The organism is Bradyrhizobium erythrophlei (assembly GCF_900129505.1).
GTDB lineage: Bacteria > Pseudomonadota > Alphaproteobacteria > Rhizobiales > Xanthobacteraceae > Bradyrhizobium > Bradyrhizobium erythrophlei_D.
In genome coordinates, this window is record NZ_LT670818.1 from 4,408,178 (window position 1) to 4,463,832 (window position 55,655).

The 55,655-nt window shown below is 62.0% G+C and carries 54 protein-coding genes and 2 pseudogenes (2 of these 56 running past the window's edge); 29 read left to right on the forward strand and 27 right to left on the reverse strand.

What is annotated here, in order from left to right:
• Positions 1-383 carry the 5' end (the start) of a histidine kinase gene (locus B5525_RS20435; protein ID WP_079567604.1) on the reverse strand. The gene continues 1,018 nt to the left of window position 1, outside the view, so 383 of the gene's 1,401 nt are visible here — the first part of the coding sequence; it begins with the start codon at positions 381-383; its stop codon lies beyond the left edge, outside the window.
• 228 nt (positions 384-611) lie between these two features.
• On the opposite strand from B5525_RS20435, the gene B5525_RS20440 reads away from it, so the two are divergent.
• Entirely contained in the window at positions 612-1,232 is a 621-nt protein-coding gene (locus B5525_RS20440) for a response regulator transcription factor (RefSeq protein WP_079573606.1), read from the forward strand.
• Positions 1,233-1,241: 9 nt separating this feature from the next.
• Here the strand turns inward: B5525_RS20440 and B5525_RS20445 are convergent, their stop codons facing one another.
• The 3 genes from B5525_RS20445 to B5525_RS20455 are packed head-to-tail and all read right to left on the reverse strand — an operon-like array spanning position 1,242 to position 3,672.
• The gene (locus B5525_RS20445) at positions 1,242-2,003 is read right to left on the reverse strand and encodes an ABC transporter ATP-binding protein (protein WP_079567605.1); all 762 of its coding nucleotides are present in this window, start codon (positions 2,001-2,003) and stop codon (positions 1,242-1,244) included.
• The gene (locus tag B5525_RS20450; RefSeq protein WP_079567606.1) at positions 1,963-2,700 is read right to left on the reverse strand and encodes an ABC transporter permease; all 738 of its coding nucleotides are present in this window, start codon (positions 2,698-2,700) and stop codon (positions 1,963-1,965) included. Before B5525_RS20450 ends, B5525_RS20445 begins: the two co-directional genes overlap by 41 nt.
• 3 nt (positions 2,701-2,703) lie before the next feature.
• Positions 2,704-3,672 carry an ABC transporter substrate-binding protein gene (locus B5525_RS20455; protein ID WP_079567607.1) on the reverse strand — a complete coding sequence of 323 codons (969 nt, stop codon included), beginning with the start codon at positions 3,670-3,672 and terminating at the stop codon, positions 2,704-2,706.
• A gap of 217 nt (positions 3,673-3,889) precedes the next feature.
• Between B5525_RS20455 and B5525_RS20460 the strand changes: the two genes are divergently transcribed.
• Positions 3,890-4,783, forward strand: coding sequence for a hypothetical protein (locus B5525_RS20460; RefSeq protein ID WP_079567608.1), 894 nt, complete (start codon positions 3,890-3,892; stop codon positions 4,781-4,783).
• A 51-nt stretch (positions 4,784-4,834) separates the two neighbouring features.
• On the opposite strand, the gene B5525_RS20465 is transcribed toward B5525_RS20460, so the two are convergent.
• From B5525_RS20465 to B5525_RS20480, 4 genes are all read right to left on the reverse strand, one after another.
• The gene (locus B5525_RS20465) at positions 4,835-5,281 is read right to left on the reverse strand and encodes a hypothetical protein (RefSeq protein WP_244567974.1); all 447 of its coding nucleotides are present in this window, start codon (positions 5,279-5,281) and stop codon (positions 4,835-4,837) included.
• Positions 5,278-6,123, reverse strand: coding sequence for an S-formylglutathione hydrolase (fghA, locus tag B5525_RS20470; protein WP_079567610.1), 846 nt, complete (start codon positions 6,121-6,123; stop codon positions 5,278-5,280). Before fghA ends, B5525_RS20465 begins: the two co-directional genes overlap by 4 nt.
• Positions 6,124-6,226: 103 nt before the next feature.
• Positions 6,227-6,796: an S-(hydroxymethyl)glutathione synthase gene (gene gfa / locus B5525_RS20475; RefSeq protein WP_079567611.1), complete on the reverse strand. Its 570-nt coding sequence runs from the start codon at positions 6,794-6,796 to the stop codon at positions 6,227-6,229.
• 56 nt (positions 6,797-6,852) lie between these two features.
• Entirely contained in the window at positions 6,853-7,962 is a 1,110-nt protein-coding gene (locus B5525_RS20480; RefSeq protein WP_079567612.1) for an S-(hydroxymethyl)glutathione dehydrogenase/class III alcohol dehydrogenase, read from the reverse strand.
• A 240-nt stretch (positions 7,963-8,202) separates the two neighbouring features.
• On the opposite strand from B5525_RS20480, the gene B5525_RS20485 reads away from it, so the two are divergent.
• Positions 8,203-8,439 carry a hypothetical protein gene (locus tag B5525_RS20485; protein ID WP_079567613.1) on the forward strand — a complete coding sequence of 79 codons (237 nt, stop codon included), beginning with the start codon at positions 8,203-8,205 and terminating at the stop codon, positions 8,437-8,439.
• Between the two features lie 58 nt (positions 8,440-8,497).
• A complete protein-coding gene (locus B5525_RS20490) occupies positions 8,498-8,704 on the forward strand; it encodes a hypothetical protein (RefSeq protein WP_425305278.1) in 207 nt (68 codons plus the stop codon).
• A gap of 80 nt (positions 8,705-8,784) precedes the next feature.
• On the opposite strand, the gene B5525_RS20495 is transcribed toward B5525_RS20490, so the two are convergent.
• Positions 8,785-9,768 carry a PQQ-dependent catabolism-associated beta-propeller protein gene (locus tag B5525_RS20495; RefSeq protein ID WP_079567615.1) on the reverse strand — a complete coding sequence of 328 codons (984 nt, stop codon included), beginning with the start codon at positions 9,766-9,768 and terminating at the stop codon, positions 8,785-8,787.
• 240 nt (positions 9,769-10,008) lie between these two features.
• On the opposite strand from B5525_RS20495, the gene B5525_RS20500 reads away from it, so the two are divergent.
• From B5525_RS20500 to B5525_RS20510, 3 genes are all read left to right on the forward strand, one after another.
• Positions 10,009-11,193: an ABC transporter substrate-binding protein gene (locus B5525_RS20500; protein ID WP_425305279.1), complete on the forward strand. Its 1,185-nt coding sequence runs from the start codon at positions 10,009-10,011 to the stop codon at positions 11,191-11,193.
• 32 nt (positions 11,194-11,225) lie between these two features.
• Positions 11,226-11,624, forward strand: a complete 399-nt coding sequence (locus tag B5525_RS20505) for a YkvA family protein (RefSeq protein WP_079567617.1) — start codon at positions 11,226-11,228, stop codon at positions 11,622-11,624.
• Positions 11,625-11,807: 183 nt separating this feature from the next.
• Positions 11,808-12,200, forward strand: a complete 393-nt coding sequence (locus B5525_RS20510; protein WP_079567618.1) for a hypothetical protein — start codon at positions 11,808-11,810, stop codon at positions 12,198-12,200.
• Positions 12,201-12,240: 40 nt separating this feature from the next.
• Here B5525_RS20510 and B5525_RS20515 read toward each other — a convergent pair whose 3' ends face one another.
• The 3 genes from B5525_RS20515 to B5525_RS20525 all read right to left on the reverse strand — a co-directional run bounded on the left by B5525_RS20515 (position 12,241) and on the right by B5525_RS20525 (position 16,798).
• Complete coding sequence (locus tag B5525_RS20515; protein WP_079567619.1) at positions 12,241-12,648, reverse strand: EF-hand domain-containing protein; 408 nt, start codon at positions 12,646-12,648, stop codon at positions 12,241-12,243.
• A gap of 107 nt (positions 12,649-12,755) precedes the next feature.
• On the reverse strand, positions 12,756-16,316 hold the full coding sequence (locus B5525_RS20520; protein ID WP_079567620.1) for a molybdopterin cofactor-binding domain-containing protein: 3,561 nt from the start codon (positions 16,314-16,316) through the stop codon (positions 12,756-12,758).
• Entirely contained in the window at positions 16,316-16,798 is a 483-nt protein-coding gene (locus B5525_RS20525; protein ID WP_079567621.1) for a (2Fe-2S)-binding protein, read from the reverse strand. The genes B5525_RS20520 and B5525_RS20525 overlap by 1 nt, the downstream gene beginning before the upstream one ends.
• Positions 16,799-17,140: 342 nt before the next feature.
• Here B5525_RS20525 and B5525_RS20535 point away from each other — a divergent pair, with 342 nt between their 5' ends.
• The 8 genes from B5525_RS20535 (at position 17,141) to B5525_RS20570 (ending at position 25,600) form a co-directional block, all read left to right on the forward strand.
• Positions 17,141-18,595: a 6-hydroxynicotinate reductase gene (locus B5525_RS20535; RefSeq protein ID WP_079567623.1), complete on the forward strand. Its 1,455-nt coding sequence runs from the start codon at positions 17,141-17,143 to the stop codon at positions 18,593-18,595.
• A complete protein-coding gene (locus B5525_RS20540) occupies positions 18,592-19,503 on the forward strand; it encodes a UPF0280 family protein (RefSeq protein ID WP_079567624.1) in 912 nt (303 codons plus the stop codon). The genes B5525_RS20535 and B5525_RS20540 overlap by 4 nt, the downstream gene beginning before the upstream one ends.
• 33 nt (positions 19,504-19,536) lie before the next feature.
• On the forward strand, positions 19,537-20,121 hold the full coding sequence (locus B5525_RS20545) for an amino acid synthesis family protein (protein ID WP_079567625.1): 585 nt from the start codon (positions 19,537-19,539) through the stop codon (positions 20,119-20,121).
• Between the two features lie 73 nt (positions 20,122-20,194).
• The gene (locus B5525_RS20550; protein WP_154073855.1) at positions 20,195-21,364 is read left to right on the forward strand and encodes an ABC transporter substrate-binding protein; all 1,170 of its coding nucleotides are present in this window, start codon (positions 20,195-20,197) and stop codon (positions 21,362-21,364) included.
• A 381-nt stretch (positions 21,365-21,745) separates the two neighbouring features.
• Positions 21,746-23,629 carry an ABC transporter permease gene (locus B5525_RS20555; RefSeq protein WP_079567627.1) on the forward strand — a complete coding sequence of 628 codons (1,884 nt, stop codon included), beginning with the start codon at positions 21,746-21,748 and terminating at the stop codon, positions 23,627-23,629.
• Entirely contained in the window at positions 23,626-24,417 is a 792-nt protein-coding gene (locus B5525_RS20560) for an ABC transporter ATP-binding protein (RefSeq protein ID WP_079567628.1), read from the forward strand. The genes B5525_RS20555 and B5525_RS20560 overlap by 4 nt, the downstream gene beginning before the upstream one ends.
• A complete protein-coding gene (locus B5525_RS20565; protein WP_079567629.1) occupies positions 24,414-25,118 on the forward strand; it encodes an ABC transporter ATP-binding protein in 705 nt (234 codons plus the stop codon). Before B5525_RS20560 ends, B5525_RS20565 begins: the two co-directional genes overlap by 4 nt.
• A 26-nt stretch (positions 25,119-25,144) precedes the next feature.
• Positions 25,145-25,600, forward strand: a complete 456-nt coding sequence (locus B5525_RS20570; RefSeq protein WP_079567630.1) for a MarR family winged helix-turn-helix transcriptional regulator — start codon at positions 25,145-25,147, stop codon at positions 25,598-25,600.
• A gap of 55 nt (positions 25,601-25,655) precedes the next feature.
• Here B5525_RS20570 and B5525_RS20575 read toward each other — a convergent pair whose 3' ends face one another.
• From B5525_RS20575 to B5525_RS44145, 3 genes are all read right to left on the reverse strand, one after another.
• Positions 25,656-26,228, reverse strand: coding sequence for a hypothetical protein (locus B5525_RS20575; protein WP_244567975.1), 573 nt, complete (start codon positions 26,226-26,228; stop codon positions 25,656-25,658).
• Positions 26,229-26,311: 83 nt separating this feature from the next.
• Positions 26,312-27,712: a selenium-binding protein SBP56-related protein gene (locus B5525_RS20580; RefSeq protein ID WP_079567631.1), complete on the reverse strand. Its 1,401-nt coding sequence runs from the start codon at positions 27,710-27,712 to the stop codon at positions 26,312-26,314.
• A gap of 163 nt (positions 27,713-27,875) precedes the next feature.
• Positions 27,876-28,337, reverse strand: a complete 462-nt coding sequence (locus B5525_RS44145) for a transposase (RefSeq protein WP_154073339.1) — start codon at positions 28,335-28,337, stop codon at positions 27,876-27,878.
• Between the two features lie 883 nt (positions 28,338-29,220).
• On the opposite strand from B5525_RS44145, the gene B5525_RS20590 reads away from it, so the two are divergent.
• The gene (locus tag B5525_RS20590) at positions 29,221-29,526 is read left to right on the forward strand and encodes a hypothetical protein (RefSeq protein ID WP_244567976.1); all 306 of its coding nucleotides are present in this window, start codon (positions 29,221-29,223) and stop codon (positions 29,524-29,526) included.
• A 716-nt stretch (positions 29,527-30,242) separates the two neighbouring features.
• On the forward strand, positions 30,243-31,565 hold the full coding sequence (gene ltrA, locus B5525_RS20600) for a group II intron reverse transcriptase/maturase (RefSeq protein WP_425305221.1): 1,323 nt from the start codon (positions 30,243-30,245) through the stop codon (positions 31,563-31,565).
• A gap of 269 nt (positions 31,566-31,834) precedes the next feature.
• On the opposite strand, the gene B5525_RS20605 is transcribed toward ltrA, so the two are convergent.
• Positions 31,835-32,341, reverse strand: coding sequence for a pyridoxamine 5'-phosphate oxidase family protein (locus tag B5525_RS20605; protein WP_079567632.1), 507 nt, complete (start codon positions 32,339-32,341; stop codon positions 31,835-31,837).
• 86 nt (positions 32,342-32,427) lie between these two features.
• Here B5525_RS20605 and B5525_RS20610 point away from each other — a divergent pair, with 86 nt between their 5' ends.
• Positions 32,428-32,991, forward strand: coding sequence for a TetR/AcrR family transcriptional regulator (locus B5525_RS20610; RefSeq protein ID WP_172899936.1), 564 nt, complete (start codon positions 32,428-32,430; stop codon positions 32,989-32,991).
• 1,134 nt (positions 32,992-34,125) lie between these two features.
• Here the strand turns inward: B5525_RS20610 and B5525_RS45435 are convergent.
• The 5 genes and pseudogenes from B5525_RS45435 to B5525_RS20635 form a co-directional block, all read right to left on the reverse strand.
• Positions 34,126-34,302: a hypothetical protein gene (locus B5525_RS45435; protein WP_172899937.1), complete on the reverse strand. Its 177-nt coding sequence runs from the start codon at positions 34,300-34,302 to the stop codon at positions 34,126-34,128.
• Positions 34,303-34,328: 26 nt separating this feature from the next.
• The gene (locus B5525_RS44150; RefSeq protein WP_154073340.1) at positions 34,329-34,844 is read right to left on the reverse strand and encodes a hypothetical protein; all 516 of its coding nucleotides are present in this window, start codon (positions 34,842-34,844) and stop codon (positions 34,329-34,331) included.
• 928 nt (positions 34,845-35,772) lie between these two features.
• Complete coding sequence (locus B5525_RS47875) at positions 35,773-35,862, reverse strand: DUF6527 family protein (protein WP_425305280.1); 90 nt, start codon at positions 35,860-35,862, stop codon at positions 35,773-35,775.
• A gap of 154 nt (positions 35,863-36,016) precedes the next feature.
• A complete protein-coding gene (locus tag B5525_RS20630) occupies positions 36,017-36,352 on the reverse strand; it encodes a septal ring lytic transglycosylase RlpA family protein (protein ID WP_079567637.1) in 336 nt (111 codons plus the stop codon).
• Positions 36,353-36,479: 127 nt separating this feature from the next.
• Positions 36,480-36,845, reverse strand: a pseudogene (locus B5525_RS20635) (HD domain-containing protein); the annotation flags it as partial.
• Between the two features lie 232 nt (positions 36,846-37,077).
• Between B5525_RS20635 and B5525_RS20640 the strand changes: the two are divergent.
• Positions 37,078-37,365, forward strand: coding sequence for a hypothetical protein (locus tag B5525_RS20640; protein WP_154073341.1), 288 nt, complete (start codon positions 37,078-37,080; stop codon positions 37,363-37,365).
• A gap of 152 nt (positions 37,366-37,517) precedes the next feature.
• The gene (locus B5525_RS20645; protein ID WP_244567977.1) at positions 37,518-39,182 is read left to right on the forward strand and encodes a B12-binding domain-containing radical SAM protein; all 1,665 of its coding nucleotides are present in this window, start codon (positions 37,518-37,520) and stop codon (positions 39,180-39,182) included.
• 399 nt (positions 39,183-39,581) lie between these two features.
• Here the strand turns inward: B5525_RS20645 and B5525_RS20650 are convergent, their stop codons facing one another.
• Together B5525_RS20650 and B5525_RS20655 are read right to left on the reverse strand one after the other, a co-directional pair.
• The gene (locus tag B5525_RS20650; RefSeq protein WP_079567639.1) at positions 39,582-40,514 is read right to left on the reverse strand and encodes a lipid A biosynthesis lauroyl acyltransferase; all 933 of its coding nucleotides are present in this window, start codon (positions 40,512-40,514) and stop codon (positions 39,582-39,584) included.
• A 346-nt stretch (positions 40,515-40,860) separates the two neighbouring features.
• Entirely contained in the window at positions 40,861-42,282 is a 1,422-nt protein-coding gene (locus B5525_RS20655; RefSeq protein WP_079567640.1) for an aldehyde dehydrogenase family protein, read from the reverse strand.
• 103 nt (positions 42,283-42,385) lie between these two features.
• Here B5525_RS20655 and B5525_RS20660 point away from each other — a divergent pair, with 103 nt between their 5' ends.
• The gene (locus tag B5525_RS20660) at positions 42,386-43,279 is read left to right on the forward strand and encodes a LysR family transcriptional regulator (protein ID WP_079567641.1); all 894 of its coding nucleotides are present in this window, start codon (positions 42,386-42,388) and stop codon (positions 43,277-43,279) included.
• Between the two features lie 189 nt (positions 43,280-43,468).
• Here the strand turns inward: B5525_RS20660 and B5525_RS20665 are convergent.
• Together B5525_RS20665 and B5525_RS20670 are read right to left on the reverse strand one after the other, a co-directional pair.
• Positions 43,469-43,792: pseudogene (locus tag B5525_RS20665) on the reverse strand (transposase); the annotation flags it as partial.
• Positions 43,793-44,057: 265 nt separating this feature from the next.
• Positions 44,058-44,897 (reverse strand): alpha/beta fold hydrolase, encoded by an 840-nt coding sequence (locus B5525_RS20670; protein WP_079567643.1) that lies wholly within the window; start codon positions 44,895-44,897, stop codon positions 44,058-44,060.
• Between the two features lie 116 nt (positions 44,898-45,013).
• Here B5525_RS20670 and B5525_RS20675 point away from each other — a divergent pair, with 116 nt between their 5' ends.
• Positions 45,014-45,886: an aldose 1-epimerase family protein gene (locus B5525_RS20675; RefSeq protein WP_079567644.1), complete on the forward strand. Its 873-nt coding sequence runs from the start codon at positions 45,014-45,016 to the stop codon at positions 45,884-45,886.
• 3 nt (positions 45,887-45,889) lie between these two features.
• Here the strand turns inward: B5525_RS20675 and B5525_RS20680 are convergent, their stop codons facing one another.
• The gene (locus tag B5525_RS20680; RefSeq protein WP_079567645.1) at positions 45,890-47,488 is read right to left on the reverse strand and encodes an FAD-binding oxidoreductase; all 1,599 of its coding nucleotides are present in this window, start codon (positions 47,486-47,488) and stop codon (positions 45,890-45,892) included.
• 142 nt (positions 47,489-47,630) lie between these two features.
• Between B5525_RS20680 and B5525_RS20685 the strand changes: the two genes are divergently transcribed.
• From B5525_RS20685 to B5525_RS20710, 6 genes are all read left to right on the forward strand, one after another.
• A complete protein-coding gene (locus tag B5525_RS20685) occupies positions 47,631-48,668 on the forward strand; it encodes a S1C family serine protease (protein ID WP_079567646.1) in 1,038 nt (345 codons plus the stop codon).
• A 406-nt stretch (positions 48,669-49,074) separates the two neighbouring features.
• Positions 49,075-50,334 carry an ABC transporter substrate-binding protein gene (locus B5525_RS20690; RefSeq protein ID WP_079573611.1) on the forward strand — a complete coding sequence of 420 codons (1,260 nt, stop codon included), beginning with the start codon at positions 49,075-49,077 and terminating at the stop codon, positions 50,332-50,334.
• A 99-nt stretch (positions 50,335-50,433) separates the two neighbouring features.
• Positions 50,434-51,309 (forward strand): branched-chain amino acid ABC transporter permease, encoded by an 876-nt coding sequence (locus B5525_RS20695; protein ID WP_079567647.1) that lies wholly within the window; start codon positions 50,434-50,436, stop codon positions 51,307-51,309.
• A gap of 2 nt (positions 51,310-51,311) precedes the next feature.
• Entirely contained in the window at positions 51,312-52,238 is a 927-nt protein-coding gene (locus tag B5525_RS20700; protein ID WP_079567648.1) for a branched-chain amino acid ABC transporter permease, read from the forward strand.
• Complete coding sequence (locus tag B5525_RS20705; RefSeq protein WP_079573613.1) at positions 52,238-53,719, forward strand: ATP-binding cassette domain-containing protein; 1,482 nt, start codon at positions 52,238-52,240, stop codon at positions 53,717-53,719. The genes B5525_RS20700 and B5525_RS20705 overlap by 1 nt, the downstream gene beginning before the upstream one ends.
• Positions 53,720-53,785: 66 nt before the next feature.
• A complete protein-coding gene (locus B5525_RS20710; RefSeq protein ID WP_079567649.1) occupies positions 53,786-54,562 on the forward strand; it encodes a cyclase family protein in 777 nt (258 codons plus the stop codon).
• Between the two features lie 110 nt (positions 54,563-54,672).
• Here the strand turns inward: B5525_RS20710 and B5525_RS20715 are convergent, their stop codons facing one another.
• Complete coding sequence (locus tag B5525_RS20715; RefSeq protein WP_079567650.1) at positions 54,673-55,428, reverse strand: CBS domain-containing protein; 756 nt, start codon at positions 55,426-55,428, stop codon at positions 54,673-54,675.
• 47 nt (positions 55,429-55,475) lie between these two features.
• On the opposite strand from B5525_RS20715, the gene B5525_RS44155 reads away from it, so the two are divergent.
• Positions 55,476-55,655 carry the 5' portion of a hypothetical protein gene (locus B5525_RS44155; protein WP_154073343.1) on the forward strand. The gene runs 135 nt beyond the window's last position, so the window shows 180 of its 315 coding nt (coding positions 1-180); the start codon lies at positions 55,476-55,478; the stop codon falls past the right edge of the window.

Genomic DNA, 55,655 nt, shown 5'->3' on the forward strand with positions numbered 1-55,655 from the left:
GCAACAGTCGTCTGCTCCGGGTGAATGAGAGCGAGAAACCACTCGGGCACCTGCGGCGGCTCGCCCCTTCCGCCTGATGCTGCGGACTCGACCGGCGTGCCGGCCTTGGCCGGATCGTACTCCCGGGTGATGCTGACATGGCGCAGTTGTTTCAGGCCCTCAACAATCCTGTCGAGCCTTGCCTCTGGATCGGATGCGTCATTGAGATCCGACACCAGGGGCTCGACGAAACCGCGCGCCAGCCTGACCACGCTCTGGTCTTCGGCCGCCACGCGCGGGGCAGCCTCCAGAAGCAGCCGTGCGATATTGATGACCAGCCCGAGCACCATCACCAGCGCCAATAGCGTATTCAGCCGTGCCCGCAAGGAGAGCTTCTGCCACATTCCCATGCCCGACTCCGGCCTCTGAATTGCTGCATGAACCGCTAAACGTTGACAGCCAAAAACGGCGGCTATCTAATTGAACCGTACCGCACTTCCTCCGGAAGGGCATAGCGCGAAGCTATGGGAGACGAATAGCGCGGATGTCGACATGGATGTGCTGCGCGGTTTGTATTGCGTTGCAAAAACTGTTTTTCGCGACTTGGCGATGGGGCCTTCCGATCGATGTCGATGCGTATCCTGATCGTTGACGACCATCCGATCGTTGCGTCGGGTTGCCGCGCGCTGCTGGCGGGCGATCCCGATATCGCCGTTCTGGAAGCCTCGGACGCCGAAAGCGGCGAGGCGGCGTTCGTCACCGAGCGGCCCGACATCTGCGTCCTCGATATCAATCTGCCGGGCGTCTCGGGTTTTGAGCTGGCTCGGAGAATTCTGGCGCGCGATGGATCGGCCCGCATCATCATGTTCAGCATGAACGACGACCCGATCTTCGCGGCGCGTGCCATCGAAACCGGCGCAAAGGGCTATGTTTCCAAGTCCGGCGACCCCGGCGATCTCATCGAGGCCATTCGCAAGGTGGGCGAGGGCGGGGTATTCCTGCCGTCCGCGATCGCTCAACGCATCGCATTTTCCGGGCCGGGATTGGCCGAAAACCGTCTTGCCAAATTGACGCAGCGCGAGATCGAGATTTTGCGCCTGTTGGGCGCCGGCAAAAGCCTGTCCGAGATCGCGTGGCTGGTGCATTCATCCTACAAGACGATTGCAAATACCTCTTCCCTCATGCGCCAGAAGCTTGGCTTGCGCTCATCCTCCGAGCTCGTGCGTTTCGCGATCGAGAGCCGGCTGCTGTGAGCTGACAAGCTAGCCGCGCCCGGCATCGATCCTGGCCTCGGAGACCAGATCGTGCATTTCATCGCCGATCGATGCGATGACGTCCCTGCTGCGTTTTCCCCGCGGCGGCGGCAGCGATTTCTCGGCGATAATGCGGGCTGGCCGGTCCGAGAGAAAGAACAGCCGGTCGGCCAGCTGGATGGCTTCGGCCAGATGATGGGTGACGAACAGGGTCGTCACCTCGGTCCGTGTCGTCAGTGCCACGAGTTCGTCGCGCAACCGGGTGGCTGTGGCTTCGTCGAGCGATACGAAGGGCTCGTCGAGCAACAGGAAATCCGGCCGCACTGCAAAGGCCCGGGCAATGGCCGCGCGCCGCGCAAGTCCCAGCGACAATTCGCCCGGATACCGCGCCATGTGGGAGCCAAGGCCCAGCGTCTCGACCAGCTCCGTCAGATCGGCGTTCGCCTCGCTCGCCGGCAGCGCAAGCCGGATGTTGTCTTCGACCGTCCGCCAGGGCAAAAGGCGCGGCTCCTGAAAGACCATGCCGAGACGGCCAGATCCGGGGGTACGCAGCTCGCCGCGGAAATCCGCATCCAGCCCGGCTGCGATCTTGAGGATGGTCGTCTTGCCGCAGCCGGAAGGGCCGATCAGCGCACCGAACGATCCTGCTTCGAGTCGAAGCTTGAGGCCACGAACCACTTCCACCGACGTGCCGTCGGCCGAAAGGTAAATCTTCGCATCGATGCGAAGCTCAAGCGGGGCGGCGTCGCCAGCGGATTGCGCGTCGTTCAAGCGGTTGTACCAGAAAACCTTCAGTCACAAGCATCAGCGCGATGAAGGATATGGCATAACTCAGTATCTTGGCCATGTCGAACAGCGAGAATGCCGAACCCAGCACGAACCCCACGCCGTTCGGGCGTCCGATCAACTCGACCACCAGCACGATTTTCCAGACGATCGAGAGGCCGGAGCGCGAGCTGGCCGCCAGATAGGGCGCGAGCTGCGGTATCACAACGTGGCGAATTCTCCTGATCCAGCTGAATTTAAAGGCCTTCGCCATTTCGTCGAGATCGGGGTCGAGCGCGCGCGCGCCCTCGCGCATGACGACGGTCACATTGGGCAGCTTGTTGACCGCCACGGCCAGGATCGCGGCGGTTTCGTTGAGGCCGATCCAGATGTAGGCGAAAATGATCGTGACCAGGGCCGGCATATTGATCAGCACGACGAGCCATGGATCGGCGTATCGATCGATGGCCGTCGAGCGGCCCATCGCATAGCCTGCGATGGTGCCGAGGACCATCGCGATCGCGAAAGAACCGGTCACGCGTGCGAGCGTGCAGCTCATTTGAAACGGCAATTCGCCGGAGCGGAGGTCGGTGAGGATGGTAGCCCCGATCGTCAGCGGTCCCGGCAGCAGCCGCGATTGAGCCAGTGCCGCCGCGACGGCCCAAACGGCGACCATGGCGACCAGCGAAAGAATTCTCGGCAAAGCTCACTCTCCGCTCGGGGTCGGTTGATAATAAAGGCCCGAATCAAGCACCTGCGATGGACCCACCAGTTCAGGGCCGCCGATGCTCGCGAGCGCCTTGAACAGCGCGCGCGCATCCGCTTCTTCCGCGGCGACCGGCCGTCGGGGTATCCCCTCCCTGGTGCGGTCACGATACGCCTTGAACGTCCAATCATCCTCCGCCCTCATCAGCGGGCGCAGCGCATCCCATTCCTCGTCCGATCGCAGCAAGATGTCGTTGGCCGCCTGCGCCGCCGCGATGAAGCGGTCGATCGTGTTCCTGTGGCGTTCGGCGAATTCCTCGGAGAACGCGTAGCCGACCATCGCCACCGGTTCGCTCAATCCGAATGAGGCCTGCGCATCGCGCACGTCGAGCAGCCGGCGATAGCCCTGAGCCTCGAGCCTGGCGCAAAAATTCCAGAAATTTAGACCGGCTTCGGCTTCGCCCTGCAGCAATTTCTGGAAGATCAGCGGCGGGGCACCGTACGCGACGGTCGCCTCGCGCTTGAGATTAACGCCCTGACGGATCGCGGCCGCCTGGACAATCAACCAGCTCTTGTCGAGCGGGCCGCCCGCGACGGCGAGAACCTTGCCCTTGAGATCGCCAAGCGTCCGCAACGGTGAATCGCCCCGTACCATGATGGAGCCGACCGCGCTGGAATAGGGATAGAACAGCAATTTCGCGCCGAGGGCGCGCGTCCGCGCAGCCCACAGCCAATCGACGACGGCGAGATCCACCGAACCGCTGTTGAGCGCGAGCTTGCCCGCGTCGGGCGACGCATATTCGCTGATCTTCAAATCAAGGCCGGCTTTGGCGGCAAGGCCGTGGCGGCGGATCACGTCGAGTTGCCAGGCGAATGTCCCGGTCGTTTGCAGGCCGATGCGCAAGGTCTCGTTGGCCAGCATCGGAGTAACCCCGAGCACGACGCAGAGCGTTACGAAGATTCTCAACATTCACGCTGCTTCCAGGTGACCGGACTTTGCTGCGCAGCACAAGAGATCGCGGGTTTGATGATGGCTTCCAGCCCCGCCATTCTTGCGAGAAATCATCCATCACTACAAGCTGGAACTACTCGGGACTATCTGATGGTACGATGCCGAAGGCGTTCGATTCTCAATGTGTGCCACGAAGGGCTACGTAAGCTGCCTGAAGTGCGGTTAGGATGCTGCCATGGCGGGGGCATCGAAACGCTTTGCTAGGGCGGCAAGACGGGCGGCAGAATCCTGCCTGCTGCTGGCGCTTGCGACACTTCCGACCGGCGCCCGCTGCGGCACCATCGAGACCGAGCATCTGTTCGGCTTCACCATCGGAAGCGATGTCGGGGACGTCGGGGAAAGAGAGCTGGAGGGTTCCGTCACGGGCCGATTCGCAAAGCGGAACGGATTGTACGGGGCGACCGAAAGCACGATGTCCGCGGAGTTCGTGCCGATCGCCAATCTTCGAACCGAGATTACCGGTGCCGTCGTTTCCTATGACATTGCCGGGGTGAGCGGGCTCGCCGATCAGCGCTATGCGGCGTTCGGAGGCCTGTCCGCCGATATCCGCTACCGGTTGCTTGATCGCGCGAGCGCGCCGTTCGGCCTTGCGGTCGGCGCCGAGCCGCATTGGGGCCGGGCCGATGAGGTAACCGGCGAACCCGGCAGGCAATACGGCGTCGACTTTGTCGCGGCCGCCGATTGGGAGATCGTTCCGGATCGCGTCGTCGCGGCTTTCAATCTGCTCTACCAGCCCGAAACCATGCGCTCGAACATGACCGGCACCTGGTCGCAGGAATCCACGGCCGGCATTGCGTTTGCCGTGATGGCGCAGGTCCGTTCCGGGATCTTTGTTGGCGGCGAAGCGCGCTATTTGCGCAAGTACGACGGCCTTGGGCTGGATGCGCTCGCCGGGCAGGGCTTTTTCATCGGGCCGACGATCTATGTCAAACTCTCCGAGAAGGCCTGGATCACGGTGGCGTGGAGCGCGCAAGCGGCCGGCCAGGCTACGGCATCGTCAGCCGGTGCGCTCGACCTCGTCAATTTCGAACGGCGCCAGGCGCGGGTCCTGTTCGGCGTGAACTTTTGAGCATGCGTCTGCGCCATCACGGCCTCGCGTCAGCGCGGGCATGCCTTGCTTCTATTTCGCGCAGTCCTTGAGAGTTTTTTCCTCGATGGTGAAGACCGCGCCTGTCCTGACTTCGATATTGGGAACCACGCAGGTCCGCCCGCTTTTGTCGGCAAATTTGACGTCATATATGCCGGGCGCCGTGTCGGTGATTTTCAGGCGCTCGTCGTGATCGACGGTGCCATCCCGATCGTTGTCGGCCTGGTTGCGGCCCCAATCGTTCTTGCCAGCTGGGGAAAGCTGCAGTGAGGTGATGGTATTGGCCGTCAGGTTCCAGAACCTTGTGTCTTTTGCCGACGCCGCAATCGGAACGAAAGCTAAAACGAAGACCATCAACGCGGTCGTCCTGGCCATTGTTCTTGTCCTCCCAAATGTTGGGCGCCAATTTTTCCCGGTGAACCGGTCAGGCGCCATCGTGTCGTCGGAACTGTTGGATTGATTGGGCAACCGTTCGATCATGCCTTTAGCCGTGCGGCGTGCCAGCGCAGGTGATCCGCCATGAAGGTCGATACAAAGTAATAGCTGTGGTCGTAGCCGGGCTGGCGGCGAAGGAGCAGGGGAATGCCCGCCACCGAACAGACGCGCTCCAGAAGTTCCGGGCGAAGTTGCACAGTCAGGAATTGATCGGCGTCGCCGACGTCGACCAGGAGATCGGAAAACCTCGCGCCGTCCTCGATCAGAAAGACCGTATCGTGCTTGCGCCACGCATCGCGGGCCTCGCCGAGGTAGCCACCGAGCGCCTTGACCCCCCATGGTACTTGCGATGGCGCGACGATGGGCGAAAAGGCGCTGGCGGCGCGGTAGCGATCCGGATGTCGCAGCGCAATGGTCAGTGCGCCATGTCCGCCCATCGAATGACCCAGGATCGATTGCCGCTTTTGATCGACGGGAAAATGGCCGGCGATCAGTTCGGGCAGTTCTGCCGTCACATAGCTCCACATGCGGTAATTGCGCGCGAACGGCGCTTGCGTGGCATCGACATAGAAGCCGGCGCCCAAACCGAAATCGTAAGCGCCGGCGGGATCGCCGGGCACGTCGTCGCCGCGCGGGCTGGTGTCCGGCGCGACAAAGATCAACCCCAATTCAGAACAGGCCTGGCGAAATTCTCCCTTCTCGGTGACGTTGGCGTGGGTGCAGGTCAGACCCGACAAGTACCAGACCACCGGAAGCTTCGCGCCCGCCTGGTGCGGAGGGACAAAGACCGAAAAGGTCATGTTCGTCCCGGTCTCGCGGCTCGCGTGCTTGTAGACGCCCTGGACCCCATCAAACGACCGGTTTGTCGAAACGGTTTCGAGCGTCATGGCAAAAGAACTCCAGCGCCGCAGGCCGCGGGACCATGGGGCAAAACTGACTATAGCTCGGCGGGTGACTTACACCAGCCGAGCCAGCGACAGTGTAGCCTGGTCAGGCGGCCTTGGGTTTCGACTTCGCCACATGGGTGGCGATCGCGTCCATCAGCGCCGGTGACAGGCAATCATAGGGTTCGAGCCCGAGCTCCCTAAGGCGCGAACGGATCCCGTCCATCTCGGAAGGGTCGACGCCGGACTCGATCACCGAGGACACGAACGCCGCAAATCCAGGTGCCGCGGAGCCCTGCTCCTGGAACAGCTCGGGATGGATGAAGTCCAGCCCGTAGAACGGGTGCGCCTTGTTCTCGATGCGGCCGTACATATGGGTGCCGCAGACCTTGCAGGCGTGCCGCTGGATCGTCGCGGAGGCATCGATGATGTGAAGCTTGTCGCCGTTCTCGAGAACGGTCACGTTGTCCCGCGGCACCACCGCCACCACCGAGAAAATCGCCCCGTCGGGTTTCCAGCACTTGGTGCAGCCGCAGGCGTGATTATGCGCGACGTCGCCCCTGACGCCGACCTTGACCGGCTTGTCCTGGCATTTACAGACCAGGGTTCCGCCGGCAAAGCTGCCCGAACCCTGCTTCACTCCGCTATCAACCGACGGATGGATGTGAACAGTCATAACCAATCCTCCCTTGTGTTTGACGACTTTGATTTAGAACTCAGAATCCGTTCGATTTAGAACACGACGACCGAACGGATCGACCTGCCTTGGTGCATCAGGTCGAATCCCTTGTTGATCTCCTCGAGTTTGAGCACGTGGGTGATCATCGGGTCGATCTGGATCTTGCCGTTCATGTACCAGTCGACGATCTTCGGCACGTCGGTACGGCCGCGCGCGCCGCCGAACGCCGTGCCCTTCCAGACCCGGCCGGTCACGAGCTGGAATGGCCGGGTGGAAATTTCCTTGCCGGCTTCCGCCACCCCGATGATGACCGATACGCCCCAGCCGCGATGACAGGCTTCCAGCGCCTGGCGCATCACGTTGGTATTGCCGGTGCAATCGAAGGTGTAATCGGCGCCGCCGTCGGTCAGCCCGACCAGATGGGCGACGATATCGCCATCGACCTTGGACGGGTTGACGAAATGGGTCATGCCGAAGCGGCGTCCCCATTCCTCCTTGCTGTCGTTGAGGTCGACGCCGACGATCTTGTCGGCGCCGACCATCTTCGCGCCCTGGATGACGTTGAGGCCGATGCCGCCGAGCCCGAACACGACGACATTGGCGCCGGGCGTGACCTTGGCGGTATTCACCACCGCGCCGACGCCGGTCGTGACACCGCAGCCGATATAGCAACTTTTGTCGAAGGGCGCGTCTTCGCGGATCTTTGCCACCGCGATTTCCGGCAGCACGGTGAAGTTCGAGAAGGTCGAGCAGCCCATGTAGTGGAAGATCGGCTTTCCCTTGGTGCTGAAGCGCGAGGTGCCGTCGGGCATCAGCCCCTTGCCCTGGGTCGCCCGGATGGCGGTGCAGAGGTTGGTCTTTTGACTGAGGCAGCTTTTGCACTGCCGGCATTCGGGCGTGTAGAGCGGGATCACATGATCGCCTGGCTTGACCGACATGACGCCGGTTCCGACCTCCCGGACGATGCCGGCCCCTTCATGGCCGAGGATCGAGGGGAAGATTCCCTCGCTATCGAAACCGTCGAGCGTGTAGGCGTCGGTGTGGCAAATTCCCGTCGCCTTGATCTCGACCAGGACTTCGCCCGCCTTGGGGCCCTCCAGGTCGACCTCGACGATTTCAAGCGGCTTCTTCGCCTCGAACGCGACTGCGGCGCGTGTTTTCATTTGCCGTTCCTCCCCTCATAGTTTTTTTCTTCTTGATCTGGGCTTTTTACGGTCTTGCAAAATTACGGTCTTGGAAAATTACGGTCTTGGAAAATTACGGTCTTGGAAATTCCTCGTCCGGTTGGCAATCTGCTTATTGACCAAGCCGCTCGCTGACGACGCAACATGTTCAAGACGCAATATATTCACAGCGTCATGCGTCTATGCCGTAGAAGATCAGGCGCAAGATCGCGAGCAAGTATGTCTTTTAAACATTACACGCTTACGTTCGATGTCAAGGCCGCTGGCCTGACAGATATCTCCATGGAAGAACCGGTCGCTCAGGTTGCGATGCGGCATGAATTGCTCGACCAACCCGATGAAATGATTCAGCGGCGAGGCCGCGGCACCATGTTTCGCGGCTGGGCGCGGCAAGTGAGCCGCGATTTGATCTTTCCAGAATCCGGCGATCCCCGGAAAGTTTTCGTTCGAGTTTGAAACGTAAGGATGATTTTGTGCGTATTATGGCGAAGGCATGTTTTGAATGGAGGACAGTTTGATTGAAATCATCCTGACCGTTTGCGCCATCGCCAATCCCAACAATTGCGAGGAGAAGGCGCTTCAATTCGCCTGGGACGGCTCGATCAACCAATGCATGATCGCGGCGCAACCTTATATCGCGCAATGGATCGGCCAGCATCCCGCATGGGTGGCAAGGAAATGGACCTGCGATTACCCGGGCAGCAGGAAGCATCAGATTTGACAGTCCAGCATGGGCATGTGCCCAAGCGTGGCGGCTCGGCGCCGGCCGGGCCTTCGTCGACGGTTTGACGTTACCGATTTTCAGTTCGCGCCAAAGGCGACACCCCACGGCAATTCGCCGACCTGAATGGATTTGATGACCTTCAGTCCCGCCACGTCGATCACCGAGACGTCGTTGGAGACGCCGTTGGCCACGACAAGATATTTTTCGTCCGGCGTAAAAGCGCCGTGCCAGACTCTCTGGCCGACCAGCAGGTATTTCAGGACGGCGTGAGTGACACCATCGACCACCGCGACCCGGTTGGCGGGGCCGAGATCGATGAAGCCGAGCTTGCCGTCCTTGGTGATGTTGATGCCGACCGGCTGGATTGCCTCGGATCGCAGGCCCGGAATTTCGAACTTTACGGTCTGCTTGAGCTGGCGCGTGGCCGGATCGATGATCGCGAGGTCGCCGCCGATCTCCGAGCTTACCCATAGTTCCGATCCGTCGGCCTTGTACGCCGAAAAGCGAGGACGAGAGCCGACCAGCAAATTGCCGACGATCTGGCGGCTTGTGGTGTCGATGAAATGAACCATGCTGGTCGTTTCCGACGTGCATATCAGTGTTTTGGAATCCGGGCTGACGGTCATGCCCTCGGGCTCGATGCCGACCGAGACCTCGCCGACGGACGCCCGCTTCTGAAGGTCGATCACGGTCACCATCGCGTCATTTTCGTTGGCGACATAGAGCAGCTTGCCTGCCGGATCGATCGTGAATTGTTCCGGGTCGGGACCGGACGGCAGATCGCCGGCGCTGTTGAAGGTCTTCGCGTCAAAGACCTGGATGATGTCATCGTCGCCGAGGGCGACATAGACCAGCTTGCCGTCACGGGAGACTTCGATACCGCGCGGGCGCTGCCCTGTCTTGATGGTTGCGATCGTCTCCATCTTGTCCGTGTCGATCACGGAGATGGAATTGCCTTTTTCGTTGGAAACATAGGCAAGGAAGGCAAAAGCGGAACCGGCCGAGAGAGAGAGCCCGAGCAGGGAGAGGCCAAGTGCCGCAGCCAAGCGCAAATCGATCATGTAGTGGCCTCCAACGCCTCAGGTCCGCACGATGCAGGCATTGTTTGCCCGCCGAGAACGCTCAGTCTATCTGACGCTGATCCGCTGAAATAGACAATCGTCCCATGGTCAAACGGAACCAACGCACTCGCCGCTTCGTTGCGCTGCTCGGTAAATGGAGTACCCTGATCGTCGCGAGAAATGTTGCGATGCAATCGAGCCGCACAGCTTGCACGACGAGCATCGCATTGGAGGCGTGGTTTGTTCCGGATTCTGTTTGCACTCTGCGCTCTCGTAATCTGGAGCGGGGCCGGGCTCGCCGACCAGCCGCTGGAAATCAAGATCGGTTATCTCCATCAGGCGCCGTCGCGAATCCGGATATCGCTGATCGATGTGCCGGCGGCCAACGATGGCCTGGCCGGCGCGCAATTGGCGACCGAAGACGATAACGCCACCGGACGCTTTCTCAACCAGCATTATACGCTGCTCGATAAGCTGGTCGGCGAGGGCGATGATCCGGTCGCGGCCATGAATGCGCTGGCCGATCAGGGAGCGTCGTTCATCGTGACGAGCCTCGATGCGGGCCGGCTGCTCAGGGTTGCCGACGCGGGTCAGGCGCGCGGCGAAACATTGATCAACGTATCCGCCTTGGACGAACGCCTGCGCGAGCAGGATTGCCGCGGCAATGTCATCCATGTCGCGCCGACGCGGTCCATGCTGGCCGACGGGCTTGCGCAATATCTGGTGTGGAAGAAGTGGCGCAAATGGATGCTGCTGGTGGGCTCCCATGAAAACGACGGCCTGTTTGCCGACGCCTTGCGTCATGCCGCGACGCGGTTCGGAGCCAAGATCGTCGAAGAGAGGGTATTCAAGGACAATGGCGGCGCACGGCGCACCGACAGCGGGGTCGCCGAGATTCAGCGGCAGATGCCGGTGGTGACGCAAGGTGCGGCAGACCATGATGTGCTGGTAGCGGCCGATGAAAGCGAGGTTTTCGCGGGCTACCTGCCGTACCGGACGTGGGATGCGCGCCCCGTCGCCGGTTCAGCAGGGCTCGTCCCCACCACATGGGATGCGGCGTTCGATCAATGGGGCGCCGTGCAACTGCAGAATCGCTTCACAAAGACCTATCAGCGCGCGATGACGGCGCTGGACATGCAGGCCTGGACGGCGGTTCGCATGATCGGCGAGGCCGGTGTCCGAGGCGGCTCCGGCGAGCCCGGCAAGATGCTCGCGTATATCAAGAGCCCGGACTTCTCGGTCGCAGCCTTCAAGGGCCAAAAACTGACGCTGCGCGACTGGAACCTACAACTGCGGCAACCGATCCTGCTGTTCGACGGCCGGAATACGGTATCGGTGTCGCCGCAGGAGGGTTTCCTTCACCAGGTATCGGCGCTCGATACGCTCGGCCTCGATCGCCCCGAAACCAAGTGCAAATTCAAGTGAAGAGGCCTGGGCCAATTTGTGCGGCTCGTCCCATGCTCCCGCAAATAAAAATCTGGGCGCGTGCGCTGAAACGGGATGTTCACGCCATCTATCTCGCCGCTCATAGTCCGCGCGTGCCCTGGCATGCGAAGATCATCGCGATTGCCGTCGCGGGATATGCGCTTTCACCCATCGATCTCATTCCGGATTTCATTCCGGTCCTCGGCTATGTGGATGATTTGATCATCGTACCGTTGGGCATTTGGCTGGTGCTGTCATTGATCCCGGAAGAGGTGATGGCGGAGTGTCGGGCCGTGGCGGACGGGGCTGAAACGCAGCCGCGCAGCAAGGCTGCTGCAATCACCATTGTTGCTATTTGGATTCTTGGGGCGGCGACGCTCGGCTGGATCGGGTTTATCCACTGGGGTCGATTAATCCGGGCCGCCCCATAAGAGCGACCGGCGTGCCAGGACCGGGCGCTGATCGATGCCTGCCCTTCGCGCTCGATCACATAAACCATTGATATTTAATGTATTTATGAGGCGTCTTAATTCGCCGTGAAATCTACCGCAGCGCAGCATTTTCGGCACGAACATTGCTTCGTTGTTCCCGCCGGAAATTGCGGGAGAGCACGGATGAAACGCACCATCCTTTGTCTCGGTGTGTTCGGTTACCTCGTTGGAATTGTTAACGCACGTGATTTGGGACAGTGGGACGCGGTCAATCCCGAAGTCCGTGAATGGTATCAGGCTCTGATGCAGCCGGACGTCCCTAATGCATCATGTTGCGGCGAAGCCGACGCCTACTGGGCCGATGATGTACACGTCAGGGACGGCAAGACCTTTGTGACCATCACCGATGACCGGCCCGACGAACCGCGCGGCCGGCCTCATGTCGACATCGGGACGGAAATTGAAATTCCGAACAACAAGCTCAAATGGGACAGGTCGAATCCGACCGGCCACGGCATCGTCTTCTTGAGCCGTAACCGCTACGTGTTCTGCTACGTTCAACCGGGCGGCGTCTGATCGACGCCGGCGATCCGCCCTGCGGCCATCTTGCCTGCGACTATTTCAGCAGTCGCAGCAGCGCCTGACCCGCCTTGGTGCTCAACTCCTTGGCGTCCAGCGTCCCGTCATGATCGGGATCCGCGGCATTGAAGCGCTGCTCGACAACCGCGAGATATTCGTCCTTGGTGAGGGTCCCGTCGTGGTCCGGATCGGCCGCGGCCAATTCCTTTGCGGTCAATCGGCGGGCGAGCTCTCGTTTGTCGAGCGTGCCGTCATGGTCGCGATCCAGTTTGTCGAATGTGCTTGACGCCGCCTTCTTCGCCTCGGCGAGATCGATCGTGCCGTCGTTGTCCGTATCGAACATACCGATGGCGCCGGCATGGCCGGACTTCGCCAGGACCGGCAACGCGCCGGCAAGCAAGGTGCCGACGGCAAGGGTGAGAACAAAAGTGCGGCGGGATATCATGGCTAAAACCTCCCCTGGTTCGGACCTGAACGACACATCCGCACGGCGGAGTGTGTTCCGTCGCTTATGTATATCCCATTGGACGACTTTCCGCAGCGAACAGAAGATCAGTTCGATGCCGCCTGCCGGAGCCGCTCGACCGCGCTACGCACGTCGGTCCAGGGCGCCTTGCCTGGGGCGAATTGCTGCCGCAGATAGGACACGAGTTCCGCCACCTGATCACTGGTCATGCTGTCCTTGAAGCCGGGCATGTAGCCGAGATCGCTGGAGACCGGCGCTGCGATGCCGTGCAGGATCACCTGGATCAGGTTGTCGGGGGACGAACTATGCAGATTGCTGTTCAGCGCCAGCGATGGCCGGCTGCCGAACAAGGGCGCGCCACCGACGGCATGGCAAACCGCGCAGGCGCCCTCATAGAGACGCGCGCCGGTCGCTGAGGCCGACACGACCCTGATTCCGGTCGAAGTTTCCAGTTTGGCGGCCAGGACGTCCTGAGCGGTTTGATCGATCGCGTTCGGATTGAAGGAGGCGAGATAAACCGCCATGGCGCGGATATCCTGGTCGGGCAGGGCAGCGAGTTCCTTTACCACCGGGGCCATCGGGCCCGCGGCGACGCCGTGAAAGCGGGATTCGCCCGTTCGCAGATAGGCGAAGAGATCATCCTCGCTCCAGGGGATCGGCGCGTGGGAAAGCGACGTCAGTGGCGGTGCTTCCCAACCCTCCATGAAGCCGCCGGCCAGATAGGCTCCGGCTTTTTCAGCCCCCAGGGCGTTGCGCGGCGAATGGCAGGCGCCGCAATGGCCGAGACCCTCGACCAGATAGGCGCCGCGATTCCATATTTCAGATTTCTTCGGATCGGCCTCGAACACCTCGGGCGCATGGAATAGCGCGTTCCATCCGGCCAACAGCGGACGCACGTTAAATGGGAATGCCAGCGCGGATGTGCGGTTCTCGGCGCGCACTGGCGCTTGCGCCATGAGGTAGGCGTAGAGCGCTTGCAGGTCGGCATCGGATGTCCTGGCGAAATGCGTGTAGGGAAACGCCGGATAGAGATGCCGTCCGTCGCGGTGGATGCCCTCGCGCATCGCGCGCTCGAAGGCGGGATAGGACCACGCGCCGATTCCGGTCTCGGGATCGGGCGTGATGTTGGTGCTCCAGATCGTTCCGAATGGGGTCTCGATCGCCCGGCGGCCGGCGTTGAGGACGCCGTGTGCTTCCGTGTGGCAGACCGCGCAGTCGCCGAGCGCGGCAAGCTGCTGGCCACGGGCGATGGTCGCAGCCGAATAGGCCGATGCATCCGGCCGCGCGATGGGCGCGATGGATCGCCACGGCAGCACCGCCGCTGCGACACCGATCGCGGCTGCACATAGCGTCCCGATGGTCACGAGTGCGCCGCGCCGCTTCATGAATGGATTTTGCCAACGGTCGGTCGGTGAGTGCTTGGGGGCTGTCAGCGGGATCGCGCTTGCCGTGGCATCCTGATCGCCGCGCAAGCCCCGGAGAATACGTTCCGGCGTGAAAGGCAACTCGCGGAAGCGCACGCCGGTCGCGTCAAAAATCGCATTGGCAATCGCCGCCGCACTCGGGACGGAGGCGGATTCGCCGACGCCCAGCGGCGGCTGATCCTGTCGCGGCAGCATCAGGACGTCGATCTTGGGAACATCGGGGAATTTGATGATGGGATAGGCGCCCCATTCGCGGGAGGTCACCGAGTTGCGGTCGAACGAGACCTCTTCCATCAAGGCACGGCTGGTCGACTGGATCACGTTGCCATGAATCTGGTGGCGCACTCCTTCCGGATTGATCATCAACCCCGAGTCCTGCCCGGCAACGACGCGGGTCACGCTGACGTCGCCGGTCGCCTTGTTGACGGCGACGTCGGCGATCCAGGCGGACCACGCGGCGCCGTACCCCGGGAACTTGCTGTGCACATAGAGCGCGTAGGCAAAACCGCGCCCGCGCACGATGTCACCTTCGGCGACCGGCTCTTGCCGGTGCGGGCGCGGGGTCCAGCCGGCGCGCTCGGCCACGGCGTTGACGAGATCGACCGCGCGCTTCTCCCTGAGATAGCGCAGGCGATACTCGATCGGATCGACGCCGGCTTCGGTCGCCAGCTCGTCGATATAGGATTCATGGGCAAAGGTGTTCGGCAAGGCCGACACGCCTCGTAACCAGGAGGCGCGCACGATCGGCGGCATGTCATGTGCCACCACGCGCATATTTTCGTAGTCATAGGGAGGGATCGCGGTGCGGTCGCCCATCTCGAACACGGCCGGGACCGGTGCTACGGTTCCGGTGAGCAACAGTGCCAGCGTCGGCGCGCCGTTGGACGGATAGCGCGTCGCAAAATCGTAAGCTGCGACGCTGCCATCGGCGCGCAAGCCCCCTTTGACATCCATCAATTGCGCGGTGCCCTTCGGCTCCCAGGCGTGCTCCTGTTCGCGGGTCAATTGCACCCGCACCGGGCGGCCGACCGCGCGCGACAGCAGCACCGCGTCGGCGGAAACATCATCGGCGCAGTTGCGGCCGTAGCAGCCGGCGGCTTCCATGCGGATCACATCGATCGCGGCTTCAGGTTTTGCCAGCAGCAGCGAAAGATCGGTTCTGAGGATGTGCGGATTTTGCGTGCCGGACCAGACCCTGATGTTGCCCTCGCGATAGTCCGCGACGGCGCAGGACGGGCCGATCGACGCGTGCATCTGGTAAGGCCAGACATAAGTTCGTTGCATCGGCTTTGCCGCCGCGGCGATGGCCGCCTCGACGTCGCCTTTGTCGGCCAGTGTCCGCGGCGTCGATGGGTTGGCGCGCAGCGCCTGCTCGACGTTCTCCAGATCGGGCAGCCTCGGCGTCGGCTTCCACGTCACCTTGAGTTGCCCCGCCGCCTTGACCGCGTTTTCCTCTCGCTCGGCGACAATTCCGATGAAATCGCCCTTCCTGACGACGGCAACGAGCCCGGGAATATCGCGCACCGAGGTTTCGTCGATCGCGATCAGGCTGGTGCCGACAAAGGGCCCGGCATCAACGCCGGCGTAGGGCGGACGCACGACGCGACCGTGGAGCATGCCGGGCACGCGCACGTCATGCACATAGACCAGTTCGCCGGTCGCCTTGGCCGGCAGGTCGGTGCGCGGCACCGACTGCCCGACGACGGTATAGGCATCGACAGATTTGATCTCGACATTGTCAGCCAGTTCGAGGCGGATCGTCTCGCCGGCAATCAGTTCGCCGTAGCTGACGCTGCGGTTGTCGCGCCCGCGAACCAGGCCATCCTCGATGGTGAGGTCTTCCACGGGCAGTTCGAGCCGTTCCGCCGCGCGCGCGATCAGGAAATGCCGCGCCTGCGCCGCAGCGTTGCGCAGGGGTATGGCGGTGATCTGGATGGTTTCGCTGGCGATGGTCGCGCCCTGATTGGGGACGCGCGAGGTATCACCGAGCACAACGACGACGCGCGCAAAGGACACGTCGAGTTCCTCGGCGACGATCTGCCCGAGCGCGGTGCGAATGCCGGTTCCGAGATCGACATGACCGTTGAAGGCCCTGACCGAGCCGTCGGCCGTGATCTTGATAAAGGTCTCGAATGCGCCTTGCCCGCCCATGGCGGCCGCGCGAACGACGGATAATGATCCTTTGACATTATCACGATGGTCTGGAGACTCAGCCGAGGCCATCAATCCTGCGCCTCGAGAATATGCCCTGCGGCCCGCATCGCGGCACGCATGATTTCGATATGTGCGCCGCACCGGCACAGATTGTAGCGCAGCGCTTCCTCTACTTCGGCTTCCGAAGGGCGAGGGCTTCGCATCAACAGTGCCTTGGTGGTCATGATCATACCGTTGAGGCAGTAGCCGCATTGCGCAGCCTGCTCGCTGATGAAGGCGCTCTGCACCGGATCCGGCTGATCGCGCGAGCCGAGGCCCTCGAGCGTCAGGATCTCGCGCCCTTCGCAGCCGGAGATCGGGATCACGCAGGAGCGCGCGGCAACGCCGTCGATCAGCACCGTGCAGGCGCCGCACTCGCCGAGCCCGCAGCCGAATTTCGGTCCGTTCAGTTCGAGATCGTTGCGCAGAACGTAAAGCAGCGCGGTGTCGGGCGCGGCGTCGACCTCATGGATCCTGCCATTGACCGTCAGGCGGATCGTCGGTTGCGTCATGGTCGTTTGTTCCGGCCTCGGCGGTTGCGGTGCAAAACATCGCGTCGAATGCAGGCGAGGATACCGTTTGCATACAAACGTGCAAGCGCAGCCTGCCGCGGCGCAATCGACTGCCCGGTTTATGAACAAACCAGCGAGGCAATTGAGCTATTATTCGGCAAGCCGGCTTTTCCGGGCGCGACGCCGCTTGACAGCGTTTGGCGCCGCGCGCAACATCATTCGTATACGAACGAGATGCCCGGCGGCCACGCGATTAGGCCGAGGGCGCCCGAACCGCTTTGACGACGCGTCGTTACCATTCTAGCCGTCCGACAGTTTGACGCTGGCCCCGCGAGCTTGTTGATGCTGACTGAACCGACCGCTGCCGACGACAAGATCCGCTGCGATGCCTGCCCGGTGATGTGTTACATCAAGCCGGGCGCGGCGGGGGCCTGCGACCGCTACGCCAATCACGACGGCCAGCTGGTGCGCGTCGATCCGCATATTCTGTTGGAACGAACAGTGTCGCATGGCGGACGGCTGGTGCCGTTCCAGGCCACCGGCGACTGGGACGGCAAGATCGTTCAGGAGCCGAGTCTCTTTGTGACCGCGATCGGCGCCGGCACCACCTATCCCGACTACAAGCCCGCGCCGTTCATCGTGTCGTCGGAAATCGACGGCGTCGACATGGTCACCGTGGTGACGGAAGGCATCTTCAGCTATTGCGGCGTCAAGGTGAAGATCGACACCGACCGCTATCTCGGGCCGGAGACGGCGACGGTTCGCGCGCAAGGCGAAGCGATCGGCCACGTCACGACCAGCGAATACGGCTCGCAGATGCTGTCGCTCGGCGGCGTTCATCATCTCACCGGCGGTTCGAAAAAGGAAGGCCGCGTCACCTGTGACGCGCTGATGGATCTGAGCAACTGCAAGCCGGTCGAGCTGACGATCGATGGCGGCGCCACCGTCGTCGTGCAGGCCGGACATGCTCCTGTGGTGAACGGTGTGGCCGAAGAACGCATGCGGGTCGGTTGCGGCTCGGCGACCATCGGCATGTTCGCCAAGCAATGGCACGGCAAGGTCGACGAAGTCGTGGTCGTGGACGACCACATTACCGGCGTCCTCTCGGAACATCAGGCCGGCAAGCTGCTCGACATTGCCGATACCGGGATCAAGATGAAGGGACGGCGGTCGACCCCCGGCCGTTACTTCCAGGTGGCGGAGCCCGGCACCGGCTGGGGCGGCACCAGGATATCCGACCCGCTCTCGGTGCTCGGTCCGTTCGATGCGAAGAAGGCGCGCCCCGGCATGACCATGCTGATGGTGTCCACGACCGGCGAACATGCGGCCTTCTATGAACTCGATGCGGCGCTCAAACCCGTCGAGAAGCAGCTACCGGCCGATCTCCAACTGTCGGTCGAGCGGATTCAGGAGAACTGCGAGCCGGCGCTGTGCACCGTGCTGTTCATGGCGGGCGCCGGCGGTTCGTTGCGCGCCGGCGTCACCGACAATCCGGTCCGCCTGACACGATCAGTGAAGGACGCGTTGACGCGGGTCACCAGCGGCGGCGCGCCGGTCTACGTCTGGCCCGGCGGCGGAATCACTTTTATGGTCGATGTCACGCGGTTGCCGGCCGGTGCCTTCGGATACGTTCCGACGCCGGCCCTGGTGGCGCCGATCGAGTTTACCCTGCGGCTGTCGGACTATGCGGCGCTGGGCGGCCATATGGATCGTGTGCGTCCGCTGGCTTCGCTGAAGGGCAACACGGAAACGCTTCAACTATCTTCGCTTCCGTCTGCGCCGGGACGGCGCACATGAAGAGAACTCCGCTGATCCGGTTTCTGGCTGATGGCAGGCGGCTTCATCTGCAGGACGGTCCGATCGACCTGATCGTGGAAGCGAGCGGCAGCCCGGCAGCTATAGATGCCGCTTATGCCGCCGCGGCGCGCCGCTTTACCGGTCTGCTCGACGAGCTCTGCAGCGAGTTGCCGCTGTTGCGCCAGGCCGCCGAGCCCACGCGGTGCCCGCTGCAAGGCAAAGTTGCGCGCCGCATGCACGATGCGGTGGCGTCTTTTGCGGCCGGTTGCTTCATCACGCCGATGGCGGCGGTCGCAGGCGCTGTCGCCGAAGAGATTCTCAACGTGATGGTCGAGAGCGCTCCGCTCGATCGCGCTTATGTCAACAATGGCGGAGACATCGCGCTGCATCTTTCGAATGGCGCGCATTTTACCGTGGGTCTGGCGGACTTGCCGGACGCATCCGGCTTGCTGCGGACCATGGTCGTCCATGCCGATGATCCGACGCGCGGGGTGGCCACCAGCGGCCGCCACGGCCGCAGTTTCTCGCTCGGCATTGCCGACGCCGTTACGGTGCTGGCGCGGACCGCGTCGCAAGCCGATGCAGCCGCCACCATCATCGCCAACGCGGTCGATCTGCCCGGACATCCCGCCATCACACGCCGTCCGGCGTGTGACTCGCAGCCCGACAGCGATCTTGGTACGCGCCTGGTCACCCGCGACGTCGGCGCATTGTCTCGCGGCGAAATCGAGGATGCGCTTGAAGCCGGGGCCGAGCGCGCGCGAAAACTGCTCGCTGCGGGATTGATCGACGGCGCCGCGTTGCGGCTGCGCGACGAGATGATCGTCGTGGGGACGAAGTCCGTCGAGGTCCCCGGTTTGCGGGCGCCGCTCCGCGGCCGTACTGCGGAGAGTGCGTTACATGTGTGAGATCACCGACATCCAACCACGGGACGGAAAACGATGAGCGCAGTCATTCGCAAGATCGTCACGGTCGTCGAGGAGACGTATCTTGAAATGGGGCAGACGGTTTCTCCGCCGACGCGGCGGGCAGCGGCCATCGCCGTGATCGAAAATCCGTTCGCCGGCAGATATGTCGAGGATCTCACGCCGTTGATCGCCATTGGCGAGGAACTCGGCGAGTTGCTGTCGAAGAGGGCGGTCGCCGCACTCGGGATCGACGGTGCCAAGGCGCAAAGCTACGGCAAGGCGGCCGCGGTCGGTGAAGACGGCGAACTCGAACACGCGGCAGCAATCTTGCATCCCAAGATGGGCGCGCCGGTGCGCAAGGTTTTGGAAAAAGGCGCGGCGCTGATTCCATCATCAAAGAAGCGGAGCGGGCCGGGCACGACACTCGATATCCCGCTCGGCCACAAGGACGCGGCCTTCGTGCGCAGCCATTTCGACGGCATGGAAGTGCAGATCAACGACGCGCCGCGCGCCAACGAGATCATGGTCGCGGTCGCGGTCACCGACAGCGGCCGGCCATTGCCGCGGGTCGGCGGGCTGACGATCGCGGAAGTCAAAGGCGAGGACGGCTTGCGATAATTTCTTTCAACACTGGAGGTATGGGATGCAACGAAGCAAACGTTTCTTCGATGGTTTTTTGGGTATAGGCCTTATGATCATGTGCTCCGGCATGGCGCATTCCGCCATGGCGCAGAGCGAAATCAAGATCGGCGAAATCAACAGCTATTCGCTGCTGCCCGCCTTTACCGATCCCTATCGCAAAGGCTGGCAGCTCGCGGTCGAGGAAATCAATGCCGCGGGCGGTATCAACGGCAAGAAGCTCGTTGTCGTCTCCAAGGATGATGGCGGCAAGCCGGCCGACGCGCAGACCGCCGCCAACGAGCTGGTGTCGAGCGAGAACGTGGCGATGCTGGCCGGCACCTTCCTGTCCAACATCGGTCTGGCCGTCAGCGATTTTGCAAATCAGAAGAAAGTCTTCTTCCTCGCGGCCGAGCCGCTGACCGACGCCATCACCTGGGCCAAGGGCAATCGCTACACGTTCCGTCTGCGTCCCTCCAACTACATGCAGGCGGCGATGCTGGTGGAGGAGGCCGCAAAGCTGCCCGCAAAACGCTGGGCGACGATCGCGCCGAATTACGAATACGGCCAGTCGGCGGTGGCGGTGTTCAAGAAGCTGATGTCGGAAAAGCGCCCCGATATCGTGTGGGTCGACGAGCAGTGGCCGCCGCAGGGCAAGATCGACGCCGGCCCGGTCGTGCAGGCCGTCGCCGCCGCCAATCCCGAGGCTATCCTCAACGTCACCTTCGGCGCCGATCTGGTAAAACTCGTGCGTGAAGGCAATACCCGCGGCCTGTTCAAGGACCGCGCGGTGGTTTCCTTCCTCACCGGCGAGCCGGAATATCTCGATCCGCTGAAGGAAGAAACGCCGGAGGGTTGGATCGTCACCGGCTATCCCTGGTACAGCATCAAGACCGCGGAGCATGATGCCTTCCTGAAAGCCTATCAGGCCAAGTACAACGACTATCCGAGGCTCGGCTCGATCGTCGGCTACCAGACCATCAAGTCGGCCGCGGCCATTCTCGCCAAGGCCAACTCCACCGATCCGGAGAAGCTGATCGCCGCGGCGGAAGGCCTGTCGGTGCCGTCGCCGTTCGGCGAGGTCACCTTCCGCAAGATCGACCACCAGTCGACCCTGGGCGCGTTCGTCGGCAAGACCGCGCTGAAGGACGGCAAGGGCATCATGGTCGATACGACCTATCGCAAGGGCGCCGATTATCTGCCGAGCGACGCGGAAGTCGCAAAGCTCCGTCCGAACGAGTGAGCTTCGCCGCCCCGAAACTTTCTTCTCCCCTCCCTCCGCGCAGCGGCGGGGAGGGGTCGGGGGTGGGGGGTGGCTCCGCGGGTACCCATGCTGATGTTGAGCACGCTGAAGCACCCCCCACCCCCGACCTCGAGAGCGAGCTTCGCTCGCCTCGGACCCCGCCACGCGCTGCGCGCGCGGGGGGAGGGGAGAAATCGGCGTTCGCTGCGGGAGGAGGGACCCTCCGCGGGCACCGAATGCGCGGCCAGTCCCCCTCACCCGGCGCTACGCGTCGACCTCTCCTCGCAAGCGGGGAGAGGTAAGTAGAGACCTCATCCTGAGGAGGCGCGAAGCGCCGTCTCGAAGGATGCAGCCAACGAACTGAGAAATGCGCTAGCGCCAATGGCCTTTTATGTCGTCCAGTTCCTGACCGGTCTTGCGAGCGCGGCGTCGCTGTTTCTGGTGGCGTCGGGGCTGTCGATCATCTTTGGCGTGACGCGCATCGTCAATTTCGCCCATGGCGCGTTCTACATGCTCGGTGCCTATGTGGCGTTCACGCTGACCGAGCGGTTTTCCGGCGCGGTCGGCTTTTGGGGCGGCATCGTCGCTGCGGCAATGATCGTCGCCATGATCGGCGTGCTGATCGAAATGGTGCTGCTGCGGCGGATCTATCACGCACCCGAATTGTTTCAGCTGCTGGCGACGTTCGGCCTGACCCTGATGGTCGAGGACCTCGTGGTGCTGATCTGGGGCCCAAGCGATCTCGTCGGCAATCGCGCGCCGGGATTCAGGGGCGCGGTTAATTTTTTCGGCCAGAACATTCCGACCTACGATCTGTTCCTGATCGGGCTCAGTCCGCTCGTGCTCGCTGCCTTGTGGCTGATGTTCCAGCGAACGCGCTGGGGGGTGCTGGTTCGCGCGGCGACCCAGGATCGCGACATGGTGGCGGCGCTCGGGGTCAATCAGAAATGGTTGTTCACCAGCGTGTTCGCGCTCGGGGTTTTCCTCGCGGCACTCGGCGGCGCGCTGCAGATTCCCCGTGACGCCGTGCATCACGCCATGGATTTGCGCATCATCGTCGACGTCTTCGTGGTGGTGGTGATCGGCGGCCTCGGCAGCATCGTCGGCGCCTTTGTCGCGGCGGTGCTGGTATCGGAACTCAACGCGTTCGGCATTCTCGTTTTTCCGAAGATTTCCATCATCCTGGTGTTTCTGGTGATGGCGGTGGTGCTGATCGTGCGGCCATGGGGCCTGTTCGGAAAGCCGGAAGCGCTTGCGCGCCGCACGCCCGGACTATCCGTCAATGTCTGGCGGCCGCTGAGCGCGAACGAGCGCCTTGCGGCTGTTGCGGCGCTGGCGATCGCGGCGGCGCTGCCGCTGTTCGGCGGCAACTACGCGCTCACGGTCGGCTCGGAGATCGCGATCTTCGTGATCTTTGCCGCGAGCCTGCATTTCCTGATGTCGGTCGGCGGGCTCGCCTCGTTCGGCCATGCCGCCTATTTCGGGCTCGGCGCCTACGGCGTGGCGTTTCTGGCCAAGATGGCCGGCCTGCCGATGATCGCCTGCCTGCTGCTTGGCCCGTTGCTGGGACTCGTCGGCGCGGGAGTGTTCGGCTTCTTCGCGGTTCAATTGTCCGGCGTCTATTTCGCGATGCTGACGCTGGCGTTCGCGCAGATTGTCTGGTCGATCGCGTTCCAGTGGGTCGAGGTGACCGGCGGGGACAATGGCATCCTCGGCGTCTGGCCCGAGAAATGGGCCGCCAGCCCCTCGCATTTCTACTGGCTCGCGATCGGTGTCGCTGCGCTCGCGGTTGCATTTCTCAGGATCATCGTATTCTCCCCGTTCGGCTATGCGCTGCGGGCGACGCGCGACTCCATCAGGCGCAGCGAGGCGATCGGGATCAACGGCAAGCGGGTACAATGGACCGCCTTCGTGATCGCCGGCACGGCCGCGGGCGTAGCGGGCGCGCTGTTCGCCTATCTCAAGGGCAGCGTGTTTCCCGACAGCCTCGGCATCTCGCTCTCGGTCGACGCCCTGGTCATGGTGCTGCTCGGCGGCGTCGAGACGGTCTCCGGCGCCATCGTCGGCGCCATCGTCTACAAGGCACTCAGTATCTGGCTGGTCAGCCAGACCGATCTCTCCAAACTGGTGCTCGGCGGCGTCATCGTCCTGATCGTGGTCGCGCTGCCGAAGGGCATCGTCGGGGTGCTGGAAACTATCCGGCATCGCCGCCGGCCCCAACCGCCATCTGCCATTCTCGCCTCACGAATCGAGACCGCCGAATGAGCCTCGCACCCACACTGCTGTCGGTCGGGGGCCTCAGCAAGTCCTATGGCGGCGTGCATGCCGTGCGCGGCGTTTCATTCGAGTTGAAGGCCGGCGAAATCCTGGCGTTGATCGGTCCCAACGGCGCGGGAAAAAGCACCTGCTTCGACATGCTCAACGGGCAAACCACGCCCGGTGCCGGCAGGATCACCGTGCTTGGCCACGACACGACAGGAGAGAGGCCGCGCGCGATCTGGCGGCTGGGAGTCGGGCGCACCTTCCAGATCACCGCGACCTTTCCGACCATGACGGTGCGCGAGAACATCCAGGTCGCGCTGGTGTCCTATCACCGGCAGATTTTCAATCTCTGGGCCTCGACGCCAAAATTCGCTTCTGACGAGGCCGATTCCCTGCTGGCGCTGGTCGGTATGGACGGCTTCGCCAACCGCCCCTGCGGAGAAATCGCCTACGGCGATCTCAAGCGGCTGGAACTCGCCATTGCGCTCGCCAACCAGCCGAAGCTGCTGCTGATGGATGAACCCACCGCCGGCATGGCGCCGCGCGAACGCATCGAGCTGATGCGGCTTACCGCACGCATTGCCCGCGAAAGATCGATCGGCGTCCTCTTCACCGAACACGACATGGACGTGGTGTTCGAGCATGCCGACCGCATCCTGGTGCTCAATCGCGGCACCTTGATTGCGGAAGGATCGCCCCAGGAAGTGCGGAGCAATCCGGAGGTCCGCGCCATCTATCTCGGCGAGGGCCTGGTCTACGACATCCGGCATCGCGAGGGAGCGCCGTCATGAAGCTCTCGGTCGAGGCGCTCAACAGCCATTATGGTCCCGCGCATATCCTGTTCGATGTCGCGCTCGAAGTCGGCGATGGCGAAGTGGTGGCGCTGCTCGGGCGCAACGGCGCCGGCAAGTCCACGACCTTTCGCTCCATCGTCGGCCTCGTCGAGCAGCGCAGAGGCCGCATCCTGTTCGAAGGCCAGGATGTCTCGGACCAGCCGACCCATGTGATTGCAAGCCGCGGGCTGGGCTATGTGCCGGAGGAACGGCGCATCTTCACGGATCTCACGGTCGACGAAAATCTGGAGGTCGGACGCCAGCCGGTACGCCCGAACGCGCCGCACTGGACCCGGGAAAAGTTATTCGCGCTGTTTCCAAACCTCAGCGAAATGCGCGGCCGGGCAGGGGGGCGCATGAGCGGCGGCGAACAGCAGATGCTGACGATCGCGCGGACCTTGATGGGCAATCCGTCGCTGGTGCTGCTCGACGAGCCGTCGGAAGGGCTCTCGCCCAAGATCGTCGAGCAGATGGTCGATGCGATCCTGACCATGAAGAAGGAGGGCGTCAGCATGATCGTCTCCGAACAGAATTTGCATTTCGCGAGGCTAATCTGCGACCGCGCCTATATCATCGAGCGCGGCCGGATCTGCTTCAGCGGCACCATGCGCGAGCTTGACGCGCGTCCGGATATTCGCGACGCGCATCTGGCGCTGTGATTGAAAAAATGGGGGCGAGAACGCAGATGACCAGGAGCCTTTCGGCCAGACGAAGCCCCAAGCCGTCGCGGCCGGCCTATATTCTGGAGGAGCAGATCGGCTTCATCCTGCGCCAGGTGTGGCAGCGCCATGCCACGATCTTCGCAAAAGAAATCGGCAATAACCTGACGCCGACGCAATGGGCGGCATTGGCCAAGCTCACCGAGACCGGGCCGTGCTCGCAGAATCAGCTCGGTCGGCTGACGGCGATGGACGTCGCCACCATCAAGGGCGTGATCGACCGGCTCACCGCGCGCGGCCTGACCGAGACCAGCCCCGATCCCGAAGACGGCCGCCGCCTGCTGGTCAGCCTCACCCGCGCGGGCCAGCAACTGGCGGAGAAGGCCGCGCCGAATGCGCTTGCCATCACCAGGGAGACCCTTGCGCCGCTTGACTCAAAAGAGCGCGAGACGCTGGTCGCGCTGCTCAGCAAGCTGCGATGATCGGGGGATAAATTTATTGGATTTTAGCGCGCGCTCTCCGATATCGGCTTCCGCGCTAATCCCTGAGGCCGAGCATGAGCGAAATAAGCCCCACCGCAATCAGGCTGACGGCCCAGGACGTATCCAGATTGAACCAGCTCCGCGATATGAATTTGACACCGAGATAACGGTAGACAAGCCAGGCTGAACATCCACCGGCGGCGATCATCGCGGTGGCGTGGACGACGGCAACCAGCACGGCCATGCCGAGGCTGTCACTGATGAGGGTCCCGGCTGCCTCGTGGCCTTCCCGGCAGAGCCCGAGATAGATAGGCACGAGCATCAGTCCCGCGCCGTGGGCGATTGCTACGGCAAAGGACCAAAGCGCCAATTGCGTCGGTCGTATTCGCGCCAATACCCGTGGATGGCCCCGGTCGGCAAGCCGGAAGATACCGAACCCGATGACAAGAAGGCTGGCGCCGATCTGGATCTGGCGCTGCCATTCGACGAGGGCCACCAGCAGCGCGAAGGGAAAGATCACGAGCAGCATCGCGAGCAGGTGGCCGGCGGTCAGCGGCCAAAGCGCGGCTAACAAGGCACGCGAACTCCTTTCCATCAATCCGGCCGTAACAGCGAGCGGCCACCCCATTCCCGGATTTACCCCGTGGTAAAGGCCGCTCGCGACGACAGCCAGCCACAGCCAGGCAGGTGTCCAATCCGCCCCGGTCAAATTCAAGCCGACGGATAGCAGAATGAGTCCGTCGAACAGTCACCGCCGTCGAGCCTGATCTGATGCGCCCGATATCCGTCGGGAAAGCTCACCCAGTAATCCCTGGCCAGCGCGAGCCCACCGCCCGGGTTGGCATCGGCCATCACCTCGGCGCCCGGCACTCCCCGCGGATAGAATTGATCGTCCCACTTCGAGTAGAGCGAGTTGGTCCAGTATACTCGCTTGCCGTCCCGGCTGATCTCTACCATCTGCGGACCGCCTGCATACGGCTGGCCGTTCGGGTGAGGCGTGCGGCGTACAATGCCGCCGATGTGGACCGATCCGGCCAGCTTCGGTTTCCTCGGATCGGTGACATCATATTGACGCATCTCGCCGGTGCCCCAGCAGGAGACATAGAGAAACCTGTCATCCATGGACAGATCGATGTCAGTTACCAGCGGCGGCACCGCGCCAAAGCCCTGCAGAAGCGGCGGCAGCTGGTCCTTCGGCGCGGGCTCGGGTGGGATGGTCGCCGTCTTCTCGATGTGAAACTTCCCACCCTCGCGCCACCAGGTCCAGATCGAGCCTTCGAGGTTTGTGGTGTCGACCACGATGCCCATGAAGCCGTATTCGCGAACGGGATCATGGGCCGGCCGCACTTCCAGCGCCATCTGATGGTTGGCGCCAAGATCGATCGTCTGCACATTTCGCCGGGCCCGGAGATCCCAGAAGTGGATGCGATGGCCATACTTGTTCGAGAGCAAATCCTCCGGAACGATTCCGTTCTCGAACTGCGGTGGCAACCCCCACTCGCTCGTGACCATGTAATCGCGTGGCAGGTTCCACCAGAAGTCATAGTGCAGTTTTTGGGGACCGCGATCGATCTCCCACCGTCCGAGGACTTCGAATGTCTCGCAGTCCATGATGAAGACGCCGGGCGGTCCATCGGTGCCGTCCTTGCCACCGCCACCGAGAGTGCTGACATAAATGCCTTCCGGCCCGCAGTGTACCGTGTGCGGCCGCGAGTAGCCGGTCTTCCTGAAGATTTCCTCAGGCTCGATAATTTTGTGAATCGTCGCCTTGGTGGGATCCGGCTTCGTATCGACAATGTAGATCCGGGAGGACCGGATGCCGGGGATGATGAGGTAGCGGCGCTCGAGAAACGCGTGCCCTGTGAGCGGCGACAAAGCCGACGAGCAGGCGTTCCACCCGAAATGGTGAAACTCGTCGCCCTTGGTGGGCATCGTCACCGTGTGGACGACCCGACTGTATGTCGGGGAGCCGGGCTTTACGTCGATCACTGCGAGGGCGTCGGGTTTTGAAAAGTCCGGGCTCAGCAGCAAGGTATAGGCGAAGTTCTCCGGCGGAGCTTCTCTTGCAAGCTTGGGCGATGCGTAAAACGTGGGGTCAGGTCTGATCGTCATTGTACTGCTCCCTGTTTGTCTGGACGTGCACCAACATGGCTCAGCGGCTAGCAGCAGCAAGAAATGGTTAGGTTCGTAGGGTTGCTCTTGCGAAGGCTGCCGATCTTATCGATATCTTGCGAATTTGCCGCGCATTATGCGACAGCAAGGTTCGGCAATTGGGTCAATTGACGGCGATAGTTATGGCAGAAAAATCAATCCTGCTTGATCCTGGCGGCGATTTCATCTGACACGGCCGGTGGGTGAACGGATAGTGGCCGGCGTCGTCCAGTAATGCTGCTCGGCAAACTGCGCTGACTGGGGCCTTTGTGGAAGCCAGTATTGAACCTATCGGCGTGTGGTGCCGACCACCGGGAATGCACAGATATCTCACCGTCATTTTCAGGCTGATCGCCGCCGGTTTAGCCAACGGGCGTAACTTGCGCGGGCCGGGTTTGGGGCCGCGCTTGCGGTTCAATCCCGCGGGCCCATGCAGGCCCCATGCCTTGCGCCAGTCATGCAGAAGTTTGCGTGAAACACCGAGCTCGCGCGCCAAAGGCAATACAGCCTCCCCCGCCTCAAGCCGCTTGATCGTCGCCAATTTAAAGGCCGTTGGAAACGTCCTGAACGTCATTCGGTCTGTCATAGGTCATCCTCCAGGATAACCTGTCGCAGAAATTACCGTGTCTCACTTATGGGGTGCAGTCCAGCACTGTCACCGTAATACCGCTCAATGCGACCATTCTACCCGCCAAAATGCACGAGCCGTTTTTGCCAAACGAGCCGGTAACGTCAGGAGTCCTGACGGGATAATAAAATGGACCGACTGTGCGATGTTGATCACCCGGGTCCAGGCCGCGCGAGCTATATTGGTCACTCGGCTGGCAACTCAGAGCGAGAAAGTCATGAGCGATAACATGACGCTACTTCTGTAGCATCTTGCAGCCAGCGACAACTTTGAAGGCCTATGCGCCGATAGGCGTAAAAGTTCCGGGAGAACCAAGGCTAACTTGGTCACCAGCGTGAGAAAGGGATTAGTCATGTCGAGCCGAAGCATTGTTTCGCTCGCCGCATCCGTTATCGTCGGCATCGCGTGTATCGCGACTATCTCAACCGACGCCTTCGCATATCGCAGAGGCGTTGGAGTTGGTCGCGTTGGCGTTCACGGTGGTGTCTATCGCGGTGGTGTCTATCGCGGTGGCGTTTACCGGGGAGCAGCCGTGCGTCGTGGGGTGGCGGTAGGCGTCGGAGCTGCGGCAGTGGGTGCCGCTGGGGCTTACGGAGCTTATCACTGCGGAAACTATCCCTATCGACCGTGCTACTGAATCGCAGCAGGGACTGCGCCAACACCTCAGGGGCAGGTGCCCGCGACTTTTGATATGCATCAAAGGCGCTCGTGACGGGCGTCGTATGGTCGATTGAAATTATCAGACTGCACCGTGGTTCAGAATGCCCTCATCGGCTCGCTCCCAAAAGCGACGCCATGAATGGAGATTTGTGCGCGCCTAGCCGGAATACAAGAGGTGTCGATGGCAAGGTGGATTACAGCCACGTACAAATCGCCTGGGTCAATACTGCTCGCTGCCACAGCGGTTCTCTTCAGCCCATTGGCGCAGGCGCAACAGTCAAAGCTGGTTGCGGCCGAAACGCTGCAATCGATGTTGGCGGCGCAGATCCGCATGCAAGGATTCACCTGTGACAAGCCGCTTGGTGCGGTGAAAGATACGAAGCGCTCGAGGCCAGACCACGCCGTCTGGGTCCTCAAGTGCAGCAACGCGACCTACCGGATCAGTCGCGCGCCCGACATGGCGGCGAAAGTCGAACCGCTCCTATGAGCGATCCCAACTTTACCGAATCCACCCGCCCTTCATTGACCCCTGCCGGCCACGCGAGATGAGCGACCTACTTCCACTTTTTGTGTACCGAATGCGGTAGGCATGATGTCGAAATAAGCGCATGTCCGAGTCTTACACTTTTCGGACATGCCGAGACAGCCTGACGATGTCCGCTCACCGGGGGTAAAGCTGAAAACATCTGCGAAGCGCCGGGAGACCGGCAAGGAGTAGAGAGTGCAAGTCTCTTACGATGAGGGAGTAGCGATCCACATCGGCCCCGAGTCATGCGCAGTTGCCCGCGAGGGTTTCGGCGAAGCGTTGACAGGGGAGCGCATAGGCCAGCCATCGAGCCGCGAAAGATTCCTATTCTGGGTGCCGACACCGTGCAGATCGTGGAAGGCAATACGTCTGGGCGCGTCATCGCGAGCGCCAGGACGACCCGGCGTGGTCAGAGACCCTGGCATGTGCAGACGCTCCTTGCGCGGGAACCGGGAGATCTCGCGATCGACCGTTCGGCAACAGCCGCCGGTCCGCATCGGGAAGGTGAGGAGCCGTAGCCGATGATGCACGGTCGTGAGAAGTCAGACTCTGCCATAGTAGCTGTGAAGCCGACGAACAAAGCGGTCCCGACCGCAGCGGAGCCGGTGGAGCCAAGGGCGGGGGCCAAGGGGAACGCGCGCCGGCAAAGCACGCACCGGACACAGGGACGGGAGCGCGTGGCACAGGCGCTGGAGCGCGTACGGCAAGCCGCAAGGCAACGGAAGAAGGGGAAGCTCACTGCACTCCTCCACCACATCAGTATCGACTGCCTGCGGATAGCGTTCTTCGCGCTCAAACGCGATGCCGCCTCTGGGGTGGATGGACTGACGTGGCCGACCTACGAAGCAGACCTTGACCGAAACCTCACTGATCTGCATGAGCGGGTTCATCGGGGAGCATACCGGGCACTGCCATCACGCCGGACATACATACCGAAGGCTGATGGGAAACAGCGTCCGTTGGCGGTTGCGGCACTCGAGGACAAGATCGTCCAGAGAGCGACCGCAGCTGTGTTGAACGCCATCTACGAGGAAGACTTCCTCGGGTTCAGCTACGGGTTCCGACCCAAGCGAGGTCAGCACAATGCGCTGGATGCGCTGGTTGTCGGGATCACGAGCAGGCGAGTGAACTTCATTTTTGACGCAGATGTGGCCTCCTTTTTCGACTCAGTCAGCAAAGACTGGCTGGTGCGATTCGTGGAGCACCGCATCGGCGATCTGCGCATTATCCGCCTGATCCAGAAGTGGTTGAAGGCGGGTGTCCTAGAGAACGGGGTTGTCACGGTCAGTGAAAAGGGAACGGGGCAGGGATCGGTAATCTCACCGCTGCTCGCCAACGTCTACCTGCATTACGTGTTCGACCTCTGGGCCGAGCGCTGGCGACGGCACGAGGCCACGGGCGACATGATCCTCATGCGGTATGCTGATGACATTGTCGTCGGCTTCGAGCACGAGGGGGACGCCCGGCGCTTCTGGGACGATATGCGCAAGCGGTTCGAGGAGTTCTCGCTGTCGCTCAATCCGGACAAGACTCGCCTGATCGAGTTCGGCCGCTTTGCGGCGGAACGACGCGCTCATCGCGGGCTCGGAAAACCGGAGACCTTCAACTTTCTTGGCTTTACCTTCATCTGTGAACGCAACAGCCGTGGACAGTTCCTTGTCAAAAGAACAACACGGCGCGATCGCATGCAGGCAACGCTCAGGAGGATCAAGGAGGAATTGCGACGGCGCATGCACGAGCCTATCCCCGAGCAAGGGGCTTGGCTCAAGCAGGTGGTCAGAGGCTTCTTCGCTTATCATGCCGTGCCGACCAACGGCCCTGCACTGAGAGCATTCTACTATTATGTGAAGCGCATCTGGTTGCGCACGCTGCGGCGGCGTAGCCAGAAGGACCGCTTCTCGTGGCAGCGAATGCATGGGCTAGCCGCCGACTGGCTCCCCCAACCGCGCATCCTTCACCCATATCCCGATAGGCGTTTTGCCGTCATGCACCCAAGGTAGGAGCCGTGTGCGGGAATCCCGCCTGCACGGATTTGGGCGGGGGGCGGTCAGCAATGATCGTCCCTACCGCGCTTCTCAGCGAGTATTTCGCATTTTGACCCATAGGAGAAATGGGCAGGCAATGTGCTACCTGCTCCGCCGTGAGCCTCCAGCATCGTCTAAAGATGGGAGCCTCGGTTCTGATTCGGTCACAACCGATCAGGCTCCGACTGCCTTGACGGGTCTCGTTGGCGCGAAACGGCCATCGTCACGGCAGGGAGGCCGGAGAATCAGCCGGCCTTGAGGCGCCAGACGCGCGTGGCGTCCCGCTCGATGACCGTCGTTTGCAGGCCGAACGGTTCGGGCGTGACGCCGCGGATCCAAAGCTCGACGCGGGTGACATCGATCGTGACGAAGATGGCGCTCGATCGATCCGGCCCGTCAGGAAAATAGGTATCATAAGCAGGCTTCCAGCGCCTGCGAATCTCGGGCTTGCCCTCGGCAAGGCTCGCTGTACCGGTGAGCGCCACAAAGGCGTCGTCGGGATCGTGCTGGAAAATGACGGAGACGCTTCCGACCCGACGCAAGTCGGCCACCTTGGGCGAGAGGCCATCGGTGAGGAACCTGAGCGTCCATTCTTCCTCGTCAGCATCGCGCGGCACACGGCCCATCGGCCGGGCCCTGATGCCGCCCTCGCCGGCGGCGGTGAGCAGCCAGCAATAGCGCACCTTTCCGATCTTGTCGGCGGTGGCGTCAAGCAGCCGGTTCAGGTCAGCATTATTGTCCGCGAGCGACATGGTTGCCTCCTATGGTTGGTGGCCCGTCAGCCTCGCCTCTAGACTAAATGGTCTAGACGGCTTAGTCTACGACGATGGGACGCCCATTGTTCGACACCGGCAGCTTCCTGACCGCGGCCCGATCAATTGCTTGCGAACGGGGGCCCGCCGCCGTGACGGTCGATTCCGTTATCGCGAGGCTGAAGGCGCCGAAGGGCTCGTTCTATTATCGGTTCGCCTCGCGCGACGCGCTGCTTGGCGAGCTGTGGCTGGCCACGGTGCTTTCCTATCAACGGGGTTTCGTGGCAGCGATCGACGCCGGCGATGGACTTGCCGCTGCACTCCACACGCCTGCGTGGGCACGGCTCCATCTGGACGATGCCCGCCTGCTGCTGCTGTTCAGCCGCCACGACTTTGTTCAAGGAGCTTGGCCGCTGGCCCTGAAACGCGGCGTGGCTGATCAGGCGCGGCGTTTCGAGGCATGTCTTAAGAGCTTCGCGCGGCAGGCCTTCGGTCGCGCTGGCTCGGCACAACTCCGGCGCGCCGTCTTCGTGCTGGCAGAGGTTCCGATCGCCGCCGTGAAAGGCCATCTCGAGCGCCGCGAGCCGCCGCCGCTATTGGTCGATGAACTGATTGCCACGACCTATCGCGCGGTCGTCGGGTCGCCGTGAAGCGACCCTGAGTGCGGCATTTGAGCGGTTGCAGTGCCATTCTTATCAGCGGAGGCAAGCAATGCTGCGACGTGAGTCTGTTAGCGGATCGTTGGGCCGCGTGGCCGCGCCCGGCGGGCGCGCAGTCGGCAGCGAAAATCGCGCGCATCGGCCTCTTGTCCCCACCGGGCGCGATACCCGACGGCTATCTGAAAACCCAAGCGCTGCCTCGCTGTTGGCGATTGAGCGGAATGAAGCGGGCGGAGCTCCTTGTCCGCTAATGAATTGGCTCAAATAATCAAAAGCGGACGCTCCTGGGCACGGAAGAAAACCCAAAAGCGTTCGCGTTTTGGATTGAAAAAAGCTCTACAGGTCTTAAGAGAGAACTTCCTCCTCAATGTTTTGCAAGCCAAGCTCGAAGTCGCAGCGGCGTCTTTGATTTGGATCAATGACGGCACTTGCAGCCCAGCAACGGTGCGATGCGGTGGCTGACCACTATTGCACAGATTTCAAACTGTGAGACAAGAGCGCGGCTGATTGACAGAGTTCAGAAGACGGGGGGCTAGGAAGCGGGCCTGACAATGGGAGCCAGTTTGATGGAGTACATTGCCGCAATGCGTTGGACTATACTGTTTTTCGCGCTTGCCGTTTTGTCGCCGCAGAAAGCCTCGGCCAATGACTGCGACGCGCAGCGCGGCTGTCGCAAATCGCCCCTACAGCAAACAACAGCTACCTATTTGCCACCGCCGTTCGTGGCATTCGGTTCGATTACTGGTCCGATAGTCGGCTGCTACGGGTTTGATCACGGCCCTATGTACAGCCCGGCTCCCTGCAACTTTCCCTATCCGTACGGGTATAATGGAACTTACAAAGGAACAAGCAAACGCGGAAAACATGATTAGCAACGGCTTTGACCACCGGCCCAGTTCTCGTCGGTATACCTCGCTCGCGTTCGCCACGGGGGATTGCACTGTCCGGATTTAACACAGCGCCACTAAGCATTATTCGGCTTGGTCGCGCTCCGACCGTCTGCAGGAACCGGCAGACGGTCCATAATTTTGTTGTAGCATCTTAATCAATCGCGGGCCTCGTAACTCATACCGCGACAGAACTAACCCAAGCCCGCCGGCTCAACCCGGCGGGTTTTTCTTGGCTTCACCAACTGTTGCCGCGCTGCAGGCGACCGACGGCGACAACAAGATCGGGCCTTTCGAGTACTTCAACCAGCCTGTCAAGGATGCGCTCGTTATTGTGCGGTCGTGGCTCTAGAAATTCTTCGAGGATGCGCTGCGCGTCGCTCACAGCCTGAACCGCTAGTTGCTGATCTGTCATGACGATCACCCCTCACTTCGGACCGGTCATCGTACGAATCCGCGATGACGCCGCTTGCGCATTCGCTCGTTGATCATGCCGCCGAACAGAATTTCGACAATCACAAGCGTCAGCATGATGGTGACGATCACCATCACCACGCTGCGCGGCGTGACCATGGGCCCGGGCTTCCGCTCGATGACGACGATGGGCTTCGGTGGTACTACCTGCGTGATATCATTCCAGCGCTCGACCCATGGTGTCGCTGTGATCAGATCGGTCGCGGGTTCATCGACGGCCATCGCGTTCGCCGATCTGCGCAGATCGGGGGATGGCATCGGCATTACGGCGGGCGGCGCCGCCTCGGGCTCGTGATGGTGCGCGCGATGCTGACCACCTTGGCGACGTATCGGTGTTGCGTCCCAGCAATGATCCACGCCATGCCAATAGATGTGAGACGAATGAAACGAGTGGCGCGCTTCAGTCTTGCTCATGCAGGACTGTGAAGCTTTTGATGGTGTCGTTAGCACCGACACAAACACAACAAGTACTGCGACGCGCATGCGGTCGCTCCGCCTTTAGATCAAATACGGCCGTTGCTCCAGCCTAATTCCTCGATCGTCCAATGCGTTAGCGGGTTCCTGTCAGGCCGAATTAAAGCCTAAACGCAAGAGTTTGTCTGTACGCTCTCCGACACATGTCGGGCTGGGTCCGGTCAGCCTTTCGCCGTCCCCAATGCTTGTCTTTCCGCGACGGATCGAACACGCGTTCGACGTGGCGGTTCAACGCTTGCATCACACCAATTCGGGCGAACATCGGTGGCCCGTTGTGTTCTGCGACCAGCAATAGCGCTTGCATCGCTGCCTGCCATTCTCCGGCTGATGCATTGCGCCGCGTCGCGGAGCGTCACGGAGCGTCACCAGTGGTTTCCGGCCGACGCAATGTCTGGGACCTGCAGCATGCCAGCTAGCGTCACAATTTCCCTGCTACGGGTGAAAAATTCCCTGTTCCCCAAAAAAATTCCCTGTTTATGCTGTTAGGAAATTGAACAGGAAGTGCTTGCAGCACAGGAGCTTCTCGTTGCAAAACGGGCTATCAGGGCTCGAAGAGCGCAAAAGTCCCCGTGAGCAGGGAATTTACCTGGAGACCGGTGCGATCCGCACTGCGTCGCCAGCCAAGCAGTCCAGCGGCGGGAGAAGGCGTCGCTGGTACGCGCAGAGATGCCGCCAATTGCGGGCTTTTGCGAATTAGCCATCAGCCTCCGAGCTCCGATTTTGGGCATTCCCGGAGCGGAATAGCCAATAGTCTCTGGCGCACATGTGAAAAACTCCCGTTTTTGGGAGACTGTAGCCGGAGACCAGGTTCGATCTGCACTCCGTGGCCCAACTTGCAGTGCAACACGCCGAATTCTCTGCCTTGGCCGCTGGCAAGTTGGGAATGCCGAGCCCGTACGCCGTCCCGGTCAACGATACTTCTTCAGTATAAGTTGAACTAGCGTGGACTGCCGGTCCACCCGACATAGCCGCGTTTAATCCAGAAGTGGGACAAACAACCGGTATGCTGATGCACAGAAGGAGACACGGCCGGCCGCTGGAGCCACGGTCGGACGATGTCCGTTGATTGGGGAAGACCGGAAGTGTCTGCCAGACGGTCGAAACGCGCGATTGATCCGTCGCAGATTCTCTTCGGCTCGAATCAATGCTGCGCTACATACCCGCTCCGAACAGGACCGCCGTTACTGACGCTCGATACTAACCATTGCCGTACCGGCGCTGATCATATCGAGTTCCCGCGCGGCAGCACGGCTCAAATCTATAATGCGACCACGGCCATACGGCCCGCGATCTACTATGCGCACTACAACCGTCTTGCCGTTACGATGATTAGTAACCAGCACCATCGTACCAAATGGCAATGTCTGGTGCGCTGCAGTAAGCCCGTTTGGGCCAGTGATCTCACCACTTGCGGTACGGCCGCCGCTGTAGAATGCGGCGCGGCCGGACTCGGCAAGTGCCGGACAGACCGCTGAAGAAGCCAAAACAACAGCAAGGAAAAACTTGGAACTAATCATCAGGCGTGAACGCGGGATGATCGATTAAGTTCCCCTAGCAACCGTCGGCGGATTGAGCGATTGAATAGCCCGTTGAGCGGCTTCACAAAACTGACGTTCAAGCCATGGCGACGCGCCGCGTAAGCCTTCAAACGACTTGCATTGCCCAATCGATGTAATCCAACCGTCGTTGAACTGGCCAGTCAATTGCGGGACTGTTCGTCGCGGCTCGCATGTTGCTTATCTTATCCGTGAGCTTGATCAATTGCGCTTCGCGACTCCTATGCGGTGCGTGTTCGACTTGTAATCGCTTTCGCTCATCCTTGGGCAGCGATTTGTCGTCGGTTACTTTCACGACAATCTCGGCGACGTGCTTGCCAAACTCGCTCGCAATCATTTCGGCGGTGACGCCCTGGTCTTCAATCGCGTCGTGCAACAAGGCTGCGATGACCGCATCAGGCTCAGAGCCGCCGGTTGCTTCCGTCACCAGATTGGCGACCTCTAGCAGGTGATTGAGGTACGGTTCTTGCGCCGAACCCTTGCGGCGCTGGTGAACATACCAACGTGCTGCAGCGTCTGCGGCTCAAGGCGTGGCTTGAGCGAGCCAGAACAGACCTATAGGGGGTGGGGTAGGGGCCGATTTTAAGAATGGGTGAAAACGATAAAGCCCCACCAGGTATCGCCCGTATTGACCGGACCATTCCGATAGAAGAGCAACGGCGATTCGCTGCTCGGTTTGAGGTCTGTTGCTGTCCGACGTCCGTTATTGGGGGAACAGCGGAAAACGTTTGCTCACTTCGAGTTCTTCCGGTTTTGACCCGATGCGGATATTACGCAGCGATGGAGTTCAAGCGGAAAACTCGTGGAAGTGGATCGATCCGCACGGCAAAGAGTTTGGGATCGAACGACCGTACTTCGATAAAGATCCTCCGCATGTCGGGCCGATCGACAGCAGGGAATATGCCGATAAACGCGGCCGGCCAAATGCGCAACTTGCGGAATTGGAAACGAAAGGCGCCACGGGTCAGCTGTGAGCGACGATCACAGCAGGGCGACACGCGGAAGAACGGTATCCTGGAAGGCGAGAAGCATATAGGCTTGCTTGCCTTTCGGCCGACGAGCGAATCAAACTCTTGAGTCGCGACAAACTGCGTGACACCCTGCGCCTCAACCTCCGGGGAATCACATGACGATCCCGTGCCGCGTCCTAATGGTATATCCGAAGTTCATTCCGAACTCGTTCTGGAACTATACGGAAGCCTGCGAACTGGTCGGCGCGAAGTATCCGGCGGCGCCACTTGGCCTGATCACGGTCGCCGCTATGCTGCCGAAGCATTGGGACATCCGTCTCGTTAACCGTAACACCGAGCCTTTGACGGACGCGGACCTCGACTGGGCCGATCTCGTGATGATCGGCGGTATGCTCAACCAGCAGCCTGATTTCATCTACCTGATCGATCTCGCCCACCTGCACGGCAAGCCGGTATGTGTCGGTGGGCCTGACGTCTCCTCCAGCCCGCATCTTTACGCGGACGCGGACTTCCAGGTGATCGGCGAGGCCGAGCAAGTCATGGAGCACTTCATCGCTGCCTGGGAAAGCGGCGAACGCAAGGGTGTGTTCATCGCGGAGAAATTCAAGATCGACGTCACGCAAAGCCCGATGCCGCGTTACGATCTGATCAAGTTCGATCACTATCTCTTCATCGGCGTGCAATATTCGCGGGGCTGCCCGTTCACTTGCGAGTTCTGCGATATCATCGAGCTTTATGGTCGCGTGCCGCGCACCAAGACTAACGATCAGATTCTCGCCGAACTGCAAGCGCTCTACGATCACGGTTATCGCGGGCATGTCGATTTCGTCGACGACAATTTCATCGGCAACAAGAGGAACCTCCGCACGCTACTGCCGCGGCTCAAAGCTTGGCTGGAAGAGCGCGACTATCCGTTCGAGTTCTCGACCGAAGCCTCGATCAATATCGCCGATGACGACGAGCTGTTGCAGGCGATGAAGGACGCGAACTTCTTCGCGATTTTCGTCGGCATCGAGAGCCCGGATCCAGAGACGCTCGTGCAGATGAAGAAGAAGCAGAACACCAGGCGCAACATCGCGGAGTGCATCCATAAGATTTACGGCTACGGCATGTTCGTTACTGCCGGCTTCATCGTCGGGTTCGATACCGAAAAAGTCTCGATGGGACAGGCGATGATCGACTTCATCGAGGAGACGGACATTCCGGTCTGCATGGTTGGACTACTTTATGCGCTGCCTGGCACACAGCTGACGCGGCGGCTAGCCGAGGAAGGCCGCCTGCACAAAGGCCATGACCTCATGAAGGTCGAGCAGGCCGGCGACCAATGCACGCTCGGCTGCAATTTCGACACCAAGCGTCCGCTTCGTGACATTCTTGTGGATTACAAGGCCGTGCTCCGGCACGTGTTCAGCCCGACGGCATATGCCGGACGGCTGTCAAGGCTCGCTGTCAAGCTCGACCGCTCCGACCGCCGCCGCGAGCTGCCGGATGGCGACATGCGCAAGAGGCTTGGCGGCATCGACAGCGTGCATAAGATCATGCGGGCCTTGCCGGAAGTTCGCGAGCCGTTCTGGAAGACCTTCGTCGAGGTCGCCAAGACCAATCCAGGCGCGCTGCGTTATATCGTGATGCTGATGGCGCTGTACATGCACCTCGGGCCGTTCTCGAAGCTCGTGATCAGTGAGATTGACCGCCGCGTTGCCGAGCTGGACGGTATGCCTCCGGTGAGGGCCCCGGAGTCGTCTACTCATGCTCGTCCGGCAAAGGCTACGGGCAATAATAACCGGAAGAATGAGCAGGTTTCGGCGGTGAACTCATAAAAATGCAGTTGGATGGACGGCAAGGTCCGCTATGCCTCCGATAGCTTCCTGGCAGCATCACCTGCGGGCGGAAGGATCAACTCCTTAGGAATGTCGCACTGTCCCATGGGGACAATTCCACTACTCTGTCTCCCGACTGGCAAAAACGCCCAAAACACGATCGTTGGTCAGGAACGCCGAGAGAGTGGCACCCGCTATCCCACTGTCTCATATCCCATTCCGGTGTTTCGCTATCTCCCAGGGTGACTTACTGCTTTCCCGGGGGTTTCAAAGTTGGTCATGCTGAAAGAAGCCGGTGATCGATCGCTTCGCGGAATACCGGATCGTCCGCTTTCGCGGACAATGACATTGTGTGAATGTTAAGACAGGCGGCGCGTTCGTTCCCGGATATCGCTTCGCTCATCGCCAGCGGCGGTGTAGCCACAGCCACTGATCGGGATATTCGCGGATCCAGCCCTCGATCACCGACGTGACCGCCTGCATCGTTCCCTGAATGTCGATTTGCCCGGCGGCGTCGCGGAGCGGCTTCACTTCTTCGGACAGTTCGCCGCGAAAGCGGTGTCCGGGCAGGCGGACGATGCGTACGCCATGAACCGGGCACTCGATCTGCCGCAGCAGCCGGGCCAGCATCGGATTGGCCCTGGTCTTGCGGCCAAAGAAAGTAACCTCGACGCCGTTGGTCAGATACTGGTCGACCAGCATCCCGACGTGCTGACCGTTTTTCAGGGCCTCCGCAAGTTTTAGTGGCGCGTCACGGCCAGCCGGAATTAGCGTGCCCATTTTTAGGGCGCGCATATCCTGGATGATGCGATCGGCCGCCGCGATGTTGGGCCGGCGATACAGAATCGCGGTGTCCAGCCCGTGCGCGACGGCAGCCAGAGCGGGAAGTTCCCAGTTGGCGAGATGGCTTGCAAAGATCAGCGCCGGTTTGCCGTCGTGTCGAAGCTGCGCAAACAATTCGTAGGAGCGCGTCCCGATTTCGATCCGGCTATCCTTGGAGCGCGCCGGATCGTGCTCCCAGATATGATCGAGGTGCGCGAATTCGGCGCCGACGCGACCGAGATTGTCCCAGACGCCTGCGAGAATGGCCTCGATCTCTGCGGGCGATTTCTCCGGAAATGCGGCGGTCAGATTGGCGCGACCGATCTTCTGCTCCCGCATCAAGGGCCCGATCAAGCGGGCGATCCGGCCGAACAGGTTGGCGGTCTTGATCGGATCGAAATAGCGGGCGGTACGCAGTATTCCGATCGTCAGCGCACCCACCGCGGCTTGGCCCAGCGGCGTGGTCGTGTCGCGAAGTCGGGCCTTGGCGCGATGCAGCAGACGTTGCATCAGAAACCAACGACGATCTCGCCGAACACCATTCGGCTTTCCATGCGCTTCAGTGTGCATCATTATACCAGCGCTGGCGATACGATCCAAGACACTAACGAGTTGCGCCGCTTCGCCCGATGGTTGCACTGAGTAATGAGGTCATCGAGCCGCCTTCGCCTGAACAGGTTGCCTGCGATATACGACTGAGGGAGTACCTGGACGCCGGGGGAGATCCGATCTGCATGCAATAGAGTGCTGGAGATCGAGTGTTGTTGACGTCGTTTTCGTGAGTCGTTGCTGTCACCGAAGCTCTCCATATTCGGCGGGCTGACCGTGCCGCCGGCATTTTTTACGATTTGGCGTCTCAGGCGGTGTACAGGCCGAGCAGGGATTTCGGCTCAAGGAACGCCTCCATCCCGAAGTCGCCGTATTCGCGGCCGATGCCGGATTGCTTGAAACCGCCAAAGGGTGCCATCGGCTCGTGGGCCAGCGTATTGATCAGCACGCGACCGGCGACAATCCGGTCGGCCACCCGCCGCGCGCGATCCGTGTTGCTAGACAAGATATACGCTTGCAGGCCGTAGACGGTGTCATTGGCGATGGCGATCGCCTCTTCCTCGTCCGCATAGGGAATGATCGACAGCACTGGCCCGAAGATCTCCTCGCGCGCAATGGTCATGTCATTGCGGACGTTGCTGAACAGCGTCGGCCGCACGAACCAGCCGTCGAGCCCGTTCGGCCTACCCTCGCCGCCGGCAAGCAGCGTGCCCTCGTCGATACCGATACGGATATAACGTTGAACGCGATCCCATTGCCTCTGGCTGACCATCGGGCCGACGGTCGTTTTCGGATCGCGCGGATCACCGGTTTTGACCTCTCCGACCGCCGCCTTCGCAAGCTCTTCCACCTCGCTGAGCCGGCTCCGTGGCACGAGGACGCGTGTGCCGGCGATGCAGGCCTGTCCGCTGTTCATGAAGCCCGCACTGAGGGCCAACGGAATCGCCTGCGCCAGATTGGCATCGTCTAGAATGACGGTGGGAGACTTGCCGCCGAGTTCGAGCGTGATCCTCTTCATCGTTTCCGCGCCGGCCCGCAGGATTGCCTTGCCGACTGCGGTCGAACCGGTGAAGGAGATCTTCGCGACATCGGGATGGCTGGCGATCTCGGTGCCGACCACTTCGCCTCGGCCGGTGACGATGTTGAACACGCCGGCTGGCAATCCGGCCGCGTGCAGCGCTTCGGTTACCACCTGCGTCTGGATCGCGCTCATCTCACTTGGCTTGACGACCGCCGTGCAACCAGCAGCGATTGCGGCAGCGAGCTTGCCGCAAATGAAGCCGGCATCGCTGTTCCACGGCGTGATGAGACCGGCGACGCCCAAGGGCTCCATCATCACCTCGGCCGTGCCCACGCGACGCGTAAAGCGATAGTCCTCCAGAACCCGGGCCATATCGAGGAGGACGTTTGCCGGGTGGTCAGTCATGAAGCCGGCTCGCGCGACGGGTGCGCCATACTCTTCGACAATTGCTTCCAGCAGGTCCTCCCGACGCGCCATCATGGCGGCGTGCATCCGCCGCAGCAAGGCGATGCGTTCTGCCTTGCTCGTGCGCGAGAAGGCCGGGAAGGCGCGTTTGGCGGCAGCGATAGCGGTGCGTGCGTCCTCCTCGTCAGCGAGGCGCACCCGAGCGATGACCTGCGCCGTCGCAGGGTTGTACAGGTCGAACAGCTCGGTCCCGTGCGGTGTGACGAAGCTGCCGTCGATATAGATCTTGTCGATGAAGCGCATGGCACTCTTTCCCAGAGAACGGTGGATGAACCGGAAGATAGGGCACTGTCGTTGGCCCGATAAGGTGTATAATTCCGCATGATCTGGTGCAGGAATCCGGACAATGAGGTCATCGGGGCTGATCGAACTGGACGCGGTGCTGGCGGTGGCGCGCCGCCGCGGCTTCCGAGCGGCTGCTACCGAACTCGGCATGTCGCGCTCGGCGTTGAGCCATTCCATCGCCGCGCTGGAGGCGAAACTCGGCGTGCGCCTGTTCCACCGAACGACCCGAAGTGTCTCGCTGACCGAGGCCGGTGAGCAGTTCGTTTCCGGCGTTGCGCCAGCGCTGGGCCAGATCAGGGAGGCGATGGAGCGGGCGGGAAGTCATCGCGACACGCCGGCCGGCACACTGCGCATCAATACATCGGCGGGCGCGGCGCGGCAGATGGAGCCGCTGGTGTTCGAGTATCTGCGCCGATATCCCGACATGACGGTCGACATCGTCACTGAGGGACGACTGGTCGACATTGTTGTCGATGGGTTCGACGCCGGCGTGCGCCTGGCTGAACTGGTGCCGCAGGACATGATCGCCGTGCCGCTGGGGCCCGATCAACGTTTCGCAGTTGTCGGATCGCCCACCTATTTCAAGCAGCATCCGAAGCCCCGCACGCCTGCCGATCTCTCCCGGCATCGCTGTATCCGCAGCCGACTGCCCAGCGGTGGCAGCTATCGTTGGGAGTTCGAGCGACACGGCGAAGCGCTGGCGATCGACGGTGAAGGACCGCTGATCCTCGACGAGCCCAATTTAATGCTGGCGGCGGCGCGGGCCGGGTTCGGCCTCGCCTATCTCACCGAATGGAATGTCGCGGCCGACCTCGCGGCCGGCTCGCTGGTTCGCGTGCTGGATGAATGGACACCGCCCTTTCCAGGCCTGTGTCTCTATCATCCCGGACGTCAGCATGTGCCCGCCGGGTTGCGCGCTATGATCGACCTAATCCGAGAAAAAGAAATTCCCTGATACCTAAAAATTCCCTGATACCTAAAAAGAGTTCCTTGTTTTCCCGAAATATTTTCCCTGATAATTTGCGTAGCGAATTTCGCGAAAAGTCGCTGCAGCGCGGCCATTTCTCTGTCAGGTTTGAGATCTCAGAACCTCAAAATCGCTAAATTCCCTGTAAAATTCCCTGCTAGTATCTCTGCACAGTGATTATGACTCTTTGGACGTGACGGGATAGGCGCGGCCCATTTTGGCGCGGGCTTTTTGGGTTGTGAACATCCATGTGATGCATGCGGCGGCGGTGTTTCGTTGTTTCTCCCATGCGGCGATTTCGCTGATGAGGCGCTTGGGGTCGTCGATTCTGCGATCCAGGCATTGGCCGCGGAGCACGCCTATCTCGATCTCGACCATGTTGAGCCAGCTGGCATGCTTGGGGGTGTAGTGGAACTCCAGGCGACGCAGAATTCGCCGGGCTTCGGCGGGCGCGAATGCCTCATAGAGGGCGCCGGCCGAGTGGGTCGACAGGTTGTCCAGGTGTGCTGCTCCGCACAAAAATCTCCCGCTTGATGGGAGGCACAATTCTCGCGGTGGCCGGCAAATTAGGTGTCAGGCATGTTACAATCATGTGAATCAATTGTATTGCCTAAGCCCGGTGATGAGGAACGCTAAAGCGACGCCGCAGTCGCTGTTGGCGTCGGCCTGCGCCTGTTTGGCTGGGCCGCGCCCGGGCTTCTCCAGGTCGAACCGCAGGATGAACGTGCTCGACCTCTCGACGAACTCGCTGGGTCTCCTGGCGTCGCTAGCGGTCGTCGAGGAAATGCAGCAGCGCCGCGTTGAACAGCGCCGGGTCCTGCAGGAAGGCGAAGTGGCTGGTATTGGGCAGGATCAGGAGACCGGCACCGGGGATGGTGGCTGCAATATATTCGGTGTGGGCGCGCTTGATCGCCTCGTCGTGGTCGCCGTCCACGACCAGGACCGGCGCCCGGATCGACTGCAGTTGAGCGTCGGTCCAGTTCGGCTCGCTCTCCCACATCTTGGTGATCTGCGCGACGAAGGCGTCATAATCCCCAGGCGTCGCGGAGAGCCTGGCATATTCGGTTCCCGCGCGCGCGATGAAGCGGGCGAAGGTCGGGTTCTTCTCGACGCCGTCCTGGACGCCCGACGTCACGGTGTTGGCGGCGAAGGCAAACACCTTGCCGACGCGGTCGGGATGGCGAATGGCGAGATCGAGGCCAAGTATGGCGCCGTCGCTCCAGCCGACCACATCGGCCCTGGCGATGTGCAAGGTGTCCAGCAGCGCAATGACGTCGTCGGCCATGAGATCGTAGCCATAGGGACGCGCATCGCGGGTGCTGCGGCCGTGGCCGCGGCTGTCCACGACGATCACGGTGTGGTGCGGCGCGAGAGCTTTGACCTGATTGCCCCAATAATCCGAGTTCGAAAGCCCGCCATGCAGCAGGACGACCGGCGAACCATGGCCAATGGTGGCGTAATAGAGGCTGATACCGTTCACTTTGGCGTGGCCGCGTTGTTCGCCCGAGACAGGCGCGGGGGTCGGCGGCAGCGTCTGCCACAGTGGTTCGCTCGCGGCGGCATGGAAAGGCAAAAGCAGCAACAAGGCCAGCAAGGCGCGACGCATGAACGACCCGGGTTTGGTGGCGGACGCAGCGATGCGTTAAATAGTTCGCCTTGCGCGGCGGTCAAGCTCCAGCCGGGAGCCCTCCGCCGCGATCCGGCTAGGTCTCAGGAATATCCATGACCAAAGACAGCTTCACGCTTCGCAATGACACGATGACGGCGACCATCGCGGAGGAAGGCGCCGAATTATGCTCCCTGAAAAACGCTGAAGGCCTTGAGCTGCTTTGGCAAGCCGGTGAGGCCTGGCCGCGCCATGCGCCGTTGCTGTTTCCGATCGTCGGGCGGCTGAAGAACGACGAATTGCGGCACGGGGGAAAGATTTATCCGATGACGCAGCATGGCTTTGCCAGGGATCATCGGTTCGATTGGGCGCGGCGCGAGGCGACTTCCTGCACGCTGCTGCTGGTGGACGATGCCGCAACCCGCGCCCGCTATCCGTTCGCGTTCCGCCTGTCGGTTACCTACACGCTTGATGGTGCCGATCTGGAAATTGCCCTTGAGATCGCCAACACGGGCGACGAGATGCTGCCGGCCTCGATCGGCGCTCATCCGGCCTTCAACTGGCCATTGCTCCCGGGCTTGGCCAAGGAAGACTACGCGCTGGTGTTTTCGCGAGAAGAAGCCCTGCCGATCCGGCGGTTGAAGGACGGCCTGCTGCGGGCTGCGCTGGAGCCGACCCCTGTTCGCGGCAGCCGGCTCGCGCTGTCGGAGCGGCTGTTCGACGATGACGCGATCGTTATGGACCGGCCGGCCAGCCATGCCGTCCGCTACGCGGCCCGGAGCGGTCCGCAGGTCGAGGTTTGCTGGGAAGGATTTCGCGAGCTCGGGATCTGGTCGAAGCCAAAGGGCGCGCCGTTTCTCTGCATCGAACCCTGGCACGGCTTTGCAAGTCCCGCGCATTTCGACGGCGAGTTCAAGGACAAGCCGGGCCTGATGCATATCGCTCGCGGTGACAGCCGGAGCCTGAAATATCGTATCCGAATTGGCTAGAATTCAGGGATCAATCAGCACGCCCGGGTTCAGCATGCCCTGCGGATCGAGTTCCTTCTTGGCCGCGCGAAACGCGGCCGCGAACAGCTCCGGACGCTGGCGGTCGTACCACGGCCGGTGGTCGCGGCCGACGGCGTGATGATGGGTGATGGTGCCGCCGGCCTCGATCAGCGCGTCGCTCGCTGCGTTCTTGATCGCCTGCCATTGCTCCAGCAGCGCACCGTGGCGGCCCAGTGCGTGGAAGGAGAAATAAGGGGCAGGTCCGTCCGGGTAGATATGGGTGAAGCGGCAGGTGACCTCGCCCTTGACGCCGGTCGCTTCCAGAATCGCGCGCTCCGTCGCCGCCTTCACCTTGTCGTGGAAGCCTTCGAACCGGTCCCAGGTGATGGCGGTCTCAAAGGTGTCGTTGATGAGGCCGGCCGGGGTCAGGAACTCGCGCGCATAGGGCATGCGGATGAAGGCATTGCGCCAGATGCCGGCCGCGCCTTCGAGATGCGCGTCGCCGGCCTTGGCCAATTCGGGCGTGCCGCCATGGTCGGCGCAGCATTCGAGCGCGCGCACCATCCGCTCGTCCATCGGATGATCGCCGGATTCAAAGCCGAGCACCATGATGGCGACGCTGCCGTCGGCCGCACCGGTGTTGAAGGCCTCCTGCGGATCGAGGATGCGGCAGTTCGACGGATAGAGGCCGGCTTGCGCGATGGCGCGCACCGCACGGGCGGCGGCGAAGAAGTTCGGAAAACGCACCGATGCGCCGGCGCGGAATTTCGGCCGCGGCTGCAGTCGCATCCAGGCGCGCGAGATCACCCCGAGGGTTCCCTCCGATCCGATTAACAACCGGTCGGGGCTGGGCCCGGCACCTGATCCCGGCAGGCGGCGGGTTTCCAGAATGCCGCGCGGGGTCACCACGCGCAGGCTTTCGACGAAATCATCGATATGGGTATAGAGGCTGGCGAAATGGCCGCCCGACCGCGTCGCGATCCAGCCGCCCAGCGTCGAATATTCAAAACTCTGCGGAAAGTGCCGCAAAGTGACCCCATGCGGCTTGAGCTGGTTTTCCAGCGACGGACCAAAGGCGCCGCCTTCGATCAGCGCGGCGCGCGAGGCCTGGTCCACTTCGACCACCTTGCCGAGGTTGCGCAGATCGAGCGTGACGGCGGCCTTGTAGCGGACGCCGTCGGCGCGCGGCTCGACACCGCCGCAGACGCTGGAACCGCCGCCGAACGGCGTCAGCGAGGCGCTCGCGCCGCCGGCCCAGTCTATCACGGCGGCGATGTCGGCTTCGTCGCGGGGATAGGCGACGACGTCGGGCGCGCAATCATAGTCGCCGAGCAGGGCGCGCACATAATCCGGGTACGATTTGCCGTAGGCATGCGCGGCGCGGTCGTAACGGTCGGTGGTGCAGAAAGCGGCCAACGAGGAGGGCGGGGTTATGCGCGGCGCGCGCAAAGCGAGATCCTCCAGCCGCGGCACGGCAATCGTTTCGAACCTGTCGCGGGAGAATTTCGCCCGGTAGCGGCCGAGCACGAAGGCCTGCTCGGCCTCGGTCATGCCCTCGCCCTCGCGGCCCCAGCCGTAATGCTTGAGCCTTGCGCCGGTCATGGTCGCCTCCTGTCGTTTCCGCCCGGAATTTTCTGCTTTCGGAGCAGTCTCTCGCGGTCCGCCGCGCCCGGCAAGCCCCGCCGACGGTACTTGCGAGGGCAGGGTGGGACCACCATGTGTTTTGTCCCCTGAGGAATTACCCATGCTGGATCTTACCCGCGATTCATTCGACGAGAGCCACCCATCGCAAGCCGCCCAGCCGGCGGCCGCCGACGATCAGGCCTTGCTCGATGCCTATTCCAATGCCGTGATCGGCGTGACCGAACGCGTCGGACCCGCCGTGGTCCGCGTTGAAACCGGCGCCAAAGCGCCGAACGCGCGCGAGCGCGGCGGCCTCGGTTCGGGTATCGTCATCTCTCCGGACGGGCTCGTGCTCACCAACAGCCACGTGGTCGGATCGTCGAAAGAGATCAGGCTGCGCGACATCGAGGGCATCGTCACCGACGCGCGCGTGCTCGGTGTCGATGCCGACACCGATCTGGCGCTGTTGCGCGCCGACGGCGTGCGGGATCTGCCCTACGCCTCGCTCGGCGATTCCAAGACGTTGCGGCGCGGCCAGCTCGTGGTCGCGATTGGCAATCCGCTCGGCTTTGAATCGACCGTCACGGCGGGCGTGGTGTCGGCGCTCGGCCGCTCGATCCGCTCGGTGAGCGGCCGGACCATCGAGGACGTCATTCAGACCGACGCTGCGCTCAATCCCGGCAATTCCGGCGGCCCGCTGGTGGCGTCATCCGGCAAGGTGATCGGCATCAACACGGCGATCATCAACGGCGCGCAGGGCATCTGTTTCGCGGTTGCCAGCAACACCGCGCAGTTCGTGCTGTCGGAAATCATTCGCCACGGCTATGTCAGGCGTGCCTATATCGGCGTGTCCGGCCAGACCGCGCCGGTGCCGCGACGGCACGCGGTGGTCGCCGGCGTCGACAACAAGATGGGCGCGCTGCTGGCGCAGATCGAGCCGGACGGCCCGGCGGCAAAGGCGGGCCTGTCGCCCGGCGACGTCGTGGTCCGGCTGGACGGCGTCGTCGTCAACGGCGTCGACGATCTGATCCGCGTCCTCGATCGCGATCGGATCGGGCGGACGCTTGAGATGGATGTGCTGCGCATGGGGCGCCTGCGCGGCATCGACGTTCATCCAATCGAACGCAAGCCGGTGGCTCGTCAGGGATCAGCCCGCTAGCGCCGCCGGGGCGCGTCTGCCGGTGCCCACGGTCCCGGCGGTCTGCCCTGCCGACCCGCCGTCTTGACATTTTCGAGACCAGCTTCGGTTTTTGCCGTCGGCCGGCAATGCCCGATGTCAGGGATTGCGCCGGCCGGGTAAATGGCTGACCGCCGGTCGGCGCAGCGATGGCCAAGAAGTGCCTGCGGCACAGCGTTTGCTTGCGTTGGAGCTGGTCGGGCCGCTGCCATGAATCGGACGACCGCCCAGGTTCGCAGCGAACTTGGCCGCTAACGGCGATCGGCTCCCACCTACTTTAGTTGCGCTAACGCGAATGCGATGCGGTTTCGCTTGCCGAGCCTGCCTGCGCAGCTAAAATGCCGGCAAGGCTGAATAATGGTCAAGAATAACAATGGAGAGAAACGATATGAAAAAGACATCCCCGTCGCCCGTATTTTGGTCATTGCGAGGACTTCTCGGCGGAACCGCGCTCGGCCTGTTGGCGATGGCGTCCGGCCAGGCCCTGGCGGCGGATCCCATCAAGATCGGTGTCATCGCCGAAGCCCAGGCCATCGCCGGCGCCTCAATTCCGCAGGCGGCGCAGATGGCCGCCGATGAAATCAACGCCAAGGGCGGCGTCGACGGCCGCAAGATCGAAATCATCACCTACGACAACCATTCCTCATCGGCCGATTCCGTTCGCGCCTTCCAGCGTGCGGTGAACGAGGACAAGGTCAATATCGTGATCGCCAGCTACATCAGCGAAGTCGTGCTGGCGCTGGAGCCTTGGGCGTCGCGGCTGAAGACGCCGTTCATCACGCCGGGTGCGGCGTCAAACGAGATCAGCAAGAGTGTTCATTCCGATTACGAGAAGAACAAATACACCTTCCACGGCTACCTGACCTCGGCCGCGCTCGCGCTGTCGGTCTGCGACGCCGCCAAGGAATTGCTGGTCGACGAAAAGCACATGAAGACCGCCGTCATCATGAGCGAGGACGCAGCCTGGACCAAGCCGCTCGACGTCGGCTACGAGGAATGCCTGCCCAAGATCGGGCTGAAGGTGCTCGACCACATCCGGTTCTCACCCGACACCACCGACTTCACGCCGATCTTCAACAAGATCGAAGGTGCGAAGCCCGACGTGATCATCACCGGCATTTCGCATGTCGGTGTGCAGCCGACGGTGCAGTGGAAGAACCAGCAGGTTCCGATCCCGATGCTCGGCATCAGCTCGCAGGCCACCAACTCGACCTTCGGCAAGGACACCAACGACGCTTCCGAAGGTGTACTCTATCAGGGCGTTTCGGGTCCGGATGTTCCTGTGACGCCGAAGAGTCTTCCGTTCACGCAAGGGTTCAAGGCGAAGTTCGGCAACTTCCCGTCCTATGCCGGCTACACTTCGTATGACGAAGTCTACTACATCGCCGATGCCGTGAAGCGCGCCGGCTCGACCGACGCCGACAAGCTGGTCGAGGCGCTGGAGAAGACCGACTGGGAAGGCACCATCGGCCGCATTCAGTTCTACGGCAAGGACGATCCGTTCACCCATTCGATCAAGTACGGCAAGGGCCTGATCACGGGCCTGATGCTGCAGTGGCAGGATGGCAAGCAGGTCGCGGTCTGGCCGAAGGAAGTCGCCAAGAGCACGCTGAAGTTCCCGAGCTTCATCAAGGTTACGTCGAACTGAACCTCGAATGATCATGCTCCCGGAGACGCGCCCCGGGAGCATATTCGCTTTTGCAATTTTCTAAGGAGTGAGGCAGCGGTGCTGCCGCGGCCAATATAGATGCTTGCTTTTCAGATCCTGATCGATGGCTTTGCCATCAGCGCGTTGTATGCCCTCGGGGCTACCGGCTTCACCCTGATCTTCGGCGTTTCCGGCGTGCTCAACCTCTCGCATGGCGCCATCATGGTGCTGGCGGCGGTGGCGGCATGGGCTGCAGCCTCCACGCTGCATTTGAACACCTATGCCGGCGCGCTGGTCGGCGTTGCGGTTGCGCTGGTGGCGGCGTTCGCCACCTATTTCGCGGTGGTGCAGCCGATCCAGAAATCGCGGCGAATTCCCAACGAGGAAAAGGAAATCTTCGTCCTCACCGGCACCTTGCTGTGGGGGATCATGATCCAGGAGCTGATCGCCTATTTCTTCACCAACAATGCCAAGACGGTATTGCCGATCGTCGAGGGCGTCGTCGACATCTTCGGCGTCCGCACTCCGAAAAACGAAATCTTCACCGCATTGGTCTGCTGCCTCGTAATCGGGCTGCTCTGGCTGATGGTGAACCGCACCCGCACCGGCAAGGCGGTGCTGGCGGCGTCGATGAACCCGCGGGGTGTCACGCTGCTCGGACTGGAGCTCACCAGCATCTATATCGTGGTCTGGGCGATCTACGGCATTCTCGCCGGCATCGCCGGCGTGCTGCTCGGCATGTTCTTAGGGGTCAGCTCCTATAGCGTCGGTCCCCTGACCGCGAGCGCATTCTCGATCGTCGTGCTGGGTGGCCTCGGCAGCGTATCCGGCTCGCTGATCGCGGCCTTCGTTGTCGGTTACCTCGAGACGCTGACCGCCTATCTGGTCTCGCCGGCCTACCGCACCATTCCGGCGCTGCTGCTGCTGGTCATCGTGATGTATATCCGGCCGCAAGGCCTGCTCGGGAGGCGATGAGCATGGCCCGTTTCTTCACATCGCGGCTGTTCTTGATATCTCTGGTCGTGGTCGTCGTCGCCGCGACGTTGCCGCTCTACGTCTCCGGCTACATTCTAGGCCTGCTCACGGTCGCCTATTATTTCGGCGTGTTCGCGATGGCCTGGGACCTGCTGTTCGGGTTCGCGGGCGAGGTGAATTTCGGACCAACCTTCCTGATCGGGGTCGGCGCCTACACCGCCGGCATCCTCAACAACCAGTATGGCTGGTCGGTGTACCTCTGCATCGTGCTCGGCGCGATGGCCTCGGTGCTGGCCGGCTTCGTGCTGGCGCTGCCGGCCTTGCGGGTCCGCGGGCCCTATTTCGGGCTGACGACGCTGGTCGCCGTGCTGATGCTGCAGAATTTCATCGTCGTATTCGCCGATCTCACCGGCGGTGAAATCGGCCTCACCATCCCGGACGTGATCACCATCAATGCCGGCGCCAATTACTGGATCGCGCTCGGCTTCATGACCATCAGCGCCATCATCCTGTATGGGCTCTCGCAGTCGCCGGTCGGCCTGGTGCTGCAGGCGAGCGGACAGGATCCGGTGCAGGCCGGCGCGCTCGGCTTCAACATCGTCAAGCACAAGCTCGCCGCCTTCGTGGTCAGCGCGTTCTTCTCGGGGCTCTCGGGCGCGCTGCTGGTATTTTACTTCGGCACCGCCTCGGTCGGCACCGTCGTCGACGTCGCCGTCGGCGTCAACGTCATCGTGGCCGCGGTGCTCGGCGGCCGCCGCACCGTGCTCGGGGCGGCACTGGGCGCGATCTTCCTGATCGTCGCCGGCGAATTCCTGCGCCCGACGGGAGAACTCGCCACCTTCATCGTCTCGGCAGTTGCACTGTTAGTCGTTCTGTTCTTCCCCGGTGGTTTCCTCGGGGCGGCCCTGTCGCGCGAGGCCCGCTCGTGATGGATGCGACCACCAACCATCCGCCGGTTCTCGAAGTTCGCGGCCTGACCAAGCGTTTCGGCGGCCTCACCGCGGTGAAGGGCCTCAGCTTCGATCTGCGCGCCGGTGAAATCTTCGGCCTGATCGGCCCGAACGGGTCCGGCAAATCGACCGCGATGAAGTCGATCATGGGCATCGAGCGCCCGACCTCGGGCGAAGTCATTTTTCAGGGCGAGAATGTCGCCGGCATGCCGCCGCACAAGATCGCGCGCAAGGGCTTTGGCATGGTGTTCCAGCACTCGCGGCCGCTGAACCGGCAGACCGTGCTGGAGAACATCATGGTAGCACTTTTGCCCGACAGCCTGTTCATGCTGTTCGCCGACAAGGCGCTCACCGAGCGCGCGAAGTGGATCGCCAATCGTGTCGGCCTTGGCGCCGTGATGGATCGCCGGCCGCCGACCTTGCCGTTTGCCGACCTGCGCCGGCTTGAACTGGCAAAGGCGATCGCGCGCGATCCGAAGGTGGTACTGGTCGACGAACCCTTCGCCGGGCTTACGCTCGCCGAAGTCGGCACCTTCTCCGAATTGATCCGCAGTTTTCGCGACGAAGGCCGCGCGGTGCTGCTGGTCGACCATAACGTGAAGAGCGTCGCGGCATTGGTCGACCGGGTGCTGGCGATGTATCTCGGCGAGGAGATCGTCACCGGCCGCGCCGACGAAGTGATGCGCAACGAGACCGTGCGCCGGGTTTATCTCGGCGGCGCGATCGAGACTTCGGCGCGCCCGGAGACCAGCTTCAAGGACAAGGTTCCGCTGCTGCAGGTCGAGAATGTCAGCGTCTATTACGGTAAGGCGCAGGCGCTGGAAAACGTCTCGATCCATGTCCACCAGGGCGAATTCGTCTCCGTGGTGGGGCTGAACGGCGCCGGCAAGACCACGCTGTTCAACGCCATTTCGGGATTTCTCCCCTACACCGGCGAAATCCTCCGCGATAGCGAGAAACTGCGCGGTACCAGCCCGGCGCGGATCGCCCGCAGCGGTATCGTGCAGTGCCCCGAATCGCGCGAGTTGTTCGGCGAGATGAGCGTGCGCGAAAATCTCGATCTCGGCGGGCAACATTTGTCGGAGGAGGCAAAGGCCAAACAGCTGGCGTGGCTGTTCGAGCTGTTTCCGATCCTGAAAGAGCGCCAGAACCAGATGGCGCAGACCCTGTCCGGTGGCGAGCAGCAGATGCTGGCGATCGGCCGGGCATTGATGATGCAGCCGAAAATCCTGATCCTCGATGAACCGACGCTGGGGCTGGCGCCGGTCATTCTCGAACAATTGTCGAAGGCGCTCGAGAAATTGCGCACGACGACCGCGATTACGGTGCTGTTGGGCGAGCAGAACGTCACCTTCGCCCTGCCGCATGCCGACCGGGTCTACGTGCTCGAGCATGCGCGGATCGTCTGGGAAGGCGATCCCAGACGTTTTGCCGAGGAAGCCGGCACCGGCTATCTCTGAGATCCAAATTGTGAGCCGCGCGCCGCGCCGATATGGTTACGACCAAATCTTCCGAGGAAAATCCAAATGGCCAGACGCCTGATCGACATCTCGGTGCCGCTACAGAACGACGTGCCGGCCGATCCGCCGGGGCTGCATCCGCTGATCCAGTACAGCGACCATCAGCAGAGCCTGCCGCGCATGCTCGGCTTCTTTGAAGGCCTGAAGGCCGAAGACCTTCCGGATGGCGAGGGCTGGGCGATGGAGACCGTCCAGCTCTCGACCCATAACGGCACCCATCTCGATGCGCCCTACCATTATCACCCCACCATGAATCGCGGCGAGCGGTCATGGACCATCGACGAGGTGCCGCTGGAATGGTGTTTGCAGCCCGGCGTGAAGCTGGACTTCCGCCATTTGCCCGACGGCTATGTGGCGACGGCAAAAGATGTCGAGGACGAACTCAAGCGCATCGGCCACACGCTGTCGCCGCTCGAGATCGTCGTGGTCAACACCAGCGCCGGCGCCAAATACGGTCGCCCGGATTATGTCAATTCCGGCTGCGGCATGGGTTATGAGGCGACGATGTATCTGCTCGAGCGCGGCGTGCGGCTGACCGGCATCGACGGCTGGAGCTGGGACGCGCCGTTCGTCTACACCGCAAGGAAGTATGCCGAAACCAGGGACGCCAGCCTGATCTGGGAAGGCCACAAGGCTGGGCGGCACATCGGCTATTGCCACATTGAAAAGCTGCACAATCTAGAGCAATTGCCGTCGACCGGATTCACCGTGTCATGCTTCCCGGTCAAGATCGAGCGTGCGTCGGCGGGCTGGACCCGGGCGGTGGCGATCATCGAAGGCTGAGGTATCTTTTGTTTGACGCGTTCTCTTGACGCGAACCGGCATCCACTTCGCTCGAAAACGCTATGGAGCCGGCGCCCCTGGAGAGCGGCTCATGATTCCAGGCCGGGCACTCACAGCGGTTCGTCATCGGTTGTCGACGGTTGCTCCTGCAATGAAACGATATCCCCGCCGCCAAGATCCTCTTCGGCAGGCGGGTAGGCGCGCGCCTCGAGATTATCCAGTACTTTCTTGACGCCCGGAACGTTTTCCGCGGCAATGATCGTGGCCTGCCGGGCGTTCTTGCTGGCGACGACACCGTCCAGGCTCACGACCCCGTCCCGGGCCGTGACCTTGAGCCTGCAGGGCGCCCAGGCCGCGCCTGCGATGGCCGCGATGACTTGCTCGCGAATACGGTCGTCATCCGACGATGGGCTCGGCCCATGGCGGGCGAGGTCGGCGAGGGCGGGCAACAAATCCGAGCGGGTCACGATCCCGACCATGCGATTGCCGCGCACCACCGGCAGGCGTTTGACGTTGTTCGATTCCATGATCTCGACGATCCTAACGAGCGGCGTATCCTCCGATATGGTCAGGGGATCCGGCGTCATGATGTCGCCGACCTTGCGGCCATGGGCATGAACGAAGTCCGCTGCGACCCGGTCGGCGCCGACCAGGAAGCTCAGCCACCGGCCGCGTTTTCGCTGCGTTCCGAGCTCCGCGCGGCGAATAAAATCGCCTTCCGAAATGATGCCGATCAGTTTGCCGTCCGTGTCGATCACTGGCAGCCCGCTGACATGGTGCCGCAGCATAGTGTCAAGCGCCTCGGCGATCGGTGCATCGGCACCGATCGCGATGACGTGCTGGGTCATGATTTGATGCGCGCGCATGAAGGGGTCTCCAGGCCCAAGATTCGAAAGACTGCCCGGACAAGCTAATGGAAGAAGGCGCCCTTGGCTTGATCAGAGTCAACGGCAAGACGCCTGCAGAACGGCGCGGAGAGGCACGGCGAACGGCAATCGTTCGTGCCCGACCGTCGGTGCATTCGGCAAAAGCACGCTGGCCCTTGTCAGCACCGAACCCGACGTTCGTGGGATCGCCGCTTCAGCACGACCGG

What these genes read in the sequence shown, in the direction of transcription:
- B5525_RS20580 (WP_079567631.1), bottom strand. Translation starts at nt 27,712, where the DNA reads ATGACGATCAGACCTGACCCCACGTTTTACGCATCGCCCAAGCTTGCA.
- B5525_RS20575 (WP_244567975.1), bottom strand. Translation starts at nt 26,228, where the DNA reads ATGGGGTGGCCGCTCGCTGTTACGGCCGGATTGATGGAAAGGAGTTCG.
- B5525_RS20455 (WP_079567607.1), bottom strand. Translation starts at nt 3,672, where the DNA reads ATGTTGAGAATCTTCGTAACGCTCTGCGTCGTGCTCGGGGTTACTCCG.
- B5525_RS20515 (WP_079567619.1), bottom strand. Translation starts at nt 12,648, where the DNA reads ATGATATCCCGCCGCACTTTTGTTCTCACCCTTGCCGTCGGCACCTTG.
- B5525_RS20695 (WP_079567647.1), top strand. Translation starts at nt 50,434, where the DNA reads ATGCTTGCTTTTCAGATCCTGATCGATGGCTTTGCCATCAGCGCGTTG.
- B5525_RS20440 (WP_079573606.1), top strand. Translation starts at nt 612, where the DNA reads ATGCGTATCCTGATCGTTGACGACCATCCGATCGTTGCGTCGGGTTGC.
- B5525_RS20715 (WP_079567650.1), bottom strand. Translation starts at nt 55,428, where the DNA reads ATGCGCGCGCATCAAATCATGACCCAGCACGTCATCGCGATCGGTGCC.
- B5525_RS20555 (WP_079567627.1), top strand. Translation starts at nt 21,746, where the DNA reads ATGGCCTTTTATGTCGTCCAGTTCCTGACCGGTCTTGCGAGCGCGGCG.
- gfa (WP_079567611.1), bottom strand. Translation starts at nt 6,796, where the DNA reads ATGACTGTTCACATCCATCCGTCGGTTGATAGCGGAGTGAAGCAGGGT.
- B5525_RS20565 (WP_079567629.1), top strand. Translation starts at nt 24,414, where the DNA reads ATGAAGCTCTCGGTCGAGGCGCTCAACAGCCATTATGGTCCCGCGCAT.
- B5525_RS45435 (WP_172899937.1), bottom strand. Translation starts at nt 34,302, where the DNA reads ATGACAGATCAGCAACTAGCGGTTCAGGCTGTGAGCGACGCGCAGCGC.
- B5525_RS20510 (WP_079567618.1), top strand. Translation starts at nt 11,808, where the DNA reads ATGAAACGCACCATCCTTTGTCTCGGTGTGTTCGGTTACCTCGTTGGA.
- B5525_RS20525 (WP_079567621.1), bottom strand. Translation starts at nt 16,798, where the DNA reads ATGACGCAACCGACGATCCGCCTGACGGTCAATGGCAGGATCCATGAG.
- B5525_RS20465 (WP_244567974.1), bottom strand. Translation starts at nt 5,281, where the DNA reads ATGATCGAACGGTTGCCCAATCAATCCAACAGTTCCGACGACACGATG.
- fghA (WP_079567610.1), bottom strand. Translation starts at nt 6,123, where the DNA reads ATGACGCTCGAAACCGTTTCGACAAACCGGTCGTTTGATGGGGTCCAG.
- B5525_RS20460 (WP_079567608.1), top strand. Translation starts at nt 3,890, where the DNA reads ATGGCGGGGGCATCGAAACGCTTTGCTAGGGCGGCAAGACGGGCGGCA.
- B5525_RS20670 (WP_079567643.1), bottom strand. Translation starts at nt 44,897, where the DNA reads ATGCGTCGCGCCTTGCTGGCCTTGTTGCTGCTTTTGCCTTTCCATGCC.
- B5525_RS20690 (WP_079573611.1), top strand. Translation starts at nt 49,075, where the DNA reads ATGAAAAAGACATCCCCGTCGCCCGTATTTTGGTCATTGCGAGGACTT.
- B5525_RS20655 (WP_079567640.1), bottom strand. Translation starts at nt 42,282, where the DNA reads ATGCGCTTCATCGACAAGATCTATATCGACGGCAGCTTCGTCACACCG.
- B5525_RS20560 (WP_079567628.1), top strand. Translation starts at nt 23,626, where the DNA reads ATGAGCCTCGCACCCACACTGCTGTCGGTCGGGGGCCTCAGCAAGTCC.
- B5525_RS20645 (WP_244567977.1), top strand. Translation starts at nt 37,518, where the DNA reads ATGACGATCCCGTGCCGCGTCCTAATGGTATATCCGAAGTTCATTCCG.
- B5525_RS20480 (WP_079567612.1), bottom strand. Translation starts at nt 7,962, where the DNA reads ATGAAAACACGCGCCGCAGTCGCGTTCGAGGCGAAGAAGCCGCTTGAA.
- B5525_RS20505 (WP_079567617.1), top strand. Translation starts at nt 11,226, where the DNA reads ATGCTCCCGCAAATAAAAATCTGGGCGCGTGCGCTGAAACGGGATGTT.
- B5525_RS20680 (WP_079567645.1), bottom strand. Translation starts at nt 47,488, where the DNA reads ATGACCGGCGCAAGGCTCAAGCATTACGGCTGGGGCCGCGAGGGCGAG.
- B5525_RS20545 (WP_079567625.1), top strand. Translation starts at nt 19,537, where the DNA reads ATGAGCGCAGTCATTCGCAAGATCGTCACGGTCGTCGAGGAGACGTAT.
- B5525_RS20550 (WP_154073855.1), top strand. Translation starts at nt 20,195, where the DNA reads ATGATCATGTGCTCCGGCATGGCGCATTCCGCCATGGCGCAGAGCGAA.
- B5525_RS44145 (WP_154073339.1), bottom strand. Translation starts at nt 28,337, where the DNA reads ATGACAGACCGAATGACGTTCAGGACGTTTCCAACGGCCTTTAAATTG.
- B5525_RS20495 (WP_079567615.1), bottom strand. Translation starts at nt 9,768, where the DNA reads ATGATCGATTTGCGCTTGGCTGCGGCACTTGGCCTCTCCCTGCTCGGG.
- B5525_RS20605 (WP_079567632.1), bottom strand. Translation starts at nt 32,341, where the DNA reads ATGTCGCTCGCGGACAATAATGCTGACCTGAACCGGCTGCTTGACGCC.
- B5525_RS20700 (WP_079567648.1), top strand. Translation starts at nt 51,312, where the DNA reads ATGGCCCGTTTCTTCACATCGCGGCTGTTCTTGATATCTCTGGTCGTG.
- B5525_RS20650 (WP_079567639.1), bottom strand. Translation starts at nt 40,514, where the DNA reads ATGCAACGTCTGCTGCATCGCGCCAAGGCCCGACTTCGCGACACGACC.
- B5525_RS20660 (WP_079567641.1), top strand. Translation starts at nt 42,386, where the DNA reads ATGAGGTCATCGGGGCTGATCGAACTGGACGCGGTGCTGGCGGTGGCG.
- B5525_RS20485 (WP_079567613.1), top strand. Translation starts at nt 8,203, where the DNA reads ATGTCTTTTAAACATTACACGCTTACGTTCGATGTCAAGGCCGCTGGC.
- B5525_RS20540 (WP_079567624.1), top strand. Translation starts at nt 18,592, where the DNA reads ATGAAGAGAACTCCGCTGATCCGGTTTCTGGCTGATGGCAGGCGGCTT.
- B5525_RS20630 (WP_079567637.1), bottom strand. Translation starts at nt 36,352, where the DNA reads ATGATTAGTTCCAAGTTTTTCCTTGCTGTTGTTTTGGCTTCTTCAGCG.
- B5525_RS20705 (WP_079573613.1), top strand. Translation starts at nt 52,238, where the DNA reads ATGGATGCGACCACCAACCATCCGCCGGTTCTCGAAGTTCGCGGCCTG.
- B5525_RS44150 (WP_154073340.1), bottom strand. Translation starts at nt 34,844, where the DNA reads ATGCGCGTCGCAGTACTTGTTGTGTTTGTGTCGGTGCTAACGACACCA.
- B5525_RS20520 (WP_079567620.1), bottom strand. Translation starts at nt 16,316, where the DNA reads ATGGCCTCGGCTGAGTCTCCAGACCATCGTGATAATGTCAAAGGATCA.
- B5525_RS20590 (WP_244567976.1), top strand. Translation starts at nt 29,221, where the DNA reads ATGGCAAGGTGGATTACAGCCACGTACAAATCGCCTGGGTCAATACTG.
- B5525_RS20570 (WP_079567630.1), top strand. Translation starts at nt 25,145, where the DNA reads ATGACCAGGAGCCTTTCGGCCAGACGAAGCCCCAAGCCGTCGCGGCCG.
- B5525_RS20535 (WP_079567623.1), top strand. Translation starts at nt 17,141, where the DNA reads ATGCTGACTGAACCGACCGCTGCCGACGACAAGATCCGCTGCGATGCC.
- B5525_RS20675 (WP_079567644.1), top strand. Translation starts at nt 45,014, where the DNA reads ATGACCAAAGACAGCTTCACGCTTCGCAATGACACGATGACGGCGACC.
- B5525_RS20710 (WP_079567649.1), top strand. Translation starts at nt 53,786, where the DNA reads ATGGCCAGACGCCTGATCGACATCTCGGTGCCGCTACAGAACGACGTG.
- B5525_RS20685 (WP_079567646.1), top strand. Translation starts at nt 47,631, where the DNA reads ATGCTGGATCTTACCCGCGATTCATTCGACGAGAGCCACCCATCGCAA.